At 62.6% G+C, this 56,831-nt stretch carries 52 protein-coding genes and 2 tRNA genes (2 of these 54 only partly in view); 11 read left to right on the top strand and 43 right to left on the bottom strand.

Annotated features, from left to right (window positions below):
* Positions 1-1,342: the 5' portion of an AMP-dependent synthetase/ligase gene (locus tag AC1RUR_RS34310; protein ID WP_492852345.1), read on the bottom strand. It extends 485 nt beyond the left edge of the window; 1,342 of the gene's 1,827 nt are visible here — the first part of the coding sequence; its start codon is at positions 1,340-1,342; the stop codon falls past the left edge of the window.
* 123 nt (positions 1,343-1,465) lie between these two features.
* Here AC1RUR_RS34310 and AC1RUR_RS34305 point away from each other — a divergent pair, with 123 nt between their 5' ends.
* The 3 genes from AC1RUR_RS34305 to AC1RUR_RS34295 all read left to right on the top strand — a co-directional run bounded on the left by AC1RUR_RS34305 (position 1,466) and on the right by AC1RUR_RS34295 (position 2,970).
* The gene (locus AC1RUR_RS34305; protein ID WP_492852343.1) at positions 1,466-1,813 is read left to right on the top strand and encodes a DUF3088 domain-containing protein; all 348 of its coding nucleotides are present in this window, start codon (positions 1,466-1,468) and stop codon (positions 1,811-1,813) included.
* A 114-nt stretch (positions 1,814-1,927) separates the two neighbouring features.
* Positions 1,928-2,497: a cysteine hydrolase family protein gene (locus AC1RUR_RS34300; RefSeq protein ID WP_492852341.1), complete on the top strand. Its 570-nt coding sequence runs from the start codon at positions 1,928-1,930 to the stop codon at positions 2,495-2,497.
* A gap of 164 nt (positions 2,498-2,661) precedes the next feature.
* Positions 2,662-2,970, top strand: a complete 309-nt coding sequence (locus AC1RUR_RS34295; RefSeq protein ID WP_492852339.1) for a hypothetical protein — start codon at positions 2,662-2,664, stop codon at positions 2,968-2,970.
* A gap of 49 nt (positions 2,971-3,019) precedes the next feature.
* Here the strand turns inward: AC1RUR_RS34295 and AC1RUR_RS34290 are convergent, their stop codons facing one another.
* Genes AC1RUR_RS34290 through AC1RUR_RS34280 form a run of 3 tightly spaced genes read right to left on the bottom strand, consistent with a single transcriptional unit; the run spans position 3,020 to position 5,699 of the window.
* Entirely contained in the window at positions 3,020-4,291 is a 1,272-nt protein-coding gene (locus AC1RUR_RS34290) for a flavin monoamine oxidase family protein (RefSeq protein WP_492852338.1), read from the bottom strand.
* A 9-nt stretch (positions 4,292-4,300) separates the two neighbouring features.
* Positions 4,301-5,011, bottom strand: a complete 711-nt coding sequence (locus tag AC1RUR_RS34285) for a RibD family protein (RefSeq protein WP_492852336.1) — start codon at positions 5,009-5,011, stop codon at positions 4,301-4,303.
* A 19-nt stretch (positions 5,012-5,030) separates the two neighbouring features.
* On the bottom strand, positions 5,031-5,699 hold the full coding sequence (locus tag AC1RUR_RS34280; RefSeq protein WP_492852334.1) for an FABP family protein: 669 nt from the start codon (positions 5,697-5,699) through the stop codon (positions 5,031-5,033).
* Positions 5,700-6,266: 567 nt separating this feature from the next.
* On the opposite strand from AC1RUR_RS34280, the gene AC1RUR_RS34275 reads away from it, so the two are divergent.
* The gene (locus AC1RUR_RS34275) at positions 6,267-7,409 is read left to right on the top strand and encodes a helix-turn-helix transcriptional regulator (RefSeq protein ID WP_492852332.1); all 1,143 of its coding nucleotides are present in this window, start codon (positions 6,267-6,269) and stop codon (positions 7,407-7,409) included.
* Between the two features lie 28 nt (positions 7,410-7,437).
* Here the strand turns inward: AC1RUR_RS34275 and AC1RUR_RS34270 are convergent, their stop codons facing one another.
* From AC1RUR_RS34270 to AC1RUR_RS34210, 13 genes are all read right to left on the bottom strand, one after another.
* Complete coding sequence (locus tag AC1RUR_RS34270) at positions 7,438-8,757, bottom strand: aminotransferase class V-fold PLP-dependent enzyme (protein WP_492852330.1); 1,320 nt, start codon at positions 8,755-8,757, stop codon at positions 7,438-7,440.
* A 337-nt stretch (positions 8,758-9,094) separates the two neighbouring features.
* Positions 9,095-10,042, bottom strand: a complete 948-nt coding sequence (locus AC1RUR_RS34265; RefSeq protein ID WP_492852328.1) for a toll/interleukin-1 receptor domain-containing protein — start codon at positions 10,040-10,042, stop codon at positions 9,095-9,097.
* A gap of 525 nt (positions 10,043-10,567) precedes the next feature.
* On the bottom strand, positions 10,568-10,843 hold the full coding sequence (locus AC1RUR_RS34260; protein WP_492852326.1) for a hypothetical protein: 276 nt from the start codon (positions 10,841-10,843) through the stop codon (positions 10,568-10,570).
* 319 nt (positions 10,844-11,162) lie between these two features.
* Positions 11,163-16,385 carry a DUF7379 domain-containing protein gene (locus AC1RUR_RS34255; protein ID WP_492852324.1) on the bottom strand — a complete coding sequence of 1,741 codons (5,223 nt, stop codon included), beginning with the start codon at positions 16,383-16,385 and terminating at the stop codon, positions 11,163-11,165.
* A gap of 356 nt (positions 16,386-16,741) precedes the next feature.
* Positions 16,742-16,817: transfer RNA gene (locus tag AC1RUR_RS34250), tRNA-Phe, on the bottom strand.
* A 186-nt stretch (positions 16,818-17,003) separates the two neighbouring features.
* On the bottom strand, positions 17,004-17,186 hold the full coding sequence (yacG, locus tag AC1RUR_RS34245) for a DNA gyrase inhibitor YacG (protein WP_492852365.1): 183 nt from the start codon (positions 17,184-17,186) through the stop codon (positions 17,004-17,006).
* Positions 17,187-17,331: 145 nt separating this feature from the next.
* Positions 17,332-17,961, bottom strand: coding sequence for a Maf-like protein (locus AC1RUR_RS34240; protein ID WP_015688969.1), 630 nt, complete (start codon positions 17,959-17,961; stop codon positions 17,332-17,334).
* A 157-nt stretch (positions 17,962-18,118) separates the two neighbouring features.
* Entirely contained in the window at positions 18,119-18,586 is a 468-nt protein-coding gene (locus tag AC1RUR_RS34235) for an arsenate-mycothiol transferase ArsC (RefSeq protein ID WP_492852322.1), read from the bottom strand.
* Between the two features lie 6 nt (positions 18,587-18,592).
* Complete coding sequence (locus AC1RUR_RS34230) at positions 18,593-19,090, bottom strand: UPF0262 family protein (RefSeq protein ID WP_492852320.1); 498 nt, start codon at positions 19,088-19,090, stop codon at positions 18,593-18,595.
* Positions 19,087-20,382 (bottom strand): histidinol dehydrogenase, encoded by a 1,296-nt coding sequence (hisD, locus tag AC1RUR_RS34225; RefSeq protein ID WP_492852318.1) that lies wholly within the window; start codon positions 20,380-20,382, stop codon positions 19,087-19,089. Before hisD ends, AC1RUR_RS34230 begins: the two co-directional genes overlap by 4 nt.
* A 282-nt stretch (positions 20,383-20,664) precedes the next feature.
* Positions 20,665-21,108, bottom strand: a complete 444-nt coding sequence (locus AC1RUR_RS34220) for a DUF2948 family protein (protein WP_492852316.1) — start codon at positions 21,106-21,108, stop codon at positions 20,665-20,667.
* An 81-nt stretch (positions 21,109-21,189) separates the two neighbouring features.
* The gene (locus AC1RUR_RS34215) at positions 21,190-21,849 is read right to left on the bottom strand and encodes an NAD(P)H-binding protein (protein WP_492852314.1); all 660 of its coding nucleotides are present in this window, start codon (positions 21,847-21,849) and stop codon (positions 21,190-21,192) included.
* A 26-nt stretch (positions 21,850-21,875) separates the two neighbouring features.
* Positions 21,876-22,814: an SDR family oxidoreductase gene (locus AC1RUR_RS34210; RefSeq protein WP_492852312.1), complete on the bottom strand. Its 939-nt coding sequence runs from the start codon at positions 22,812-22,814 to the stop codon at positions 21,876-21,878.
* A gap of 88 nt (positions 22,815-22,902) precedes the next feature.
* On the opposite strand from AC1RUR_RS34210, the gene AC1RUR_RS34205 reads away from it, so the two are divergent.
* Complete coding sequence (locus tag AC1RUR_RS34205; RefSeq protein WP_492852310.1) at positions 22,903-23,544, top strand: TetR/AcrR family transcriptional regulator; 642 nt, start codon at positions 22,903-22,905, stop codon at positions 23,542-23,544.
* 37 nt (positions 23,545-23,581) lie between these two features.
* Here AC1RUR_RS34205 and AC1RUR_RS34200 read toward each other — a convergent pair whose 3' ends face one another.
* The 5 genes from AC1RUR_RS34200 to AC1RUR_RS34180 all read right to left on the bottom strand — a co-directional run bounded on the left by AC1RUR_RS34200 (position 23,582) and on the right by AC1RUR_RS34180 (position 27,660).
* Positions 23,582-24,406: an alpha/beta fold hydrolase gene (locus AC1RUR_RS34200; protein WP_492852308.1), complete on the bottom strand. Its 825-nt coding sequence runs from the start codon at positions 24,404-24,406 to the stop codon at positions 23,582-23,584.
* A 115-nt stretch (positions 24,407-24,521) separates the two neighbouring features.
* Entirely contained in the window at positions 24,522-25,031 is a 510-nt protein-coding gene (locus AC1RUR_RS34195) for a hypothetical protein (RefSeq protein WP_492852306.1), read from the bottom strand.
* Between the two features lie 234 nt (positions 25,032-25,265).
* Positions 25,266-25,574, bottom strand: a complete 309-nt coding sequence (locus tag AC1RUR_RS34190; RefSeq protein ID WP_492852304.1) for an EthD family reductase — start codon at positions 25,572-25,574, stop codon at positions 25,266-25,268.
* Positions 25,575-25,702: 128 nt separating this feature from the next.
* Positions 25,703-27,409 (bottom strand): FAD-dependent oxidoreductase, encoded by a 1,707-nt coding sequence (locus tag AC1RUR_RS34185; RefSeq protein WP_492852302.1) that lies wholly within the window; start codon positions 27,407-27,409, stop codon positions 25,703-25,705.
* 38 nt (positions 27,410-27,447) lie between these two features.
* The gene (locus AC1RUR_RS34180; RefSeq protein WP_492852300.1) at positions 27,448-27,660 is read right to left on the bottom strand and encodes a hypothetical protein; all 213 of its coding nucleotides are present in this window, start codon (positions 27,658-27,660) and stop codon (positions 27,448-27,450) included.
* Between the two features lie 318 nt (positions 27,661-27,978).
* Between AC1RUR_RS34180 and AC1RUR_RS34175 the strand changes: the two genes are divergently transcribed.
* Positions 27,979-28,053 (top strand) — tRNA-Thr (locus tag AC1RUR_RS34175).
* A gap of 6 nt (positions 28,054-28,059) precedes the next feature.
* Here AC1RUR_RS34175 and AC1RUR_RS34170 read toward each other — a convergent pair.
* The 3 genes from AC1RUR_RS34170 to AC1RUR_RS34160 all read right to left on the bottom strand — a co-directional run bounded on the left by AC1RUR_RS34170 (position 28,060) and on the right by AC1RUR_RS34160 (position 35,281).
* Positions 28,060-28,332, bottom strand: coding sequence for a DUF4238 domain-containing protein (locus AC1RUR_RS34170; RefSeq protein ID WP_492852298.1), 273 nt, complete (start codon positions 28,330-28,332; stop codon positions 28,060-28,062).
* Positions 28,333-28,853: 521 nt separating this feature from the next.
* Positions 28,854-31,031 (bottom strand): MORN repeat-containing protein, encoded by a 2,178-nt coding sequence (locus AC1RUR_RS34165; protein WP_492852296.1) that lies wholly within the window; start codon positions 31,029-31,031, stop codon positions 28,854-28,856.
* Positions 31,032-31,144: 113 nt separating this feature from the next.
* On the bottom strand, positions 31,145-35,281 hold the full coding sequence (locus tag AC1RUR_RS34160) for a toll/interleukin-1 receptor domain-containing protein (RefSeq protein WP_492852294.1): 4,137 nt from the start codon (positions 35,279-35,281) through the stop codon (positions 31,145-31,147).
* Between the two features lie 457 nt (positions 35,282-35,738).
* On the opposite strand from AC1RUR_RS34160, the gene amrB reads away from it, so the two are divergent.
* Positions 35,739-37,286, top strand: coding sequence for an AmmeMemoRadiSam system protein B (gene amrB, locus AC1RUR_RS34155; RefSeq protein ID WP_492852292.1), 1,548 nt, complete (start codon positions 35,739-35,741; stop codon positions 37,284-37,286).
* A gap of 1,089 nt (positions 37,287-38,375) precedes the next feature.
* Here amrB and AC1RUR_RS34150 read toward each other — a convergent pair.
* From AC1RUR_RS34150 to AC1RUR_RS34135, 4 genes are all read right to left on the bottom strand, one after another.
* On the bottom strand, positions 38,376-38,852 hold the full coding sequence (locus tag AC1RUR_RS34150; protein WP_492852290.1) for a Crp/Fnr family transcriptional regulator: 477 nt from the start codon (positions 38,850-38,852) through the stop codon (positions 38,376-38,378).
* A gap of 181 nt (positions 38,853-39,033) precedes the next feature.
* Entirely contained in the window at positions 39,034-39,672 is a 639-nt protein-coding gene (locus tag AC1RUR_RS34145) for a ferric reductase-like transmembrane domain-containing protein (protein WP_492852288.1), read from the bottom strand.
* A gap of 12 nt (positions 39,673-39,684) precedes the next feature.
* On the bottom strand, positions 39,685-40,173 hold the full coding sequence (locus tag AC1RUR_RS34140; protein ID WP_492852286.1) for a peptidase associated/transthyretin-like domain-containing protein: 489 nt from the start codon (positions 40,171-40,173) through the stop codon (positions 39,685-39,687).
* A 157-nt stretch (positions 40,174-40,330) separates the two neighbouring features.
* Positions 40,331-40,753: an MgtC/SapB family protein gene (locus tag AC1RUR_RS34135; protein ID WP_492852284.1), complete on the bottom strand. Its 423-nt coding sequence runs from the start codon at positions 40,751-40,753 to the stop codon at positions 40,331-40,333.
* 199 nt (positions 40,754-40,952) lie between these two features.
* Between AC1RUR_RS34135 and AC1RUR_RS34130 the strand changes: the two genes are divergently transcribed.
* Positions 40,953-41,960 (top strand): LLM class flavin-dependent oxidoreductase, encoded by a 1,008-nt coding sequence (locus AC1RUR_RS34130; RefSeq protein WP_492852282.1) that lies wholly within the window; start codon positions 40,953-40,955, stop codon positions 41,958-41,960.
* A 193-nt stretch (positions 41,961-42,153) separates the two neighbouring features.
* Here the strand turns inward: AC1RUR_RS34130 and AC1RUR_RS34125 are convergent, their stop codons facing one another.
* The 8 genes from AC1RUR_RS34125 to AC1RUR_RS34090 all read right to left on the bottom strand — a co-directional run bounded on the left by AC1RUR_RS34125 (position 42,154) and on the right by AC1RUR_RS34090 (position 49,309).
* Positions 42,154-43,497: a tyrosine-protein kinase family protein gene (locus tag AC1RUR_RS34125; RefSeq protein ID WP_492852280.1), complete on the bottom strand. Its 1,344-nt coding sequence runs from the start codon at positions 43,495-43,497 to the stop codon at positions 42,154-42,156.
* Positions 43,490-44,071 (bottom strand): toll/interleukin-1 receptor domain-containing protein, encoded by a 582-nt coding sequence (locus AC1RUR_RS34120; protein ID WP_492852278.1) that lies wholly within the window; start codon positions 44,069-44,071, stop codon positions 43,490-43,492. Before AC1RUR_RS34120 ends, AC1RUR_RS34125 begins: the two co-directional genes overlap by 8 nt.
* A gap of 638 nt (positions 44,072-44,709) precedes the next feature.
* Entirely contained in the window at positions 44,710-45,585 is an 876-nt protein-coding gene (locus AC1RUR_RS34115) for an amidohydrolase family protein (protein WP_492852276.1), read from the bottom strand.
* A gap of 13 nt (positions 45,586-45,598) precedes the next feature.
* Positions 45,599-45,982 (bottom strand): RidA family protein, encoded by a 384-nt coding sequence (locus AC1RUR_RS34110; RefSeq protein ID WP_027561465.1) that lies wholly within the window; start codon positions 45,980-45,982, stop codon positions 45,599-45,601.
* Between the two features lie 23 nt (positions 45,983-46,005).
* Complete coding sequence (hpaH, locus tag AC1RUR_RS34105) at positions 46,006-46,809, bottom strand: 2-oxo-hept-4-ene-1,7-dioate hydratase (RefSeq protein ID WP_492852274.1); 804 nt, start codon at positions 46,807-46,809, stop codon at positions 46,006-46,008.
* A 3-nt stretch (positions 46,810-46,812) separates the two neighbouring features.
* Positions 46,813-47,673: a fumarylacetoacetate hydrolase family protein gene (locus AC1RUR_RS34100; RefSeq protein ID WP_492852272.1), complete on the bottom strand. Its 861-nt coding sequence runs from the start codon at positions 47,671-47,673 to the stop codon at positions 46,813-46,815.
* Positions 47,674-47,722: 49 nt separating this feature from the next.
* Positions 47,723-48,340 (bottom strand): flavin reductase family protein, encoded by a 618-nt coding sequence (locus tag AC1RUR_RS34095; RefSeq protein WP_492852270.1) that lies wholly within the window; start codon positions 48,338-48,340, stop codon positions 47,723-47,725.
* A gap of 3 nt (positions 48,341-48,343) precedes the next feature.
* Positions 48,344-49,309: a Bug family tripartite tricarboxylate transporter substrate binding protein gene (locus AC1RUR_RS34090; RefSeq protein ID WP_492852268.1), complete on the bottom strand. Its 966-nt coding sequence runs from the start codon at positions 49,307-49,309 to the stop codon at positions 48,344-48,346.
* A 128-nt stretch (positions 49,310-49,437) separates the two neighbouring features.
* Between AC1RUR_RS34090 and AC1RUR_RS34085 the strand changes: the two genes are divergently transcribed.
* The 3 genes from AC1RUR_RS34085 (at position 49,438) to AC1RUR_RS34075 (ending at position 52,459) form a co-directional block, all read left to right on the top strand.
* Positions 49,438-50,238: an IclR family transcriptional regulator gene (locus AC1RUR_RS34085; RefSeq protein ID WP_492852266.1), complete on the top strand. Its 801-nt coding sequence runs from the start codon at positions 49,438-49,440 to the stop codon at positions 50,236-50,238.
* 138 nt (positions 50,239-50,376) lie between these two features.
* Positions 50,377-51,672 (top strand): O-acetylhomoserine aminocarboxypropyltransferase, encoded by a 1,296-nt coding sequence (locus AC1RUR_RS34080; RefSeq protein ID WP_492852264.1) that lies wholly within the window; start codon positions 50,377-50,379, stop codon positions 51,670-51,672.
* A 4-nt stretch (positions 51,673-51,676) separates the two neighbouring features.
* On the top strand, positions 51,677-52,459 hold the full coding sequence (locus AC1RUR_RS34075; protein ID WP_492852262.1) for an alpha/beta fold hydrolase: 783 nt from the start codon (positions 51,677-51,679) through the stop codon (positions 52,457-52,459).
* Between the two features lie 158 nt (positions 52,460-52,617).
* Here AC1RUR_RS34075 and AC1RUR_RS34070 read toward each other — a convergent pair whose 3' ends face one another.
* The 6 genes from AC1RUR_RS34070 to phnL form a co-directional block, all read right to left on the bottom strand.
* Positions 52,618-53,571: an aliphatic sulfonate ABC transporter substrate-binding protein gene (locus tag AC1RUR_RS34070; protein ID WP_492852260.1), complete on the bottom strand. Its 954-nt coding sequence runs from the start codon at positions 53,569-53,571 to the stop codon at positions 52,618-52,620.
* 21 nt (positions 53,572-53,592) lie between these two features.
* Entirely contained in the window at positions 53,593-53,826 is a 234-nt protein-coding gene (locus tag AC1RUR_RS34065; RefSeq protein ID WP_492852258.1) for a hypothetical protein, read from the bottom strand.
* 472 nt (positions 53,827-54,298) lie between these two features.
* Complete coding sequence (locus AC1RUR_RS34060) at positions 54,299-54,910, bottom strand: pyridoxamine 5'-phosphate oxidase family protein (protein ID WP_492852256.1); 612 nt, start codon at positions 54,908-54,910, stop codon at positions 54,299-54,301.
* Between the two features lie 25 nt (positions 54,911-54,935).
* Positions 54,936-55,532 (bottom strand): phosphonate metabolism protein/1,5-bisphosphokinase (PRPP-forming) PhnN, encoded by a 597-nt coding sequence (gene phnN, locus AC1RUR_RS34055; RefSeq protein WP_492852254.1) that lies wholly within the window; start codon positions 55,530-55,532, stop codon positions 54,936-54,938.
* Positions 55,529-56,686 (bottom strand): alpha-D-ribose 1-methylphosphonate 5-triphosphate diphosphatase, encoded by a 1,158-nt coding sequence (locus tag AC1RUR_RS34050; protein WP_492852252.1) that lies wholly within the window; start codon positions 56,684-56,686, stop codon positions 55,529-55,531. Before AC1RUR_RS34050 ends, phnN begins: the two co-directional genes overlap by 4 nt.
* A gap of 13 nt (positions 56,687-56,699) precedes the next feature.
* Positions 56,700-56,831 carry the end of a phosphonate C-P lyase system protein PhnL gene (gene phnL, locus AC1RUR_RS34045; RefSeq protein ID WP_492852250.1) on the bottom strand. The gene runs 567 nt beyond the window's last position, so 132 of the gene's 699 nt are visible here — the last part of the coding sequence; its start codon lies off the right edge, out of view; the stop codon is at positions 56,700-56,702.

Raw genomic sequence — 56,831 nt, 5'->3', positions numbered from 1 at the left:
AGCCATCGGCCTCCTTCACGCGGCGCGTCTCCTCTGGTTTGTGCCAGTAGCCGAGCATCACGCTGGGCCCGCGCACCAGCAGTTCGTCGTTATCGCCCAACCTGACCTCGACGCCATCGAGCACGTGGCCGACCGAGCGCGGATCATTGTCCTCGGGGGTATTCACCGAAACCACCGGCGAGGTCTCGGTCATGCCGTAGCCCTGGAGGATGTCGAGCCCGAGCGCGAGAAACAGGCGAATGACGGGCTCGGCGATCGGCGCGCCGCCGGAGACCGCGACGCGCAACCGGCCGCCGAGCTGCGCCAGCACCTTGTCGGCGACGAGCCGCTTCAACGGCGGCCAGGCCAACCGGTCGAACAGCGACAGCGCGCCGCGTCCCTGCCGCGCATCGAAATGCCGGCCGCCGACGGCAATCGCGAGATCGAGCAGCACCCGCTCGATGCTTCCGGCCGATGCGCGATGTTGCATCATCATCGCATGGACGCGCTCATAGATCCGCGGCACCGAAATCAGCACCGTCGGCCGCACATGCTTGAGGTCGTCCCCGAGTTGCGGCACCGAGCGCGCATAGGCGACGCAGGCCCCCGCCGCGATCGGATAGTAATAGCCGCCGGTGCGCTCGAAAGTGTGCGACAGCGGCAGAAAAGACAGGAAGAGGTCGTCGGGCGATGCCGCGATACGATGCGCGATCGCCTTCACATTGGCGACGACATTGTCATGCGACAGCATCACGCCCTTCGGCCGCCCGGTCGTGCCCGAGGTGTAGACGATCGCGGCGAGATCGTCCGGCTCCACCGCGACGTCGGGCAATGGCGCGGTCGCACCGGGTGCGGACGCAAGCCATTCGTCGAGCGCGACGATGCGCGCATCGGCCGGCACCGGCCGGGTGATGTCGGCACAGACGATCCGCTTGAGCGCATCGAGCGGCTGGCCGGTGGCCATGATCGCCTGCCAGCGCTCCAGCGTATCGACGAGCAGCAGCTGCGCGCCGGAATCGGCGAGGATGTAGGCGATGCTATCGGGGTTGTCGATCGCATGCATCGGCACCGGCACGAGACCGCGCGATAGCGCCGCCTGATCCATCGCGATATGCGCAATGCCGTTCGGCATCAGAATGGCGACGCGTTCGCCGGGCGAAAATTCCTCCGCGGCCAGCGCCCGCCGCCACAGCTCGAATTCCGCGTCGATCTCGTACCAGGACTGGCTGACCCAGCGTCCGGCAGTCGCGTCGAAATGGCGGTAGGCTTCCGCCGCCGGCGTCGCCTTGACGCGCCAACGCAACAGCTCCGGCAATGTCTTCACGTCGGCGAGTGACTGCAGTTGACTGATCGGCCCTGGCATGGCGTCCTTTCCTGACCGTCGATTCCCATGAATCTGGGGGCTCGACGCTAGGCCGGCCAGTCCTTGCCGCCTTGATCCTCAGCAAGGCGGCCATGCTTCGGACGACCCATTTCGGAGCGACCCATGACGCGCGACCTGCTGTTCCTGCTGCGCCCTGGCTTCGAGGACCCAGCCTATCCGGGCCGGCGCTTCTATTGCTGGCATTGCGTGCTGATGGAGGGCCTGCTCGCCTCGTTTCCACAGCATGCTGGAAAGCTCGACGTCGAGCGCATCGCGTGGCCGCTGCCGCGTCAAGCCGTGATCGCGCTGGTCGGGGAGGAAAACCAGTCGCTGCCGCTGCTTGTCCTCGCCGACGGCGCGACATCGCGGCACCAGACCGGCAGCCACCGCGGCCGCGCCTTCATCGCCGACAAGGACGCGATCCTCGCCGCGCTGTCCGAGCGCCATGGCTTTCCCGATCCGCATCCGTGAGGAATGTCCTGTAGCCCGGATCCGCAATGACGTCGCGAAACGAGGGAAGATTGGCATTGCGCTTCCCTGATCGGCTCGCATATTCGGCCCAACAAGCTGTCCGAAAGGTCCATCATGCCAGGCCCTCTCCCCGCCCTCATCGTCGTCGACGTCCAGCGCGCGTTCGACGAATGGGAGGCGGCGGGCAAGCGGCGCAACAATCCGGATGCGGTGGCACGCATCGCCGATCTGCTCGCGGCGTTCAGGGCAAGCGGTGCACCGATCTTCCACATCCGCCACGAGGGCACGAAGCCGAATTCGTCGTTTCTGCCATCGCGCTCCGGCTATGCGGTCAAGGACGAGGCGCGCGAAGCGCCCGGCGAGGTGGTGATCGTCAAGCGCGTCAACAGCGCCTTCATCGGCACCGACCTCGAGACGCGCCTGCGCGCAAGCGGCATCACCACGCTCGTCATTTGCGGCGCCACCACCAACCATTGCGTGGAGACGACGACGCGGATGGCCGGCAATCTGGGCTTCGATGCGCAGCTGGTACGCGACGCGACCTGGACGTTCGACCGGATCGGCCCCGATGGCGAGGCGCATTCCGCCGAGGAGATCCATGCGATGACGCTGTCGAATCTCAACGGCGAGTTCGCACGCATCGTCACCACGGATGAGGTGGTCGCATCATTCGCGGCGAAGTGATGGCAACAGTGCGATCAACGCCCGTAATGCGACAATAAATCTCACGACACGCGATCATCCGCGCTGAAGCGGACAGCGAGCGCTGCGTCGTTTCGACGCCCGCACTGGCCGGAACGCAGCGAGCGCCCATGTGTTGTCACACGACATTCAACTGGAGTGATGACATGAAGTATCTCTTTGTCGCGATGGCCATCGGTGCTGCGGCGCTGGCCGGCGGATCGGCGGCGAACGCGGCCAACGGCAAAAGCGCGAAGCAGAACGCGCCGACCGACATCAGCGCGCAGCACCGCCACCATCATCATGGCCACCGCCATCATCACTGGCGCCCTCACCACCATGGCCATTATCGCCCGCACTATTATCGCAGCTACGGCTATTACCCGCGGCACCACGGCTATTATGGCGGCGGACCGTACGGCTATTACGGCGGCGGTCCCAGCGTGAGCTTCGGCTTCGGCGGCAATCGCTGGTAAACAGGCTGGCACGGATGAACGAAAGGCCCGCGAACGCGCGGGCCTTTTTTCATCGGCGCAGGATCATTCCGGCCGTCTCCAGCCCGCTCGCCAGCGCCGCCTCGACCGTCCCCATGTCGCGGCCGCGATAGAGCGCTTCTCCGGAGAACAGCACCGCTCCTTCGGCGCGCGCGAGCATCGTTTGCGCATCGCGCGTCCGCGGCGTGGCCCAGGAATAGGCGCCGCGAGCAAAGGGATCGTGCCCCCAATTGATCGCCGCGGTTGCCACGAGGTCGCGCGCGATGTCCTCGCGCGGCAGGCCGAAGATGGTGGCGAGCGAACCGAGCCCGGCCTCGATCAGGGCTTGCGGATCGAGGCCTTGCAGCTCCGCCGTCCGCGGGCCGCCGAACCAGCCGGTGAGCACGGGATGCTGCTCCGGATAGCGCGTCCACCACACCGGGATCGTCTGGTCCGACAGCAGGAACGTCATGCCCGCAAGATCCGGCTCTCGCTCGTGCCACCACGGCCGCGCGAAGCGCAGCAGGATCTTGATCACGCTGCCGAAGCCGATGTCGTCGGCCGCCGCGGCCTTCGCGCGCGCGGCCGCGGGCAGAGCGATGTCCCGCAACAACGGCAGCGGAACGGTGACGATCACGCGATCGCAGCCGTGCACGTCGTCATTGGCGCAGCGAACGACGACTGCGTTGCCCTGTTCCGCGATGGCCGAGACCACGCAGCCAAAGTGGATCGCGGTCCCATGCCTGCGGCACTCGGCCGCCAGAAAGTCGATCAGCGCACCATAGCCGCCATCGATGCGCGCCGGCCTGTGGAGGCCGCCATCCATCCATTCCTCGCGCAGCGCCAGCGTGGAGGCGCGCTCGGGATCGGCGGCATCGTAGCCCTCGACCATCCGCTCGATCGAATAGCGCAGCCGGTCGTATTCGGGTCCGGCAAAATGACGGCGCAGGAAATCGGCGACGGTGAGGTCGTCCTTCAAGTCCCCGAGCACGGCATGCAGCTGCGCCTCGTGCGGATCGTGACGGTCCTCGCGTGAGAGTTTTGCGCCGTCGAAGCTCCACTGCGCGCCTTCGATCCCCTGAACGGACAACCCCGCCTCGCGCAACAGGGAGTGCGTCACCGGGGCCTCGCCATGAATGAATTCGGCACCGCCGTCGGCGGGGTAGCCGAACTCTGCCGCCGGCAGCGGATGGATGCGCCCGCCGCAGCGCTCGCGCGCTTCCAGGATCGTCACCCTCTTGCCGGCGCGCGCCAGTTCACGCGCCGCCATCAGGCCGGCCGCGCCGGCGCCGACGATCACGATGTGCTCTGGCGTATCCGACATGCCGGCGCGTTACCTGCCCAGGCCTTGCGGATCGTTCGTGATCAGATACCGCAGCAGCAGGACACCGCCGCCGAGATCCCGTGTGCTCTCCAGCGTCATCGCAGCGAGCGGCGCGCGTTGGTCGCTGTCGGCGTCCGTCGAGTCGAACACGAAGGGCGCGCCCCTTGCGCCATCGATCGCGGGGCTGAGGATCAGGTTGAACTCGTCGATGAGCCCGGCGCGCAGGAACGCGCCGTTGGCGACGCCGCCGCCCTCCACCAGCAGCCGCTTCACGCCAAGCTCGCGGTTGAGGATGTCCAGCGCCAGCGCGAGGTCGATCTCCGACTTGCCGGCAAAGATGTAGGACACGCCCTCGCCGCGCAGGCCTGCGAGGTGCGAATCCGTCACACTCTCGGTCAGCACCACCAGAATCGGATCGCCGCCGATGTCGGAGCGGCCCCAGCCGATCTTGCCCTGCGCGTCGAGCACGACGCCATAGGTCTTCGCATCCCGCCGAGCGAACCAGTTTTCGCGCGGAAGCTTCTCGCCCGACGTCGCGGGATACGGCTTGCCCTTGGCAAACTCCGAGCCGGTGACGCGGCCGATCACCCAGGCATCGCCACCGAGCTCGTCGTGGATCTTCTCGAACCAGTCCGTGCCCGCGCCCTTGGGACGCCAGCGGCTCGGATGCGTGCGGCCATCCAGGCTGGAATGCATCAGACAGATGACGTAGGGCTTCATGCAAATCTCCGGACTGCGCTCAAGCCGCCGTTCCGCTGCCGCCGCTCCTGGCGCGATCATTGACGATCACCGCGAGCGGATTGAGCTTCGGCGGCGCGACCAGCTTGAGCGTGTTGGTGTCGTGATGATTGAACGGCGCACCGCGCACGAACAACTCGGTCTGGATCAGATAGGTCCAGCTGCCGTCGTCGTTGAAGGTGATGTCGCAGCGGTAGGCGTCGGTGCGGAAGGCCCGTTCCAGGAAGTCGGTCGAGCAGATCCCGTAGGCGGTGTCACCCCGCTTCGCCGTGACGGACATTTTCCTGTCGTCAGGCCCGGCCTTGCCCGAGGCGAGCAGCACCTGCCCGCGCGGGATCGCCAGCGTCTGCATGATCAGCCCGGTCGCGGGCTCCCACAGCCAGTAGCCGACCTGGTCGTGGAAGGTGATGTCTTCCTCCGGCGTGTTGATGTGGATGTGGTAGCGCAGCCCATAGAGAAGCTGCGGCCCGTTGGCCTGCGGATCGATCGGGTCCATGCGGATATGCTCGATGAAGGTCCGCCGCTCCGGTCCGTCCGCCTTCGGGTTGATGTCGATCCCCTTGTCCGCCTGCCACGTGCCGGCGAGACGACGGAGCGGGCCGAGATTGGCGAGACCGTCGGGCGAGACGTCCTCGGGTTCGGTGAATATGTCGGCGGGAAGGGGGAGCATGGGGACCTCGCGTCATTGCGGAGGCAGCAATAGCACGGAGGCAGGAAGCTGGCGCGTGCCTGAGCCTCACAATCGCGAATGGGGACCGGCGCCACGCGCACAATCGGTGGCACGCCAGCCACAATCGCAAACGACGACCGGAAATATCCGCGCGCACATGCGCACCAATTTCCGGGTGTACCGTGGCCAAACTGCCACTCCCGGGGCTTTTGCTGCACGCCATCGATCGTTCTTGGTTGCCACTGTTTTACCGAGCCAGATATCGTTGCGCCCCACAAACATTTCGATCCCTGAGGGCCGGACGCGCAAGGCCGTGCACCGGCGAAAGCTTAGATCGCGCGGCCGCGAAGCGCGCGCAGGTCCCGCCTCCTGCAAAAAAGCATGACAGCCGCCCAAGATGCTTCCCAAGCATTTGTGTACGGCGTTCCCGTTGCGCGGCGGAATCGCGATGATAAGACCTTGGCTCGGTTGAGAGTGCACCCGGGCCGTGGCACCGTTATCGGCGGATGACGCCGTCCAACCGCCGGTTCCAGGTGACGTCAGTGATTTTCGAGTGAGTGGTTTGGAATGCAGCAGGCTTCGGTCGAGAAATTCTCGGACCTCATCGGTGGAATCTATGATTGTGTCATCGCGCCTGAGCGCTGGACCGCGGTTCTGGACGGGATCTGCGCCGAGTTCGGCTTTGCCACCGGCGCGCTCTCGGTCGCCAGCCTCACCAACATGAAGGCCGTCGTCAATGCGGTCTCCGGGTCCGACCTGACCCAGATGTCTCAGAACGCAATCGGATATGGCGCTGACATCATCGAGCTCTGGGGCGGCGCCGAGCGCATTGCGCAATACCCGCTGGGAGAGCCGATCGTTCAATCCCAGGCCGTCCGGCAGGACATTATTTCCAGCAATCGCTATTATCGCGAATGGGCCCTGCCCAAGGGCCTGTTCGATGCCGTTGCCGTCGGCCTCGTGCGCGACAAGGCGATGGTCGGCAACGCGATCTTCAGTCAGCACCAGTCCGCCGGCCCCATCGACGATGCGCAGGTCGGCGGATTGCGCTTGCTCGCGCCTCACATCCGCCGCGCCGTGACGATCAGCAATCTGTTCGACATGAAGGCGGTGGAAGCCGCGACGTTCGCCGCGACCGTGGAGGCCCTGACGGCCGGCGTCGTGCTGGCGGACGAGGATGCCAAGATCGTTCACACCAATGCCGCCGCCGAGGCGATGCTGGCGGCCGGAGATCCCATTGTGGCCCGACATGGCCGGATCGCCGTTCAATCCGCGGCGACCACCACCACGTTGCAATCGGCCGTCGTACAGGCGGCGAAGGACGAGGCGACGCTCGGCCAGAAAGGCATCGGCATCCCGATCCCCCGCCCGAGCGGCGATCCCTTTGTCATCCACGTTCTGCCGCTGCGGCGCAGCCACATGCGGTCCGGCCTGATCCAGCGCGCCGCCGCCGCCCTGTTCGTGGCATCAGCCTCCGGGCCGCCGCAATTGCCTCACGATGCGCTCGACCAGCTCTACGATCTGACGCCCGCCGAGATTCGCATCTTCGAGCTCATCTGCGAGGGACAGACGCGGGCCTCGATCTCGGAATTGCTCGGCATCTCGCTCAGCACCGTCAAGAGCCACCTCATTCATGTCTTCGAAAAGACCGGCTGCCGGCGCCAGGTCGACCTGGTCCGGCTCGCGAAGTCGCTGACGTTTCCGGTGTGAGCGAGCCTCTCTCCCGCTGCGCGCTGCTTCAGCCCGCCTTCGTCCCCGTGATCACGGCAAGCGCCTCCACGAGCCGGTCGAGATCGGCCTCATCCGTGTACAGCGCCGGCGTCACGCGAATGCACTGGCCCCTGGCGACGCCCGCGCGGCGAACCGTCAGGACCTTGTAGGTGTCCCTGAGCTTCGCCACGGTGGCGTCGTTGTCGGCCTTGCTGGTCTTGCCGGCGAGGCGGAACGACGTGATCGCGCCATACAGGCCGGCCTCATCCGGCGTCAGGATCTCGAGGTCCTTGAAGCCTCTGCTACGACTGACCCAATAGTCGCGCAAATAGCGCAGGCGGGCCTGTTTCGCCGCAGCACCGATCTGCTGATGCAGTTCGACGGCCGCGGGCACCGTCAGCACCGTCGCGAAATTGACCGTGCCGGTGTGGACCCGCGAGCGGATGTCGGTCTCCGCAAAATCCTCGTCACCGAGGTCACGGTCGATGTCGGCGAGGCGGTCCTTCCTGATGTAGAGGAAGCCGACGCCGACCGGCGCGCCGATCCATTTGTGCAAATTGAAGCCGATGAAATCGACCTCGAGCTCACCCAGCCTGAAGTCCATCTGCCCCCAGGAATGAGCGGCGTCGAGGATGACGTCGATGCCCTTCGCCTTCGCCATGCGGGCGATCTCGGTAACAGGCATGACGAGGCCGGTGCGGTGGCTGACATGGGTGAGGAGGAGAAGCCTGGTCTTCGGATTGGCCTCCAGCGCGCGGGCATAGGCATCTAACACCGCCTCGCGGGTGGCCGGCTCCGGCACGTCGAACTTGACCACGTCGACGCCGCGGCGCGCCTTGAGGGCGTTCATCGCATATTGCATCGAATCGTAATCGAGGTCGGCGTAGAGCACGCTGTCGCCGGGCTTCAGCCTGTTGTAGCCGCTGATGAGCAATTGCAGCGCTTCGGTCGCGCCGCGGGTGAGCGCGATTTCCTGCGGCGCAGCTCCAAGCGCCTCCGCCACCTTGGCCCGCACCGCCTCGAAATCCCCACCCGCGCGCTGCCGCGCATAATAGGTGTTCTGATAATTGATCATGTCGGACAGGCGAATGAACTCGCGCCTGACAGGCTCGGCCATGATGCCCCAGAAGCCGTTCTCCAGATTGACGACATCTGGGGTCACCGCATAGAGCCCCTTCACGGCGTTCCAATAGGCCTTGTCGGTGGCGATGGCGGCCACAGGTCCGGTCGGCTGCGCCGGCAGGCCCTCGGCGGCAAAAGCCGGCGCCGCCAGCGGCGCGACGGCTGCGGCCGCAAGGCCCTTCAGGATCGACCGGCGGTCGGAAGAAATCGTCTTGATCAGATGCATATCCACCCTCTGCGATGCGCGGCGAAAGGAGCAACGATCAATGGAACGCCGATGACGGGGGGATGACAGTCTGATGATGCGGGGGCGGTGTCCGGGGAGGGAATGCGATCTGGTTGGTCGCGCACGCCGTTTTTTGTCAGAGGGAGCAAAGCCGCACGGCCGCGAACCGTCCAGACCCGCATTACGGTGCAGTCACGGTAATTTCAGATTGCGGTGGGCTCGTCGTGCGCCGCGATGACGAGAAGTAAGCGATCGCATCGGTCGATCGGCAAACGACGGTCGATTCGGTTGCCCCACTGACGCGACCAACACTGAATTCGTGCGGTGATAACATCGATCAATTTCCTTGCAATCGCTCGATCAACAGCGACCAGTAGTACTCAGCGGCCCCTTCCTGAGACAGATTACTGACTAAGCCCCGCGGCATTCCCAGGCCTCTTAGATAAAGATCGTGCTCATCGTTCCGAACCGTCAGCGCTTCGTTCATCGTATTGCTCTCCGTGCTTTCGGACGCAAGATATGCAATACCATCGGAGCCGATGCCACCGATGAACACTGTGCAACGGGAAACCGCTCGACCGTTCTTATAGACAGCCGCCGTAAATCGGTTTGCGTCGATCCGACGGAAACTCGTTTCGAGCCCGGGATTGCGTCCCTCCAGTTCCCGCAGCGAGTTCTCGAAGAATTTCGCCATGTAATCGAAACTCTCATGTTTGAACCGATCACGGTCGCGATCAGTGAATTCTTTGGCGATCCGTAGATTGCTGGATCGCGGCATAGACGCCTTGTTCGCCTGCGAAGTCGCCGGCGCAGGGCTCGGCGCTGGACCGCGAGGTGAGGATACAGGCTTGAGGCGATTTGCGGCTGCGCGGACAGCCTTCGCAACCTCCAGCAAGCCTTGATCTCGGTCGGGATATTGTGTGATAGGCCTGCCGTCCGGCGGCGCGGCATTAAGCTTCCCAAAGGGAGCGCCGCGCCAATCGCAGGCGCGAAGGATGACCGGGATGACGATCGCTTCTCCGGCCTCGTGACGTTCCATCGCCCGTTTCATCTCGATGTCATAGCAATAGTCGGAATTTATGAAGTCCGAGCTGACGAGAAGCAGGATGATGTCATCGGTCTCGATGTGCCGGTCGATCTCCGCGGCGAAGTCTTGCCCGGCACCGATGCGGCGATCGTGCCAAACCTCGATAACGCCTTGGCGTCTGAGTAGCGAAAGCTGCTTCTCAAGCTGATCGCGCAAGACCTCATCGGCATGAGAGTAGGAGAAGAATACGCTTGCCAAATGAGCCTCCGCGAGCCGCGAATCCGTTCGTCTGCAGCTAATATCGGACGTTTCGAGGCGATTGGAAGTCCGACACCCAACGAATGGGCGTGGCCCGAGCCTCATGCGGCTTTGGCAGAGGATGATCTAGTCCCTCGATACCGATGCGGCGGCAATTTCGTGACGGGCACCCCGCCATAGACGAACTCAGCGTCGATAGGCAGCGCACCCGAATTGGAATAGCGGCAACGGACGGGACCGCTCCAACGTCAAGCCGCACCAGATTGTGCGGGTGTCGGAATAGATGCGCCGATACTCTGCGGGCGAGAGCAATGGTGCCCCCGGTCGATCATATCTATTCACCTAAGTCATTGACGCTACATCGAATTTTTAAGGAAAAAGTTAAGGGACGGGATGACCTCCCCGATGTGTAGACAGAGCACGGGGGATTAAGGTTGCGATAAAAGTGCCAATCTGGCTGAACGCAAGAATGGGCGGCGCGAATGCCGCCCATTGCTTCAACGGGGATTAGCGGCTTATCCCGAGTCACGGCCAGATGATCGGCATGAACTTCAGGTCTCTTTGGACCAGCTCCGCCTGCAATCGCTGCGCCCGTTCCTTGGCCGCGTTGCCGACCAGCCGATATCTGTGGCCCATCGCCCGATCGGCTTCGACCTGATGGCGAATACCCTCATACAGCCGGAGCACGCTCTGATCGCTCAGATGCTCAAAGCTCTTGCCTTGGGGAAGCTGAGCGGACTGCGACGCATTGCTCGCCCGGATATCCGAAAGCGGCCCGTCAATTGATTTCTTCTGGTCCATGACACCCTGATGGATTGCGCACGGCAACACGGGCCCCCGCCCCGAGTTCCTGGCGACAGCGCTAGCGTGCCACCTGGCCATGGGTCTTGTCCGTACAGTATTGACCACAGGCGCCGCGGGGAGGTCCGGCAGGGCGCGATACGCGCTTCGCGACCCCAAGAGATGAGCCCAAGAGATGACCTCAAGAGATGACCTCAAGAGATGGAGCAGCCATGCCCGCATGGGGATCGGACGGATCGCTCAGGCTTCAAGAGCCCCAACGAAGGCTTCGCGGCGCAGCCGGCTTCTTCTTTGCATTTTGGTGCATGCAAGGTTCCGTTCACGCAACGCCGGTTGCGCTTCGCAGTTGCGCGACGATCGTGCCGATCCCGCCGCCCAACGCCGGGTGGTCGGCTAGAATATCAATCAGGAACTCCATCTGCTCGAGGACCGAGGAGAACTGAAGCGCGGACGCGCCACGGCGCCATGGCCGCAGATAAGCCTGGATCACCTGCTGCTGAACCTTGTCGTCGAGCTCACCCAGCAGAAGCGCCCGTCCGAGCGCGACGTCCGCGAGGGCCACGCCGTTCCAGAAACTTGGATCGTCATTATCGAGCGTCTGGGCCTCGTTCTGGGCGCGGAGCAACCCTTCATCCAGATCGATGCGAGGCTCGTTGCTGAGCTGACGCAGCAGCGTATCCGCCAGCAGTTGATTGAGCAGCGAATAGGTGTCGAATTTTCCACCTGCCTCCTTGCGCTTGAAGGCCTCGCCATAGCACCGGCGCATCTCCGTCAGCGCATCGAGCCGCTCCTTGCCGCTGGTCACTTGCGCGAGGCGCTTGCTGCAGCTCCCGAGCAGCGACCAGCGTTCCGCCGTCAGGCCGCCGTCGGCGAGCTTCGGCAAACACATCAGTAGCGCAACGGCTTCATTGATTTCCTGCTTCGGATCATCCCGCTTTGCTTTTTCGATCGCCGCCCGACGCGCCTTCAGGTTGGCAAGCTGCTCGATGACGCGAATCGGCGCGTGCGCCTGCTCCGCCTTGAGCGCAAGCGTGTACGCCTCGATCGCCTCGTCGATCAGCTGCATCTCCGCATAGGCCTGCCCCAGCGCCGCCTGTAGCTCGGGATTGTCCACCCATTTGGTCGCAAACGAATTGCCCGCGATCGCCAGGAGCCGCTCCCGCAACGGCGCCGGATCGCGCGTCGCCAGCGTCTGGGTGTCCTGAATGATGTCCCTGATATCGGCGATCAGTTCCTCGACATGTACATACTTGTCTTTCGTGCGCGGAGCCTGGGTCCGTACGCCGTCCAGGAATAATCGAAAGGCGGGATCGCCGTAGCATTGATAAGCGCCCCAGGTGTTTGTCTCGGGGAAGAGACTGAAGACCGCCTTCCTTGCCGCGAGCGTGGCGTCGCCGAACGAAGCTCCGGCCAGGAACTGGCCGTAAAACACCTCGGCGAAATGCTTGGCGGCGGCGTCGTTGACCGCCCAACCGGCGGCGATCACGGCGCGGGCGCCGAGCTTGATGAATGCCGTTGCGATATTGGCGGCCAGTTCGTGAAAGCGGGCGGTTGCCTTGCGTTCCTCGCTTGGATCGCTCAATCCCAGATAACAGCAATTCATGAACACGAAATCGGGAATCGCCTCCATCTGCGCGACGTCCGCGGGCTCGAAGAACGATCCGTGCTCGATCGCCATGCCGGTAACCATGCGCTCGCCACGCTTGACGTTCACGGCGCCATGCCCCGCGAGATGCAAAATCCGCCAGCGGCCGCACAGGATCGCCGGAAGGCTGCCACGGGTGTCGCTGCGCTCGATGCGGTCCGTCACCGCGAACCCCTGCTTCTCCAGCATGTCGGCGACCAGCCTCGCTTCCTCGGCCGCTCCTCCGAGCAGGGGAAATTCTGGAAGACCGGTTGGTGGATTGCCGACAACCAGCGCTGTCGTCCCCGTCGCCACGATCGACCGTTCGGGGGTGTCGGCCCCGGTGAGCTGGCGGACCATTCCGGCACGCACCGACAATGGCTTCTCGTCGCTACGTCCCGGCCGGCACAGCAGCTCCCACGGATAGCTCGCGGTGACGGGGTCGAGGACCAGGACCCGCCCCCGGTCGTCGCCCGTCTCGCGCTTGAAGTCTGCCGGCAGCAGCAGTTCGTAAAGCGTGCCGGCGGCGGAGTGCTCTGTCGCCCCAAGCTTCTCGATCACGGCGCGGCTCACAAATTCGGACACCTTGTTCTGGTTGGCGACCGGGCGCACCGGAAGGCGCGCGCGATCGGTGAGGTCGGAGAACAGCAGCTTGCCGCCCTCCTGCGCCTCGATCTTCAGCCGCCGCCACCATGACGAATCCTCCATCAGTGGCGACTGGCGGCGTCCTCCGGCTTTGGTGTGCACCAGGCCGTCGAATGAGAAGGTGGCATAGGCGCCGGGGTTTCCAGGTTCGAGGCGTGCCAGCGTATGCGCAACCGCGATCGCCCTGTCACGGTAGAGTTCGACGAACTCGACATCGGTGAATGCATCGTCGCCAAGCATCAGGTTGGCGTATTTCAGCGCGTCGAGCAGCGCCGAGACGGCGTCGGCCGTCTTCAGCCCGCCTTCGCCGGTACCGATCAGGACCATTGAGATTCCCATCTCGCCGGCCGACAGCATGCGGCTTTCCCGGACCGCAAGCGCGTAGCGCCGCAGCGCCTTCGAGACGGTGCGGTTCAGATCGCCCGGCGTGAGCGCGCCGATCGCGCCGAGACCGATGACGATCGCGCCTTTCGGCAATTGGGTGGGGTCCAGGACGATCTCCGCGGTGCCGATCCGGCCCGGATAGACGCGGGTGTCGCGCCGGCGGCTGAGCCGACCATTCAGCGCCCGATCGAGTTGATCCTCGCCGCCCGCCAGCGTGTCACCCTCGTAGTGCCCGACTGCGACAGGCCAGCGCGAGAAAGCGAGATTGCCATGCGTCAGCCGGATCACGGTGGTGCGTTTGACTTCGGCTGCCGGCCGGCGCGCATAGCCGAGCGCAGCGGCGACGATTTCCTGCCGGTCCGGAAACATGCTCGGAACGTCCTCGCGCAGCTCGACGGGCACGCCGCCGGCGGACGGAGACGGCGGCTGTTGTGGCAGGCGGTCGGTCGTCCCGCTGGCGAGCAGCTCCATATAGGCGTCGAGGGCCGGCTCGAACGCGGCGAGTTCGCCGGGTTGACCTTGCGCCCACCAGGTATTTCCCGGCACGGCGGCGGTCGCCGCCGTTTTCGCCGACGCGCTGTCGGTAAAAAAACGTACCTTGTCGTTCTCGATGGTCATCGACAGGGCCGGTGTTCCGTTCACCTGCACCAGAGGGAGCTTGAGAGCTTCAAGGGAGCCGATATTGTCGCGCTGTGTGCGGGCGGCCCCCAGCAGCACATCGGCGGGTGCGCCGGCGTTTGCCTGCAAGCGCTGCCACAGCGCCTGGTCGAGCAATTCTGCCGGGAGCAGGTCGATCAATCCCGGAAAGCCCAGGAACGCCGAGGTGATGTCCTTGCTTTCAGGCGCGAGAGTCAGGAGCGCGAGATGTTGGGTCAGCCGATCGGCGCCAAGCAGGAGGCGGGCGATGCGGGCTGAACCGCCGAGCGGCAAGTCGAGCAACAGGACGCGCGCACCGGAGCGGCTGGCGAACTCTTCGCGAAGACCCTTGTCGGCGGCGAATCCCGCGGCGGCGACAAGTCCTCCTGCGCCATGGGCAACGACCCGGACCGGTTGCGCCGGATTTGCCGCCAGCTGGGCCGACAGCAGATTGGCGAAGTCACCACCACTACGCGCCAGGGACAGGCGCCAGTCGTATGGGAACAATACGACGTCGTAGGATTCCGAAAGGCGCTTTACCAGGGGCGCGTAAGCTTCGGCGACAAGCGTGTCGGGCCGGAGCGGGACGCCGGAGTCGAGTTGCAATTGCTTGAACTCGGCGAGTGCGGCCAGATCCATCCAGACACGCTTGCCATTCGCGGACAGATGCGAGCCCATGCAATCCGGAATCAGGATCACGGCGGGACGAGGCGCACCGGCGCGCTTTCGCAACAGGAAGTCATTGATTTCCTGCGTCGGTTCGATGCGCTGAAACCCGGCATCGTCATCGGCCGAGCGCAGCAGCGCCTTGGTCATCTTTTCGAGGGTCTTGTCGTTGCGGAAATAGTTGAAATGGCTGACCGTGTCGGCCTTGTCGAAGAAGAATCGGGCGGCCCGGTTAGTGCGCGCAAGCCCGCCATACATCGACAGGGTATCGACGACGAGGTCATGATCGCCGCCGTAGAACCAGTCCACGGCCTTGAGGCCGAGCCTGGCAAGGAGGGAGCCGCCCTCGATGTCGCCGGCAATGACCGACAGATCCGCCTTGGTCTCGATGCCCGGCCGGTTCAGCAGCATGGTCAGCAGCGAACCCGGCATCATCGCCTCGAGACCGGGGACCGATTCCGGGTCGGTCCGTGTCTTCACCACGGCGAGCAAAAAGCCCTTCAGGAACTGGTAGAGCTGCGAGCCGCCCAGGCCGGTCAGATCGAGCACGCTGGTCGCAAGCGACAGCCAGTTATCGAGACGTCCCGAGGCCAACGTGGTCCCGGCGGCCGGACTGGCGACCCGGACGAACCGCTCCATGATCGGGCGCTTCTCTTGCAGCAGGCGGCCGAGCTCGTCGAGTTTGGCGAGTTGTTCGCCGTAGTCTTGCTTGGCGCGATCCGCGCGCAGCCGGATCTTGCCGATCTCGTCTGCAAACGGCGCCCTGTCGTCCGCGCGCTCGGGCCAGCAGAGCAGTTCGCCGATCATCCCGCCCCGGGAATGGGTGACGACATGCAGCCGCGCCCCTCCGGGCAATGCCTTGAGCAGATCAATGGCATTGTCGATGGGGCTCACGCTCAGAGTCGGGTGGTCGAACGCGACGATGCGCTTGCCATATTTGTCCCGGAGCCCTTTGACCGTCGCAATGCGCGGCGCGGCGGTGCCCGGTTTCGACCAGGGGATCGCGCCGAAGCCGCCTGCTGTGCTCGAGCCCGTTCCGTGGATGAACAGCAGGATCGGGTCGCTTCCGGTCAGATCGCTCGCGGCAACCGGATTTGCGCCGAACTCGCCATTGTCGAGCGACCAGGTTCGCAGGCCGTATTCGTCGTTGCGCCGGTCGTCGAACATCTTGGCAATCCGTGGGCCGGCGAGGCTTCCAGCGACATCTCCGAGCGCGGAGAGGTCGAGGTCAAACGTGCGCACGGACTCGATGATCGTCCCGGCCACGCCGGCCCGGGTCGCCGGCCCCGGCAGGAAGACCGGCAGCGAGATCGTGTCCGCATCCCCGCCACCGCCCCGGGTGCTGGCGGCGGGCAGATCGTCGGCGAGCCGGTCGTACCGATGGTAGAACCGCGCGCCGGTATCGAGCGTCAGCTCGACGATCGTATCGGCGTTCACATCGAGTTTCTGGATTGGCTCACCGGCGCGACGTGCACCGACCCGGACGGCTTGAGGATTCTCCGCCCGCGCACCCAATGCGCGCAGCTCTCCGAGGTCAGGGTCGGGTCGATCCCGATCGGGAATCCCCGGAACGAGAATGAGCGCCATCGTCAGCCTCCCCGTGCACCTTGCGGCCAACCGGCAAATTCGCTTGCCCGGGGCTAAGCCAAGTATGAAGTAAATCGCATTTCTGGAAATAAACCCGGCAGCCTCTGCGCGACCGTCGGCTGCATCCAGGTCGCGGAGCTGAGCGTCGGGTCCGACGGCGCTTTGACGGCGTGCGCGCGCGCCTTGGCGCGGTCGCTCAGCCCTGTGCCCTCGTCGAACGCGCGTTCGGCGGTGGATCGTTTTTCGCGTTCAGGAACAGGAGCTGCGGACAGCTGGCCGCTGACCGTGCCGCGGCCGACGAGGACTTACGCGATGCCTGCGCGCGATCTTCTGGAAGGGCCGGCTGGCGGCTGGAATGGTGCCCAGGGGCGGAATCGAACCACCGACACTGCGATTTTCAGTCGCATGCTCTACCAACTGAGCTACCTGGGCGTGCTCCTAGAGAGGGGCCAAGGCCCATCGAGCGGGCGGTTTATAGTGGGCTGAAGGCTGCCTGTCCACCCGGCTTCGCCAAGAGGCCTCGCCGGGCGCGGCCCGGCTGTGCACAAGGTGGGACGGGCTTGCCGCGGCTGGCGCGCGGCGCGCCGAACATCAAAATAAGATATTGATAGTATTTATCTATTCCTCACCATCCGCCTCGTCGTCGCGACCGGGGATGACGTAGGAGCCTTTCAGCCAGCGGTTCAGGTCGACGTCGCGGCAGCGCGAGGAGCAGAACGGGCGGGTGGCTTGCGCCTGTGGCTTGCCGCAGATCGGGCAGGTCTTGAGCGGGGCACTGGGCTTTTTGACGTGGTCGTCCATGGCGTCGGCAGCTGACTTGGGGGTGAGAGCGTTCAAGGGCCTGTCGGCAAGCGGCTTACTCGGGCGGACGCGCAGGCATCGCGGGCCGGTCCCGCCGGCCCATTCTACTGTGCATGGGGTTGTTTTCGAGATTTTTGTCGGCGCGCTAGATGGCCGTGGCGTTCAGCCAGCCGAAGCGGATCGGGAACCCCTCGCCGCCGAGCAGCGTGGTGGTCTCGTAGAGCGGCAGGCCGACGACATTGGTGTAGGACCCCACCATCTTGACCACGAAGGAGCCGGCGATGCCCTGCACGGCGTAGCCGCCGGCTTTGCCGCGCCATTCGCCGGAGCCGATATAGGCCTGGATGTCGTCCTCCGAGAGGCGCTTGAAGCGGACGCGGGTCTCGACCAGGCGCTGGCGGAAGGCCTCGCGCGGCGTGACCAGGCAGATCGCGGTGTAGACGCGGTGGTTGCGGCCCGACAGCAACCGCAGGCACTGCGCTGCCTCGTCCACGAGATTGGCCTTGGGCAGGATGCGGCGGCCGACCGCCACGACCGTGTCGGCTGCGAGGATGAAGGCGCCGCGCAGCTCGTCGTCGAGCTGCACCGATTTCAGCGCCGCATCCGCCTTGGCGCGCGCCAGACGATTGGCGCAGGCGCGCGGCAACTCGCCCCGCTTCGGCGTCTCGTCGACGTCGGCCGGCCGGAGCGCGTCCGGCTCGATGCCGGCCTGGTTGAGCAGCGACAGGCGCCGCGGCGAACCGGAGGCTAGAACGAATTTGGGGCGGCCGAGCATCAGGTGATTTTGGGGGATGAAGCAGGGGGTGAATTGCGCGCGGAACCTATCGGAAGGGGGCTGATTTCACAACCCGGGAACCCGGACTTTGCTGATTCGGCGGGCCTACGACGCATGTGCCCGCGATCCATGACGCGGGTGTTACGCCCGCCGCATGCTACCCGCTCGCCGCGCCGACCTTCGCGAACCGCCGGCGGATGCGCATCAGGAGCTGGTCGCAGACCTCGCGGTAGGCGGCAAGCTTCTGGTCGCGGCTGCCTTCGATGGTGGTGGGATCCTGGGTCGGCCAGTATTCGACGTCGGCGGCGAGCGTGCGGGTCAGCTCCAGCGCCTTGTGATGCGCCTCCGGCGACAGCGTGATGATGAGGTCGAAATTCAGTCCCTCCCAGTCCTCCAGCTCCTCGAAGGTCTGCGGCTTGTGGGCGGAGATGTCCTGGCCGAGCTCGGCCATCACGGACACCGCGAACGGATCGAGCTCGCCGCGCCTCGCGCCGGCCGATTTCACGTAGAGGCCCTGCGGGAACATGTGCCGCAGCAGGCTCTCGGCCATCGGCGAGCGCACGCTGTTCATCGCACAGGCGAACAGCACCGATTGCGGATCGCGTGCGCGTGGGGGCGCAGCCATCCGCGTTTAACCCTTCCAGTGCAGAACAGTAATGAGCGTGAACAGCCGGCGCGAGGTCTCGAAGTCGACTCGCACCTTGCCTTTCAGCCGCTCCTGGAGCGTGCGCGATCCCTCGTCATGGATGCCGCGACGGCCCATGTCGATGGCCTCGATCTTGTCCGGGGTCGCGGTGCGGATCGCCTGGTAATAGCTGTCGCAGATCATGAAATAGTCCTTCACGATCCCGCGGAACGGCCCCAGCGACAGCAGATGCACGACCACGGGCGTGCCGTCCTCGCGGCGGATGTCGAACATCAGGCGGTTGCCGGTGATGCCGATATGCAGCGTGAACGGCCCCTTTCCGTCGGCGCCTTCCGGCGCGAACAGGTTCTGCTCGATCAGATCGTAGATCGCGATCGCGCGCTCGTGCTCGATGTCGGGCCCGGAACGGCCGATCGACTCCTCGTCGAGCGTGACCGCGACGATGCGATTGTTGGAGTCGTCCTGTTCGGGCGGCTTTGTCATGACAGATTGAGGCGCAATCCAATCGAGCGCGAATGGGCATCGAGCCCTTCCGCCTTGCCAAGCGTCATCGCGGCAGGTCCCAGCGCGCGCAGCTGATCCGGGCCGCATTTCAGGATCGAGGTGCGCTTGATGAAGTCGTGCACCGAGAGGCCTGAGGAGAACCGCGCCGAACGCGCCGTCGGCAGCACGTGGTTGGAGCCGCCGACATAATCGCCGATCGCCTCCGGCGTGTGCGCGCCGAGGAACACCGCCCCCGCATTGCGGATCCTTGCGGCAAGCGCGTCAGGGTCTGCGGTCATGATCTCGAGATGCTCGGCGGCAATCGCATCCGCAAGCGGGATGGCATCGTCAAGGTTCTTCACCATGATGATGGCGCCGAAATCGGCCCAGGAGGCGCTCGCGATCGCGGTGCGCGGCAGCGTCTTCAGTTGCGCCTCGACGGCCTTTTCGACGTCGGCGGCAAGCCTCGCGGAATCGGTGATCAGGATCGATTGCGCGCTGGCATCGTGTTCCGCTTGTGCGAGCAGATCGGCGGCGATCCAGTCGGCATTGCCGGTGTCGTCGGCAATCACCAGCACCTCGGAGGGACCGGCGATCATGTCGATGCCGACCTTGCCGAACACCAGCCGTTTGGCAGCGGCGACATAGGCATTGCCGGGGCCGACGATCTTTGCGACCGGCGCGATGGTGGCGGTGCCGTGCGCGAGCGCGGCCACGGCCTGTGCGCCGCCGACGCGGTAGATCTCGGTGACGCCGCCCAGCTTTGCCGCTGCCAGCACCAGCGGATTGAGCTTGCCGTCGGGCGAGGGCACCACCATCACGAGGCGCGAGACGCCGGCGACCTTCGCGGGCACCGCGTTCATCAGCACCGAGGACGGATAGGCCGCAGTTCCCCCGGGCACGTAGAGGCCGGCGGATTCGATCGCGGTGTAGCGCCAGCCGAGCTCGACGCCGAGCGGGTCGGTGAAGCGCTCGTCCTTCGGCAATTGGCGGCGGTGGTAGATCTCGATGCGGTCGCGCGCGAGCTCGAGCGCGTCCAGCGTCGCGGTATCGCAGGCCTTTTCCGCGGCCTCGATCTCGGCTGCGGTGATGCGCAGGCCGGATGCATTCAGTGTCAGCCGGTCGAACTTTGCGGTCGCCTCGAGCAGGGCCGCGTCGCCGCGCCTGGCCACGTCGTCGACGATCGCGCGCGCGGCGGCCTCGACGTCGGCCGACGCCTCGCGCTTGGCGGCGAGGAAGGCCGCGAATCGCTGGTCAAAATCGGCGCTGCGGCGGTCGAGGCGAACGGGCATGTCTGGCTTGGCTTCTGGCTGGTTTCCCGGAGCGGATTGGCGCACCAGGTCCCCTGCTCAATGGCGCGGCGGCCTGCCGACGTCAACCCTTGGCAGATGTGGTTGTTTTCCGTCGTCGTCCTGCTTTGACGCCGTCCTGGCGAAGGCCGGGACCCATTACCCCAAGTCTTTGTTATTGAACCGGGATGTTGCCCCAACCCACTCTATCACGGCCGCCGGTGCTTATGGGTCCTGGCTTTCGCCAGGACGACGGCTGAGAGTTTGGCACGGGATGCCCGTCCCTCACCCCTCCCCCTCGATTCCCGTCCCCAGCTCGTCCGCTCCGAGATCGGTCAGTTCGCATTCCAGGCATTCCACGTCGAGGCGGATGGCGCCGCCCTGGGCAAACAGGAGCAGGGCGCTGCCGGCGGGCTCCTCGGCGCGGCCGTCCTGGGAGTGAAACTCGATACCGACGAGATCCAGGACCTCGTCGGGAGCTCCGAGGTCGATGTTGCGCGACTTGCAGGCGAGCACGCGGTCGAAGCGAAGCGCGGCAACCAGCCGGCGCGGCTCGGCCTCGCCGTCCAGCGTCTGCTCCCAGTCCAGCCGGCTCATCCCGACCACCAGCCGCTTCTCGTTCTGCCGCCAGATGATGTCGGCGGCCTGCACCCGGGCATCCTGCACATGGGTGGAGATCACGGCGAGATCGTCGGCGTCGAGCGCAATCAGTTTGAGCTGGGGCGACATCGTCGGCATTTCTCCTCGGGAGCCCGATACGGCCAACGCGCGCGGGCGCGGAAATTTCCTTAGAACTAACGATCCGGCGGACTAGAGGCTATTGATATCCTCCATCTCCAGTACCTTCCGCGGATACCCCTCCCGGGCGACGCGGATCATGGCGCGGCCCATTTGCTGGGTCGAGGTGACGAGGCGCGGCGAGAGCCGGCGCAGCACCGACCAGAGCGGCCAGGTCACGGCGTAGATCCCTTGCACCCAGGCGGTCTTGGAACGGGCACCGTGCAGGGGCTGGATCGCGCCGGGCCGGAACATGTAGGCCCCCTTGAACGGCAGCTTGAGCAGATCGTTCTCGGTCTTGCCCTTGACCCGCGCCCACATCCGCGAGCCCTGCTCGGTGGAGTCGGTGCCGGCGCCCGTGACGTAGGTGAAAATCATTTGCGGATTGAGCCGCGCCAGCGTCGTCGCGGCAGCGAGCGTCAGGTCGTAGGTGAGATGGCGGTAGCGCTCTTCGGTCATGCCGATCGAGGAGACGCCCAGGCAGAAAAAGCAGGCGTCGAAACCTGTGAGCTGCGCTTCGATCACCGAATAGTCCGTGAAATCACCGTGAATGACCTCGGTGAGCTTGGCGTTGCGCACGCCGGTCGGGCTGCGGCCGACCACGAGCACGCGGTCGATGCCGGGATCGATCAGGCATTCGCGCAAAACGCCCTGCCCGACCATGCCGGTCGCGCCAAAGATGATCACTCGCATCGGGACGTCCCCAACGATATCGCGGCTCATGCGGCGACCGCGATCTCGTCGAAGGATACACCGGTCAGCGTCGCCGAGACATCCCACAACATGGCTGACGCCGCAAAATCCTTTGCCTGCGGCATGATCTTCGCCGGCACCGGCGGCCCCTTCAATTCATAGAACCCGTTGGGACCGTAATAGCCGCCGGGCTCCGCGGCCGGCGAGGTCGCGGCGAACAAGGTCGGCAGCGCGCCTTCGGCTGCGGACTGGCTCATCAAAGGCTGGAGCAACCGACCGACCCGCCACTGCAAGCCGTTGGCGCCCGGCCCGTTCGGAATGAGATCGGTCCGCGCATAGCCCGGGTGCGCGGCGACGCTCATCAGGCCCCAGCCGGCAGCGAGGCTGCGGCGCTGCAATTCCAGTGCAAACATCAGCATCGCCAGCTTGGACTGGCAGTAGGCCCGCCACGGCCGATAGGATTTCTTGCTCTGGAGATCGTCGAAATTGATCGCACCGGAACGGTGCGCAAGGCTGGAGAGATTGACGACGCGAGGCGCTTTCGCGCAGCGAAGCTGCGGCAACAGCCGCGCCGTCAGCGCGTAATGGCCGAGATAATTGGTGCCGAGCTGCATTTCGAAACCATCCTCGGTCTGCTGCCGCTTCGGCAGCGCCATCACGCCCGCATTGTTGACGAGCAGGTCGAGCTGCTCGTTGCCGGCGGCAAAGCGCCTGGCAAAATCGGCGACCGAGGCCAGGCTGGCGAGGTCGAGATGCTCGTACGCGATCAGCGCATTGGGAAACCGTTCGCAAATACCCTCGATCGCCCGCAGGCCCTTTGCGTCGTTGCGTCCGGTGAGTATGACAATGGCACCGGCGCCCGCCAGCGCCATCGCGGTCTCGTAGCCAAGGCCGCCCGTCGCCCCGGTGACGACGACGGTCTTGCCACTGAGGGAGGGGATGTCTGCCGTGCTCCAGTCGATCATGCCATGGCTCCAGGCTATCAGGGGGTGGAAAAGGCCCGCGACCGGTCTAAATGTGCACTGAGTGCAAATTTGCAAGAGGTGAAATAATTTGAAGGTTTCGAAGTCCGCCAGGAAAAGCGCCAAGCCCTTGTCGCCGGAAGGAAAATCGCCGGCGGCACCGGGGCTGCGCGCGCGCAAGCAGCAGCAGACCCGCGAGCGGCTGAAGCGGGCGGCGATGGCGCTATTCCTGGAACGCGGCTTCGAGGCCACGACCATCGACGACATCGCGGCGAAAGCGGACATGTCGCGCCGCAGCTTCTTCCATTATTTCGCGTCCAAGGAGGACGTGGTCGCCGCCTGGCAGGAGGATGCCGCGGCCGCGCTTGTCGCCGAGATCCTCGCAAGGCCAGCGGACGAAACCATGCTGACAGCGGCGGAGAATGCGATCGCGGCGGCGGTCAAGCGGATCGATCCGGCTGAAGCGGCAGCGATGTCGCGGCTCAAGCGCGACAATCCCGCGCTCCACGCACGTGACCAGCTCAAATACGAAAAGCTCGAGCGAACATTGGCCGACGGACTCGCGCAACGCTCCGGCCGCAAATCGGACCGGCTGAAGGCGCGGCTCGTCGCCATGATCGCCACCGGCGCGATGCGCGTCGGCGGCGAGAGCTGGATCGGCGAAGGTGCGCGGGAGAAGCCGGAGGCCTTCGTGAAGCGCACGTTCGATGCGATCAGGGCAATTTTGAAGTGAGCTCCGTCACCCTTCCCCGGAGGGGAGGATCAGGCTCTCACTCCCTGAAAAACGCCAGGAGATCGGCGTTGATCGTCTCGGCGTGCGTGGTCGGCATGCCGTGCGGAAACCCCTTGTAGGTCTTCAGGATGCCCTTCTTGAGCAGCTTGGCCGAGAGCGGCGCGGAGTCGGCGTAAGGCACGATCTGGTCGTCGTCGCCATGCATCACCAGAACCGGCACGTTGATCTTCTTCAGGTCCTCCGTGAAGTCGGTCTGCGAGAACGCGACGATGCCGTCGTAATGCGCTTTGGCGCCGCCCATCATGCCCTGGCGCCACCAGTTCTGGATCACCGCTTCGGACGGTTTCGCGCCGGGGCGGTTGTAGCCGTAGAAGGGACCTGCGGCGATGTCGCGGTAGAACGCCGAGCGGCCGGCGGCGAGCTGGACCTGGAAATCGTCGAACACACTCTTCGGCAGGCCGCCGGGATTGGCCGCCGTCTGCACCATCAAAGGCGGCACCGCGGAGAGGATCGCGGCCTTCGCCACCCGGCTCTCGCCGTGACGTGCGATGTAGTGCACGACCTCACCGCCGCCGGTGGAATGGCCGACATGGATGGCGTTCTTGAGATCGAGATGCGCGGTGACCGCCGCAAGGTCGTCGGCATAGTGATCCATGTCGTGACCGTCGGCGACCTGCGCCGAACGGCCGTGGCCGCGGCGGTCATGGGCGATGACGCGATAGCCGCGCGTGACGAAGAACATCATCTGCGCGTCCCAATCGTCCGACGACAGCGGCCAGCCATGGCTGAACACGATCGGCTGGCCCGCGCCCCAGTCCTTGTAGAAGATCTCGACGCCGTCTTTGGTGGTGATGGTGGGCATGAATGGCTCCTTCAGTGAGAATCAATCCGGGGGCCCGCAACACGCGAGCCGGCGACACGGAGATGGTTGTGCGATAGCGCAAGGTCGATGCCGCGCACCGACCGCGAACGTGCGATCAAGCAAAAGTCATTGGCTTGTAGCGGCGCCAGGCGCCGACGGTCAGCACCACGAAGAACACCAGCACGATGCCCTGCACCACGGCGAACACGGGGCCTCCGGGTGGCGCCGGCGGCACGGCAGGCGCGAGCGCGGCGAGCGCCGGGACCTTCAGGAACGACTGGATCACCAGCACGAAGACGTTGAAGTACAGTGAGATCATCGCGGTCACGACGTAGACCGGGCGCCAGACGCCAGCGAGCTTCATGCCGTACAGCGCGAAGCAGGCGATCGCGAGCAGCACCAGCGAGATGATGCCGATGATGTGCGAGGGCAGCAGCTCCTTGAACGGAAACAGGAAGCCGGTCGCGCTGGTGAGGATCGTGAACAGCAGGAAGATCGCGGTGAGGCCCGGCATCGACTTCGAGCCGAGCAGGCCGAACATCACGACGAGGCCGGCGACGATGGCGATCAGGCTGATGACGACATGGACTAACGTGAAGGCGGGCAGGCTCAACCCGAAGACCATGACATCTCTCCTACTCTCTGCATTGAGATCGGCAAGATGGTATTACGGTCCTCATCGAATTTCCACATGCGTTGTCGCCGCATGCATGCACGAAGCCATGCGCCGCCGTGCGAATCGACAAACGCATGCGTAAGTCTTTTGCGTCACCGTCACAAACCACGGCAGGTTTTCGACGAAAGTTGAATCGAATTCGGCGAGAGCGGCCCGCGATGTACGGCCGCCCTCGCCTGCGTCTCACACTTCCTTGGTGTCGAAGATCAGCAGGTCGGCGCCGCCACTGGCGAATTTCGGAACGTCGCCTCCCGCGGCCTTGCCTGCTTCGCTGGCGAAGGCCGACTGGATGGCGGCGACGTTGTCGAAGGTGAGAATCGCGACGAGATGGATTCCGGACGGTCCGGCGGGGGAGCCGACCGCGCCCGTGCTGACGGCGTATTTCTTCAGGCCGGGCAATTTCTTGGCGAGCGGAATGTGGGTCTCGGCATAGTGCTTGTCGAAAGCAGCAGCGTCCTTGGGCGTCTTGTAGAGCACGACGAGTTCAGCCATTTAGTCCTCCCTTTTGAATCTTTTGTTCGTTCCACGGGCGATGCGCCTCACGGGCGCGACGATAGTCTGTGGGACGCGCCAGGATGGCAAGCCTCATTCGACTTGCCATTCCCTTGTCTTGTCCTTGCCTAAAGCGCCGGTTTTGCGGCGTCGCCGAGATAACCGTGCAATGATGCGACGACCTGCGCGCCTTCGCCGATGGCGCCGCCGACGCGCTTGACCGAGCCGGAGCGGACGTCGCCGACGGCGTAGACGCCGGGCACGGAGGTCTCCAGCGGCGCCACGAGCCGGCCCTGGTTCTGCTCGGACTGCGCGCCTGTCACGACGAAGCCGCCGCGATCGAGCGTCACGCCGCAGCCGTCGAGCCAGTTGGTGGCGGGATCGGCGCCGACGAACAAAAAGAGATTGCGGATGTCGGCGAAATCCTCGTCATCAGACAGTCGGCTCTTCCAGCGGATCCGTCGCAGCAGCGAGGCATCATCGCCTTCGAGCGCGGTGATCTCGGTGTTGAACATCAATTCGATGTTCGGCGTCGCTTCGATGCGCTCGATGAGATAGCGCGACATGCTGGCCCCTAAGCCGCCGCCGCGGATGATCATCAGCACCTTCTTGGCGTGACCCGACAGGAACACCGCGGCCTGGCCCGCCGAATTGCCGGCGCCGACGAGGGCGACCTCCTCACCAGCGCAGAGCCGCGCCTCGACCGGGGACGCCCAGTACCAGACGCCGCGGCCCTCGAACGTGTCGAGATTTGCGATCTCCGGGCGGCGATAGCGCGCACCGCTGGCGACCACCACCGCGCGCGAGCGCAACGTGTCGCCGCAATCGAGCGCGAGCGCGAAGGTGCCGGCACTGCGCGAACAGTCGAGCGACTTCACCGACATCGGGATCATGATCTCGGCGCCGAACTTCTGCGCCTGGGTGAAGGCGCGGCCGGCGAGAGCCTGGCCCGAGATGCCGGTCGGAAAGCCCAGATAGTTCTCGATCCGCGCACTGGCGCCGGCCTGGCCGCCAAAGGCGCGGGTGTCGAGGACTGCGACCGAGAGGCCTTCAGAGGCCGCGTAGACCGCGGTCGCGAGTCCTGCCGGCCCGCAGCCGACGATCGCGACGTCGTAGATCCGATCGTCCTTGGCTCCGCCGATCATGCCGATGGCGCGCCCGAGCTCGATCTCGCTGGGATTGCGCAACACGCTGCCGTCGGCGGTGACGACCAGCGGCCAATCCTCCGGCTTGGGCGAATAACGCGCGATCACCTCGGCCGCGTCGTGCTCGCTGTCGGCATCGAGCAGGTGATGCGGCTGGCCGTTGCGGGTGAGGAAGCCCTGCAAGCGCACGACGCCGGCGGAGTTCGACGGCCCGATCAGCACCGGGCCGCCGATGCCACCCTGGATCAGGCTGACCCGGCGCAGGATCAGCGCGCGCATGATGCGCTCGCCGAGCTCGGCTTCGGCGACCAGCAGGGCGCGCAGCCGGTCCGGCGGGATCAGGAGCGCCTCGACGTCGCCCTCGGCGCGTCCGTCGACCAGCGCCGGCCTGCCCGAGAGCTGGCCGAGCTCGGCCAGGAACTGGCCGGGTCCCTGGTCGATCACAGGGGTGACATGACCGAGCCCGTCACGCTGGGTGATGGCGACGTGGCCCTTCAGGATGACGAACATGCCGGGCCCCGGCTTGCCGGTCTCGAACAGCAGCTCGCCATCCGAATAAGTGCGGACCTCGCCGAAATGCCTGATGCGCTCGATCTCTGCCGGCGTCAGCGCCGGAAAGGTCTGCTCGGGGCGGGTGAATCGCGACATCAGCGCCTCACCGTCGGTTCGTTGCGGTTCATCCTGCCCCATTGCCACGTCCATGCACTCCAAATTCCAGTCGCCGGTCTTCAATCGCCAGTCTTGCCCGCGGTCCCCTCATCTAGGGAAGCATCGTCGTTCTGCGAGGGGTCGGTGCTTGCGGCGCGTTCGCGCGCCTGCAGCTTCCGCCGCTTCAGGTTTTCGCGCAGCGCCGATTTCAGCCGGTCGTCCCGGGACGCCCGGCCCTGTTTCGAATCCTGCTTCGCGTCCTGCCTCGTGCGCTTGTCGTTCTCGTCAGCCATCACCGGTCCATTGCAGCGGTCGGCGATAACATGCCCGATGAACGTGGCAGCTCAAGAGGCCCGCGCGATCCGATCGTGCGAAACTTCAAAATGAGGCGAATCCGCTAGCCCGGCCAACTGGCCAGTCGGGCGGGGATATCGAAACCCGAATCGACCGAAAGTCCGCCGTTTCGAGCCAAAACGGGCATTTTGGCCCCGATATCGGCCCGATTTTCTCGTTTTGACGGAGCTAGCAAGCTTGCACAGGAGGGGGGCTTGTGGCAGATATCGGCCCGCTTGGTAGGCCCCTGTGGCGGCCGATTCTAGATCCCAGCACATGCTGCCGTAGCTCAGTGGTAGAGCACTCCATTGGTAATGGAGAGGTCGACAGTTCAATCCTGTCTGGCAGCACCAGCCATCCTATTGGATGCATTGATTTTCTTGAAATTTCGGTCCTGAGTGCCACACGAGCTCGCTTTCGAAGTGGGACATCTCATTCTCAAAAGTGTCGGGATCGTAGCCTTCGACCTCAATGGTGTTGAAGTCCCGCTGGGCCGCCACATTGTCGATGCCAGTCCTGAACATCTTCCGACGCTCGCGATCGAATACGGTGAGCTGCGGGATCTTCTTGTGCGATACCGAGAATGACCTCAGATAGCACTGGGGCACGTAATGATGTTTTCGTGCCGTCATGGCACGCGCTCCAATCGAATCGCTGATTGAAAATTAGCACTCTGGCGCGTCCTACGTGCCGCAGTATTTGGCCATCGCCTGCTACTACGCCGCGGGACCGTGGCCGCAAATAATTGCCTTCGTCCAACGACTAGGCAATCCAATCTTCGGAGGGAAAATGCTCCCAAGCTATCTTCCCTCTGCCCACCTCATAGGTAAATGCAAGATCCACATCTTGCAATTCCAAACCAAAGTCGATCTCGCTTAGTAGCGAAAGGGAAGCGTTGAAGAACTCGTATGGCATAGTGCAGGCCCGCCACAGCAAGTGAAAATAGCCCGACTCAACGCCTAGCGGGCCGTGATACGCGCCGTTACTAGAACGCACGGAAATAGGCTCAACTAGTCCCTCCACAGCCCGCCCTATTGAGGCGACCATATGCCGAGCGCCCGGGCATCGTTAGGACGCATTAAATCACGTTCCATCGATGCCAACTTCGTTCGTTGAGGTTGCGAACGCAATGTGCTTTGAGACGGAGGCAAATCTAGTTCCCAGCAAAGGTGAAAACAAGAACGTCGTCGCGATATTCCGAGATCTTGCATGTAGCATCTACCAGTGGAGCCCTTCCGTTCAAGGTCACAGTGCGCTGGTCGCTCGAAACAGTTCCGTTCACATCATACGATTGCGGCCCACAGGACCTTGTAAATATGTATGCAGTACCTGAGTACGAATTGTTAGACTTCTTACCTTCGAACAAGGTGGTTCCTTTTTCTACGCCTAGTGTCTTTAGCGCCGGCCTCGGCACTTCATAAACAAATAGGCGATTATTTCCATCTCCGGTAAGTCGCACCGTTGACCCATTGTGGTTCCACAGCGTCGGCGCCCTTAAATCTTCCAAGTTGATCACTCGTCCATCGCCTGATCTGTCTTCTATACCGGGTGGGACGTATAAGAGTAGATTGATCGGTCGCGAATAGATTTCGCGTCCGTCGGCAAGCTGTAGAACTACGCTGAAGGCATGGCTGGACGATTTCGCTGCAGAGAGGACAACGGAAAACCTGTTCGTCTGACCGACAGGTACATTGCGTTGAAATGAGATGGGCAGCCGATAATTGGATTGGTCAAGTCGGAAGTTGAGTGGCTTGGACGCTATTGCATCGCGCATCGACATCTCGGCACACGCGCCGGGGTCATAAACATGTCCGAGCGGCACTCTAACAGCAAATGGCGACGATCGGTCGCGTACACGCCCCTGACTATCTCTCCATGTGTAGTCGAGTGTCCCGGCAGCGACTATGAAGATCTCGCTCAAACTCAATCCGATGCGGGACGCAAGCGGTCCGAACAGTCCAGTGGCTCGGACCTCCTGCAGACATTGAGCAGCCTTTCGCGAGGCACACACAAAGTCAACCTTCCTTCCTAAGCCTTGCGTGTTAACGCCAGCCGATTGCAGCTCGGGCGTCAAGTCAATGCCGAGAGGATCCCTACCTATGCGACCGATCCGCTTTGTAAACGATGGCCCCCCGCCGGTCCTACTGGAGTCGGTCAACGAAAAGCGCACAACCGGATCATCCGCAGTGCCCCAACCAAAGTTCTCCGCTCGGAAGACAGGGTTGAATTGGTAGCCACAGTTGCTGTTTGGCGGAATTTCATGCCGTAATTGAATGGCCGGCTGTAGGTCCGTAATGCTCGATTCAATTGCGAGATAGCTGCCTGATATGGCAATCGGCGCTGCAGATCGATTCTCCACCTCCAAAACCAAAACTAGTGGAAACATTTGGTCTTTAGAGAGATTAAGGACGCCCGTGGAATTTTCCTCTCCCTCCGCCAACTGTATCTCGCCGTTGCGCTTCCACATGTCCATCAAGCGCTCGTCATCGGGTTGAATGACCAACCGAGCGCCATCACTTGAGGTCGCATATGTTAGGTCGCCATCTCGCATTTTTGTTCTGTCTACGGAGATTTTGATCTGGATGTCCTTGGTGACGTTAGTGATAGGCCCGCTCAACTGAGCAAACCTTACCGATCGCGACTCCTGCAGCTCTTTCCCCATGATCCAGTTCGATCGATAACTATTGCCGTTCGGTAGCGTAGTATTTCCGAAACCGTGTCTTTTTCCGTCAATAAACTCACCATCGAAAATTTCACCCGTGACATCTATGTAGCGCCCGCGACCGCTAACTCTTCCTTGATGCAAATTACCGCTATACTCGGCCCCGCCCGACCACCGCAAAGTGCCGAAGCCATCGATCACGCCATTCTTCCATTCTCCCTTGTAAACCGTTCCGCTGAATTCCGAGTAGGCACCTCGGCCATTTGGTCGTCCATTCGCCATTAGGCCGCGATACTCGGCGAAGATCGAAGTTCGGTCGTATGTCGGCGCCCCTTTGAAACGCCAAATTAAACGCCCAGCTCCATTGACCTTGCCTTCAGCATCATTGACGAGCGAGTCAGGGGTCCAGGAAAAGTCCAAATTCTGAGACGGCACAGCGTCCCACACTTCATAAGTCCGACGCACGAGAGCATTTTGCGTTGGATCGAAAACAAGCTGTGTCCTAATCCGCCAAATGCCAGTTTCTGTGCTGGGGGAGGCGATGATCTGGGGCACAGCGAGAACGTCGTCTTCGTTCATGCTGAATGCGGGATCGACTATTCCGGGAAATAACATGCAGGTACTGATGCCCACACCAAAACATTTCTCGATGAACTTCATCGGATTCATGTTGCACCTCACAAAAGCTGCAATAGCAGGAAAAACTACAGGTGAAAGACGCTCTCCCGTTTTGAACGCTGGCTCTTCCAAGCAGTGACCGCGCGTGAGGCGGCAAGGGCAAATCATCGGAAAGTTCGAGTAGATACGCTCTCAATCCTGTTGCGCCAGCGGTCTGGATCGATGTTGATAATCCGAGCTGCCGGGGCGTTCGTAGCTAGGACAATTCGGCTTTGCGAAACCCAATCTATCCAGCTGAACGTTTCCTTCTCGCCACCGCGAGCGCCGCCAATGATGGCGCGTGGCGCCGCGATTGAAAGATATTGTTTCGCGCCGTCCGCGTTAATCATCCAAACGTAAAGACGCTGATCACCGAGTGCCGCAAGCTTAGTTCCGTCCGGGCTAAACGCCACGGCTGTTATTCCGCTCGCTTCGGTAGGTAACGTCTGCCAGATTACGCGTTTGGATAAGTCATAAATTGTCACAGAACGATTTCCGCTAGAAGCGGCCAGGAAACGACCATCGCGACTAACGGACAGACTACCTATCGCTGTCTTATCATCAACCTGAGCGCTGCGCATTGGCGCACTCGGCAGCCGCGTTTTCAAATCCCAGATCGTAATATCGCCTCCGACGGAGGAGACGAGGATAGAGCTGCTCTTAGGTATGGCTTGAACGCCGAGCATCTCTTGGGAGCGTTCCTTCTTTCCCAGAATGATCGGAGAAACGTCAGGAGACTGGGGGTCGAATAACACGACGCCATCCCCCATAAGAGACACGGCGATCATCTTGTCGCTATCAGCCCACGAGATCCTGTAGCCAGCACGTGAAACTGGAATTCTGATGGCTGACGGCCCCCCTTCGGGAGATATCACATCAACTGTGTTACCGCGAATAGAAGCTAATTTGTCTAACTTGCTCCATGCCATATTCCCAATTTCATGGAGGTCGTTAGGAGCCTTGATAGACTGGGAGAAAGCACCCTTTTTGGTGTCCCACAATTCGATTGTGCCGTCTAATGCGCCCCCTGCAACCCATCGCAGGCTAGGTGAAACAGCAATCGTGCGTATAGAGCTGAAGTTGTCTCCGTAAAGGATCGAGGTCACTTGTGTGCTCTGGCCCAAGCCCCAAATCCTAACAGAACCATCTGTTGAACTAGTCGCAAGCTCGTCTCCCGATGGAGCAATGCTCAATTGCGTAATAGTGTTACGATGGCCTACAAAGCGCATCACAGGCTTAAACGGCATGTTAGACGGTGGGTTCTTATCCTGCCTCAGAAAACAGACTACCGATCCATTGCAGACAAATGCGAGCCCATTATCCGCCGGACTGAACATGATCGCCGTTACAGGTTGCTCCCCGAATTTCTCTTGGACGACGACTCGGGCATCCCCCGCAGACATGTCGAGGACGACCACCTCTCCGTTCAATGTACCAAGAGCTAACCAATCGCTCTGCTCGGCCCATGCCAGTGCATTAATCGGCGCATCGAACTCCCGACGACCGCCTACTTGATGGCCATCACGATCGTAGATCGTCAAACCAGTGCGATCTCCAACAGCAATACGGCTCTCGTCCCGATTGATTGCCACCGCGCGCCCAACGACAGGAGCATTTGCTCCGAGTTTGAGCGACTGACAGGTGCTCATGGACGCATGCCATTCGCAAGTATAACCAACGATTGTATCGTCCGTGGTGGCTATCGCGATTAAGTTGCCACTGCGGCCAATGGACACCGCGTGCTGCGCTGGCCGAACCGATATCGCTGGCACTCGGGGCGCCCATTGAACACTAGGAGCGCGCCCTTGATGCACAGAGAGCGACCCTTCGTCGAAAACTTCGACGGTCTTGTCGCCGATCTGCCTTAAAGCGCGCACTGCCGCGCGATTGCCATCCTGTTGCGTACGAGTGATGTGCGCCAACGGAACATCCGATAACGGCGACCCAGGACCAGCTGCCTGGAAAGTCTTCAGACGGCCTGATCTAGTCGCGACCTCAACGCGATTGCGGTCTATCCAATGCACCGCTTCGCCACTTTCAGCACCTAGCTCGAATGTGGCCCTGAGATGCGGCGAGATTTCCAGTAGCGACTGAAGCAGCGCTGATCGGGTTGCGGGGGTTGCAGCCAATTCGAATGCCCGGGCCGCATGTTCGACCGCCGCTTCGGCATTGTTGTTATTCAGATCAAGCTGCGACTCCGCAACGAGTAGCGATGCCTTAACCTCGATTTGCGCTGCAAGAGTACGCTGCCATTGGTGGAGGAACAAGATCGCAAACAGCGCAAAGACGGCCGCGCTCGTCCAGGCGATGACCTGCGCGCTCCGACGTTGGCGAGTCTCACGGGCGCGGCACGCATTGATGTAAGCTATGCCATCTGGTTCAAGACGCTTACGGAAATCCTTACGGCGAATAAGTCTCTCGGCAGCGCTAAGCCGGTCTGCTCGGTGATCCAACCAGCCCGACTGCCGCTCGTTGCGAATCCATTCGCCTGCTGATCGTTCAACCGAGTCGATGCCCCTTAGATCGTCAGCCGCCTCGCTTAGCCAGACAACTAACGGCGGCCATTGACGCAGGAGGCTCTCATGCGCGATCTCAACTACTTCGTTAGCTGCACGGCGATCTCGCACGAGAAGTCGCTTCTCGACAAGCCGGTCTACCATTGACCGCGATGCACCCTCGAAGTCTTGTAACAAAGCGATCCGACGCAACGGCGCGCCCGTTTCGGCGTCGACTCGCGCAAGCCAAGGAACGAAGGTCGCACGCAAACAGGCCATCTGGTCTTCGGGAGACGTGGGAATGGCCGGGGCGTTACTGGGTTTTGCTAACGCCTCCTTGACTGCTTCCCTGATGGAGCCGGCAATGCCGCCCATCAACGAGTATTGTTCAGAGGTGAGCTTACCGCCCGCGCCAAAGCCTATATACAACTTGAATAACGTGAATGCGAGCAGAGGGAGCGCATCAGCGCCGCGTGCATCCTCCACCAGCTCATCCGCCAGGGCTGCATTGATCGCGATTTTCCGCCCACGCTGAGTTAGGAGGGAAACAGGCTTGACGATCACATCACGGTATGACGTTCTCGGCAGAGGCAACAATACCAGCGACTTTGGCGTCTCAAGTGTGTGCGCAACCATTGTTTCGAACAATCGCGCCGAGTTATCGGCCCGGACTGTCAGCAATGCGAGCACTTCGGGAACCTTACCTCGGCCGTTCATCAATCCAGCAAGAAGAAGCAGAAAGCGCTGGCTTTCGGCTTCATTCTCGGTCGAGAGCAACTCTTCAGCCTGATCGATTGCAAGGACTACAGCCGGTGGCGAAGCCGCTGAGTCTCCAACAAGAAGCCTTTCATGCGCGTGCTCTGCAGCGGTCGAGAGTAGCTTAATAAACGCGCTGAGGCTCTTCTCTACGTCGCTGCCCATAAGGGACGCCGCGATGTCACCGGGATTGATATTGGAGCCGGGGCGAGACAGGTACCTCGCGAATTTTTGGCTAATCCCTTCGGGGCCCGTGACGACCCCCTGCGCGGGGCGCAGAATTGCCATCGGCGCGAAATCAACATCACGAAGAAGTCGGGGCCAGAGGCCCGCGCGTAGATACGACGACTTGCCTGCACCGGAGGCCGCCTGGATCGCGAGCACCTTGGGGCTGCCCCTTCGACGGAGGACCCGAAACTCATCCAGACCCTTCAAGATATCGGCGTCCCGCCCGAAGAATATCGCAGCGTCGTCTTCCGAAAATGCACGTAGACCCGGAAATGGCTCGGCATCTGGATTCCGATCTGGAGGCCAAGGAAAGCTTTCTGGACTAATGCCTATCTTGTCCAGGTAGCTTTTAACCTTTGCGAGCGCGTCACCATTGAAATGAACGAGATGACGACTGCCTCGATGGTCCACCGTTTCAAGGTGAGATTTTGGAGGAGCCGACAGATCGACGATCTGCCGGTCTCGATAAAAGTCAAAGCGACGATCGCTGATCGTTAGATCCCGCAAGATAACGACTATGATGACTTTGCCGAAGTCCTCGGCCTTTCGCACCTCCGCTAAACACTCTGGAGACAGCAACGAGTCAGGCGACGCCAATAAAATGACAGCTTCGCATCGCGTGTGCGCTCGGCTCAGAGCATCCTTCCAACGTTCACCCGCTCCGATGTCCTCGACATCAAGAAAGACCTCTTCCTGCGGCCAGCCGTTCGCATTCAGCCACTGCTTGAACGCGATGGCCCATATATTGTCTTTCCCAGAATGGCTGATAAACAGGCGCGACAAAGAAAACCCCGTAGCCCTTACTCAGCCCAAAAATCCTACATACGTATCGACTTTTATACAACTAGAGATTTTGCTCGCGATTGCTAACATCGCAAGGGGTTAGACGGACAAGCTAGCCGGGGCATAGCAGCGCGTTTGCCCTGCGGGATGCTTGGGGCTCGTTTCCCGAAGGCAGCTAGACAATAGCACGGGGGCCCTTCTGAGTTTTCTTGCCGTTGAGAAGCAACTGTGAGAGTCGAAAATGAAAGTAATCGCTCGCACTCCATCGCGGCTGAGCAATTCGTGGGGATCAATTGCGTCACTGAGGCTGTGGTGCTTTATCTCAAGCCTAGCTGCATTGGTTTTAATTATCTTGGGATCAAATAGTGTGGCAGCAGCTCGCGAGCGGCCGTTCGCATCTATGTACTCGGACCCAAGACCGTTCTTGAAGGCGCTAAAGCGAGAGCATCGGGCGCCCATGATTTCGGCTGTGACTGGCATTTCTGTCCCACATCACTTGCTCGCCGCAGATCTAATCGTGCGCGGGTTCAAGGCCGCATCTAAAAACTACTATGACAGAATCATCATCATCTCGCCTGATCACTTCCGTTCGAGCAGGCGTCCGCTTGCAAGTACAACCCGCGACATCGATACGCTCTTTGGCGTCATGACAAACGACCGGATGGCCTCCAAGTCGCTACTTGATGTAGATACATTGTTCGATGATGCCGATCTGTTCGCCAGGGAACATGGCATTGCTACAATCGCACCATTTGTTCGACACTTCTTTCCTAGAGCAAAAGTTGTGCCGATCGTGATTTCAGTTGATGCGACGCGCTCGGAGCTCGATCAAGCCTTTATTTTGATCATGAGGCTGATTGGTCGCTATACCCTTGTGGTTCAGTCCACCGACTATTCGCACTATCTAAGTGCCGACTTGGCTCAAAGACGGGACCAAGAAACTCTAAACATGATCGCTGCGAATAGCATCGAAGGGATACAAGCCTTGATGCAGTCGGATCACCTCGACTCCAAAGCATCTCAGTACTTGCAAATGCGACTGCAATCCGAGGTACACAGGAGCTATGCAACGGTCGTTGCAAGTCGCAATGCAGCGGAATATGGCCCTATAGGCTCGAAGACGACAAGTTACATCGTGTCTGTCTATTCAAGGCGCCCTCCGTCTGGCGCCGACCTCCAGTATTCAGATCAGAACATTTTCTTTTTTGCAGGCGACACCTTTATCGGCCGCTGGTTCACGGCTGCGCTTGCAGATAGACACGTGCAGAAGGCAATCGTCCGTGCCGTTCAAAGCGTAACCGGAGCGGCGCCGCTGATCGTCAACTTGGAAGGAGTGATACTGGACGAGCCGCCCGAGGGAACTCGAGAAGCCCAACATGTAATGCACGCAAGCCTCGCAATTCCCTTGCTCAAGGCACTGAATGTAAAGGCAGCAGGACTTGCCAACAATCACAGCTTTGACCTGGGCCCGATTGGTAACGATGAATCACGGAGAATATTGAAGAGATCGGGCATCGAGCCGTTTGGTCACAACGAAATTATCGATCTAGGGTCATTCCGTGTAGTCGGGCTGAACTTCATTGGAAAACGAGACTACCGCGACTATCCGGTTGCTAAAAAGGGCGACACCAATAGACTTTGCGAAAGTAGCGCACGGCCACCGTTAATCGCTTTTACCCACTGGGGAGAGGAGTACAGCAATATTGCTCAAAAGGAGGAGTATGAAGCAGCGGGTGCCATGGAAGAATGCGGTGTAAGCGCAGTCATTGGAGCTCATTCGCACAAGGCTTCGTCTGACATCGAGGCAATGTGGGGGGGCAAAATTCAACTAACCTATTCTCTCGGCAATTTCCTGTTTGATCAGAGAGCCGATCGAAGTTCTGGCGCGTTACTCGAACTGCGCGTTTTTCGGCAGGGAACCTTTTCCACGCGCCTGATCCAAGTCCCAAACCTGTTTGATTTTGGAACAGAGCTGCTGCGAGGCGGCTCGTCCCGCCTGAACTAGTCTCCATGTGTCCCTTGAACCTGCAGGCTCGGCCCGACACCTTCACTGCTTTGTGCAAACTGCGGAGGCCACGGTTATGGCCGTTACTGTTAGAGTGCTGCGCCCGCCATTTGTCGTCCCAGTTGTGCCGAAGAAACCGCCTACAGAATGAGAGCGGCAATCGTTTGCAGCGCCGGCGCATTGTGTACTGGATGATTGCGCCGAGTATGGTAATGTCGTCCATAACGCCACCCACAAGTGCCACACAAAAACGCATAGCGGGACCGAAAACTATAGTAAGATCAATACTCAATAGGATTGTTGTTACAGTTCAATCCTGTCTGGCAGCACCATTCCCCTGAGGTCAAATCACGCACAGATCAGCATTCTCGCGGCATCAAACGCCCGAGGTATGCTTGTTTCCGTAGCCCTCCTCCGTGAAGAGGGCGCAGGGAAGACCGGGTGCCGGCTGGCACCCGCGGTCCGCTGCGCGAAAGCACACGCAGGAAGAACCGCACAGCAGCATACAGGTGTAGCCAATCACTCGGCCTTCCCTGCGCAGTGGGTTGACGGCTTATGCCGCGCTCTCCCCGGCGACGAGTTCCTTCTTGTCACCGTCGCCTTGCGAATTGACGATGCGCCGAGACCCGGTTGAGCCCCGATCCATCTCCGCAAGGCTTGACCGTAGCAACGACGGCCAGGACCACACGATTTTGCCGTACGCAGCTCATCCGGCTTCGCCGAACTTGAGCGCCGTTCGTCCGCACGCTAGCCAAGACCTCACGAGGTTCATCTCGCCCTGGTCCCGGCTTCGCGTGCCCGGCACTGCCGCGTCCACCGCACCCCGGCCCACGTTCGTTGCGACGTACGATCGCCCCTCTCCCTGGGTCGGGATGGCGGAAATATGCCGCAATTCCGAATTTCGGTAAAGTGGAATATTTTTGCGGGTGGGGATTGACGGGTTTTGGCGGGAGACGGGTGTTTTGCCCGACGGGTCAGCTTTACATCGGCAGTTCGTAGGATGGGTAGAGCGAAGCGAAACCCATCAAGGCCCAGCTCGACGACGAAGCATGATGGGTTTCGCAAGTGCTCTACCCATCCTACGCACTATCACTTGTCTTCGCCGACCTGATGTCCGGTCAAGCGCTCATCCGCCCGGCGCAGGCGCCGGCAAAGCTCGCGGTTGATGTTCTGCAGGACGATCACATAGGCATGGATGTCAGCCTTGTAGCAGGCATAGAGCTTCTGGGCCGTCAGCTCATACAGCACCGTCGGCGCCTCCGCGACCACCGTGGCGGAGCGGTTCTGCATTTCAATCAGCGTCATCTCGCCGAAGAAGTCACCAGGCTCCAGAACGGAAATCGGGATGACGCTGCCTGCGATCGCCCGCTTGCTCACCGCGAGGCGACCGGATTTGACGATGAACATCGAGCGTCCCGGATCGCCTTCCGCGACGACGGTCGCGCCGGCATCGAAGCGGCACTCGACCAGCATCGAGATCAGGAGATCGAGACTCGCGTCCGGCAGGCCGCCGAAGAACGGCGTCGCGAGCAGGAACGCTTTCATGTCGGGGGCACTGGCAACCATCGCGTGAGAATAATCTCCATCGCGATCTGCGGCAAGCGGAGCAGATATCGGCGCTGACGGCGCCGAGCTGTTCGAACAAAACGGTCAGCGAAAGTTTCGTAGGATGGGTTGAGCACTTGCGAAACCCATCGCGCTTTGATCTTCGCGGAAGCATGATGGGTTTCGCTTCGCTCTACCCATCCTACGCGCTGCCGGGCTCACTGCCGCGCAGCGCCCTTCGCTTTCGCCACACCTGCAGGTCCAGCATGGCTTTCACGGTTGCCGCAAGGACAGCTGCGCACAGCGCCGCCTTCGAGATCGTCTCCATCGTGCCCTCGATCAGCAGGCAATGGACCACGCTGCCGACGACGATGACGATGGCCAGCGGCATGTGAACGAAGCGCCAGGTTCGCGGTCGCAGTCCCAACCGCCGGCGCAGCAGAGCCAGAATCGCAACGGCGAAGATCGCCCACATCGCGGTCACGCCAAAGGGGGAGAACGGCGTCGGCGAGGCGAAGGTCATGGCGTCGATCATGTCGGGCGGGCTGGTGATCCAGAGGCCGGCGACGTGGATCACGATCGCTGCGACCAGCGCGCCGCCGATCCAGTGATGGGCGCGCCGGCCGCGATACGCCGAAAAGCCCGGCAGATATCCACCGATCAGCAGGGGCTGCACCAGCACGAGACCGAGGGCAATGATCCCGGCGAATCCGGCGAGGATGTAGACCGCACCGCGCCATGCGAGCTGCTCGCTTGTTGCAGCAAGCGCGATCGGCACGCCGATGGCCAAGGCAAGGGTGACCCAGATCAGGATCGCCCGCGCCAATCTCCACCCCGTCATGCGTGGGCCCGGTCAGGCCGGCTGCAGGACGAAGTGCGCCTCCAGGCTGGTTTCCTTTGCGCTCCGCATCACCGGCCGCAGGAAGACGGTCTTGAAGTCACCGCTGTCATAGGCGAGGTGACCATGCGGCTGGCCGAAGATCGGAATGATCTGCGGCATCTCGAGCCGGAACTTGCCGTCCTTGTCGGTGAGCGTGGCACCATGGCTCTGCGGCTCGTGCTCCTGCCCTTCGACCGTGTGCGCCCAGATCTGGATGCGCTGGCCGGCGAGCGGCGCGCCGTCGCCGGCGCGGCGCACCGTGCCGCTCATCCAGAAGCCGCCCTTGCCGATCCGCTCCACGATCACGGCGCCCTTGCGGTAATTGTTCGCCCCGCCCGACATCGACTCGGTCGGTGCGAGGCCATCCGCTCGGGCGGGCAAGAGCAAGCCGGAAGCTCCGGCCGCGAGGATCGAGCCGCCGGCGACAAGGAGGCTGCGGCGGTTGAGTACGACCGGGGTCATGTTCAGTTCCTCCTGGCGACCGTTCCGTGGCCCCTGGACAGTCTACAACAACAAGCACCACACGCCCAATCGAGTCGAAGGGCGCACCAAGTCGCAATAACGGCGTTGTGAACGAAGGCACAGGCCGCTTACACGACGCCGTCGACGAACCATGCCGTCAGTGATCGTCCTCTTCCTTGACCAGCGTCAGCAGGCGAAGCGTCAGGAACGTGAACACCGCGATGGTCACCGCGACATCGTAGGCACCGAGCCCGACGGAGACGCCGATGGCGCCGGTCGCCCACAGGCTCGCGGCGGTCGCGGTGCCCTGCACCGAATTTCCCTGTTTGAGGATCGCACCCCCACCGATGAAGCCGATGCCGGTGATGAGCCCCTCGATCACCTTGGCCATGCCGTCGGGCGAATGCACCAGGAGGCTTTCGCTGGCCTGCACGAAGCCGCAGCTTGCCAGCGCAACCAGCGGAAAGGTCCGCAGGCCCGCGCTTCGAGCTCGCTTCTCGCGGTCCCATCCGATCGGGACCGCGAGTGCGAACGCAGCCGCCAGCGCGACGAAATGTACGCCGATATTGAATCTGTCCAAGGCAAGTCCTCGAAACGAAAGCCATGCGATCAAACCAGCCGGCAACGCCGCAACGCCGCGCGAGGTTTCAGGACCGGCGGATTTGCCGCACGCATCGGTACGGCGATGGATTCGCCTCCGCCTTCCGCTGGCATTCCCACGGCCGGCTCCTACATGTGAAGCTGCTTTCCGATCGCATGCTCCATCCGGACCCCCACCCATGATCCCCTTCTCCGTGCTCGACCTCGCGCCCATCCGGCAAGGCGGCGACGCCGCGCAGGCGTTTCGCAATTCGCTCGATCTCGCCCGGCATGCGGAAGGCTGGGGCTACAAGCGGTTCTGGCTGGCCGAGCATCACAACATGACGGGGATCGCGAGCGCCGCGACCTCCGTGGTGATCGCGCACATCGCGGGCGGCACCAAGACGATCCGCGTCGGGTCAGGCGGGATCATGCTGCCGAACCATTCGCCGCTGGTCATCGCCGAGCAGTTCGGCACGCTGGAGTCGCTCTATCCCGGGCGGATCGATCTCGGGCTCGGGCGGGCGCCGGGCACCGACCAGTTCACCGCACGGGCGCTGCGGCGCGACCTCGCCACCACGTCCGAGAATTTTCCGCATGACGTGCTGGAATTGCAGGCGCTGCTCGGCGATATCAAGCCGAACCAGACGATCCGCGCCGTGCCCGGCATGGGGACGCATGTGCCGCTGTGGATCCTGGGATCGAGCACGTTTGGCGCGCAGCTTGCGGCGATGCTGGGCCTGCCCTTCGCGTTCGCCTCGCATTTCGCGCCGCAGATGATGATGCCGGCACTGCGCGAGTATCGCGCGCGCTTCGAGCCCTCGGCGCAGCTCGACAAGCCCTATGCGATGGTCGGCGTCAACGTCTTCGCGGCCGACAGCGACGCCGAAGCGCAGCGCATGTTCTCCTCGCTGCAGCAGCAGTTCATCAATTTGCGCCGCGGCACGCCCGGCCCGCTGCCGCCGCCGGTCGACGACATGGATGCGCTGTGGTCGCCGGCCGAGAAGGCCATGGTCGGCCAATCGCTGTCCTGCTCGGCGGTCGGCTCGCCCGAAGTGGTGGAACGGAAACTGAAGGCGCTGATCGCCGAGACCGGCGCGGACGAGCTGATGACCACGGGCCAGATCTACGACCACACCGCGCGGCTGCGCTCGTTCGAGATCGCGGCCGGGGTAAGGGATCGGCTGGCGGTGCAGCCGGGGATGTGAGGCGGAGGCGGCGTGGCCAGCAGATCGATTATGGCTTGAACATGCTTCCATAATCCATCCAAGGGACGAAAACGCTCAACCATGCATTCACGACTAGACCGACACGACCTACAGCCCGATAAATGTCCGTTGGCGCCCCTAAAATCGATACCTTCAACACGCGGACAATGAATTAGAGAGTTCGCCACAAAAACTAAGGTTGTGATGCACTTAGCAAGTCTGCCTTTCGACAAGAGTATTCAATGGTTTGAAATCCACATCTACCTCCCGGCACATCAAGCAGCACCCTTATCTCCGTAGGTCTAGCGCACTTCTTTTGTGCGATCGAATGTGGGTCATCGCAACCTATCGGTTGAGTACCGGGACCGCATCTTGCAGAATCCCCCCTACATAGTTGAAATGTTTCTACGCTGCCGGGACCCTGCGTCTTGTAGAAGAAATAGCCCAAGAGCAGGGAGACCGAAGCGCCGAGTATTCCGAATAACGTTGAAGAGCGCCTCAGTTGTAAACTACGCTGCTGAAGGATGAAATTCTCGCGTTGTTTTGAGTCTAGCGCGATCTTAGCGTTTCGCAGCTCTTGGGTGTTCGCCTTATCGAAAACCGCATACCAATCAAGATAAGAGCCAATTAGAGTAGCCAGCCTCAAATACGCTGCACCGATGCTTGTCGGATCCTCGACCTCACGCCTGCCTTCGAGCACAGGTATTCTCTCGCCAAAACTCCAAATGGGTACGTACGGAATGAACAACTTCGAGAGCGCCTCGCTGGGTGAGATTTCCTTCGGCAGCCATTCCTTGTAAAGAAATCCAAACTCCCGCTCAAAAATGTCGCGCCAGCGCATCGACAGATCGTATTCCGTCTTGCTTTCGTCCCTCCCCGGAATCGGGAGCACCATCAACATGCTACGATTGACCGGCATTCTTCGACGAGCAAGCCTCGCTCGCTCTACAATATCTCTAACGCCTCCTACGTTCTGATGGTTTGCTACAAAGAGCGCGACGAGGACGTCGGGCAGAATAACCGTACAGATATCTCCGATATCCGTGATACCTGTCCGGCTATCGATTAGAATAAAATCATAAGAGTTGCGCCACTGTTCTCGCAATTGGTCCAGAAAATTCCCTATTGAATGCTCCTTGAACAGCTTAGGCCAATCAAGTTGCTGTACCCTTTTTCTGTAGTCGGAAGTCTTCTTACCTGCGGAAATCAGGTGAATCGTTGCATCCTTGAAACTTACCTCCAACAGACATCGTTTCCAGTCCAGAGGCTCGGCGTCTGCCTGAGCCTCCAGCAAATCAAGCACACCAGGCGTGGTTTCAGGGCTTCTCTCGATACTGCTTGTTTCACTCTTTAAAAAGAAGGTTTCGAGTCCAGGCGCTTCCAGATCCCAGTCTACTAAGAGAACCTTACGACCTTCCATAGCGAGGAGAACGCCAACATTGACCAGCGCCATGGAACGGCCAACACCCCCCTTGTACGAATAGAAGGTGAAGACCTTGCCCGGCATCTTCGATATCGCTGATTGACCATCAGTCATCGCTAACTCGCCCTATCGACGTATCTTTGAGGATCAATGTGTCACTAGCTTCAACGATGGGGAACTGAGGATCAAAGGGAGGTGCCGAATGAATGCTGGCGGCCAAATCGCGAGCAAATGGTCTGAGCAAGTTGAGTTCAAATTCGACAGCGTGCGGCGTATCCCAGAACCGTGGCATCGTAGAGGCGTAGTCGCTGAAATCCACGCTCTGGCGTTGCTTCGCCAGATTGGGATAATGGTCACCATCAAAATAGCGTGCCGGAACTACTAGGTCCAAGCCTAAGGCTTGGCCCCTTTGTTCAAAGCTTGTCCATTCGGAGACGCACCACTTAGATTTAAAATAAAGCGGTGACCAGATGCACGCGATGCATTTTGACGTTCTCAAAGCATCTTCAAGCTTGCTGTGCCACCGATGGCCCGTTTGGATATCTTCTGTATCAAGAAAAATCCTTACATCAGTTCGACGTAAATTTTGCTTGAGCCAGTATAGGAGCTTATCCCTGACCTTAAGATGCCAAGAATCGCTTTCTTGATCGCGCTTATAACTAAAGAAAACATCGTATTGATACGACATAGCCCGCGCCCCCAAAACGCAGCCTCTTGCTCGCTAATTTAGCTCACGATACCATATCCCGTGAAGACTACCTCAAGTCGTTCTGGTGTCCTCTTATACAATGCTCCAGAGATTGCAGCGACCCTTGCGGCAACTGCTTCTTGGCGAGCACGCCTTAGTGATTAGGCCTTCAGAAGACCCGTTAGTTTTGGCCGAGATGATCGCTGAGACCGGCGCGGACGAGCTGATGACCACGGGGCAGATCTACGACCACGCCGCACGGCTGCGCTCGTTCGAGATCGCAGCCGGGGATGTGAGCGCGATCTAGCGCCCCCGACGGAGGCTCGCTCCCTCCCCCGCTTGCGGGCTACTAGATTCACACATCTTGAAAACTGAATCCAAGACAAGGACTTAGATGCCCCCCGGTTATCGAAAGATCGGGAGGACTTCGACCCAGCGGTCATTGAAGAGACTCGCGTTTTTTCCGCCGCGCAAGGTGCCCGTCAAAAGATGTGTGAATGTCGTAGGCTTGCGGGGGAGGGCTGGGGAGAGGGTGCTTCCGCAATGGGACAATCCCGAAGAGGAAAGAGCCCTCACCCCAACCCTCTCCCGCAAGCGGGAGAGGGAGTGCACCGCGTTGGTGGCGAGCCTCGCGCCCTCTAATCCGGAAATCCAAACAGCTTCGCCGGATTGTGCACGAGGATCTTCTCCAGCTCCCCCTGATCAGGCGCGTAGCGGTACATCAGCTCGAGCAGATCGGCGTCGTTCGGTGGCTGCTTGACCGAGACCGGGTGCGGCCAGTCGCTGGCCCAGACGCAACGGTCGACAGCGGCTTCGATATAGGCGCGCGCGATCGGGATCACGTCGTCGTAGGGTGCGCCGACCTTCGAGGTCTTCTCGCCGAGCGACAGCATCACCCAGAAATTGCCCTTGGCGAGCAGCCCGAGCATCTTGCGCAAATTCGGATCATCCCTGCCGGCTTGCGGATCGGGCCGCGCCATGTGGTCGATCAGCACGGGGACGTCGAGATTCTCGTACTTGGCGACGCTGGAGACGATGCCGTCCTTCTCCGGCTGGATCTTGACGTACCAGCCGAGCTCGCGGATGCGGGCGATGGCGCGGGCGAAATCGGCGTCAGACAGCACGGCGCCGAGCTCCTGACGGAAACTGAAGCGCGCGCCGCGCACGCCGGCGTCATGGAGTTTTGAAAGATAAGCGTCGTTCGCCTCCGCGAACACCAGAGCATTGGCGCAGCCGCGATAGTTCGGGCCCATGGCGGCGAGCCCGTCGAGCACAACCGAATGGTCCGCACCATAAGTCGTGGTCTGCACGATGATGCCACGCTCGATGCCGAGCGTCTTGTGCACGCGCAGCGCCGCTTCCCAGGTCGCCGTCGGCATCCGATAGGCCGCGCCGGGCCGCTCCGGATATTTGTCGATGGGACCGAGCACGTGAAACTGGCTGTCGACGGTCTTCGGCGGCGGCGCCTTGACCGGGCGGCGCGGGTTCGGGTCGAACGGCAGATAGGTCGGCATGCGCAATGCTCCTTCAGTCGATCACGGCGGTAAAGTCGCACTGCACCAGCGCGCCGCCGTCCATGTTGTCCATCGGCAGCGCGTGGCGCGCCGGGCGTGAATGCTCGTCTGGAAACATTTTGAGCCACTCGACATTGACGGGGCCGCGCTGCGTGCGGTCCTTCAGCCACACCGTCATCTTGATGATGTCGTCCGTCGTGCCGCCTGCGGCCTCCACGGTGGCCTTCATATGCGCGAACATGTTGGCGCATTGCGCGTCGAGACTCTCGGGCATCACGCCGGCCGCATCGCGGCCGAGGATGACACCGGACATCACGAGATTGCCGATGCGGCAGGCGTTCGGAATCGGATTGGCGTGCTTGAAGCCGCCGATATGGATGCTCTTGCGCCGTGTCATGGTGCGCTCCCTCTGTTATTGGTTCAGACGAACTGGCACGACACCGAACCGAACGCGCCGTAGTCGGCATGGAAGGTGTCGCCACGGCGGATGTCGACCGGACGCGTGAACGATCCCGCCAGCACCACCTCGCCGGCGGCGAGATATTCGTCATGCGGCGCGAGGCGGTTGGCGAGCCAGGCGATACCGTTCGCCGGGTGATTGAGCACACCGGCGGCAAGGCCGGTCTCCTCGACCTCGCCGTTGCGGAACAGCAGCGCGCCGATCCAGCGGAGGTCCGCGTCCATGGGGCGGAACGGCCGGCCGCCCAGCACCAGCGCGGCATTCGCCGCGTTGTCCGAAATCGTGTCCATGACCTTCCGCGTCTTGCCCGTCTCGGGATCGACGCGATGCATCCGCGTCTCCAGAATCTCCAGCGCGGGCGTGACGTAGTCGGTGGCGTTGAGCACGTCGAAGATGGTGCAGTCGGGGCCGCGCAGCGGCGCCTTCAGCACGAAGGCGAGCTCGACCTCGATGCGCGGCGCGTGAAAACGATCGAACGGGATCGGCGTGGCGTCGGCATAGAACATGTCGGCGAACAGCACGCCGTAGTCGGGCTCGTTGATGCCGACCGCGTTCTGCATCGCCTTCGAGGTCAGGCCGATCTTGTGGCCCTTGATGATTCGGCCACGGCCGAGCTGGAGCCTGGTCCAGGCACGCTGGATGGCGTAAGCGTCCTCGATGCTGAAATCGGGATATTCCTTGGTGAACATCGTGATCAGCGTTTTGGTGCGCTCGGCTTCATCGAGGCGTGCGGCGAGACGCTCAATCGTGGCGGTATCGAGCATGATCTATTGCTCCGCGGCCACGATGTTGCGCAGCACGCCGATGTGCTTGGACTCGACCTCGACGACGTCGCCGTCCCTAAGCCAGCGCGGCGGATCGAAGCGGGCGCCGGCGCCCGTCGGCGTGCCCGTCACGATCATGTCGCCGGGCTTCAGCGTCGCAAAGGTCGAGAGATAGGAGATCAGGAAATCGAACGGGAACATCAGCCGCTCGGTGGTGTCCTGCTGCCGCACCTCGCCGTTGACACGCGTGGTGATGTCGTGCGGCCCGCGCGGATCGAGCTCGTCGGCCGTGACGATCCACGGGCCGATGCTGCCGGAGCGGTCGAAATTCTTGCCCTGCGTGACGTTGAACTTGCCGTGGCGCAGCCAGTCGCGGATCGTGCCCTCGTTGCACAGCGTCATGCCGAAGATGTGCGACCACGCCTTCTCGCGCGGGATGTGACGGCCGCCCTGCCCGATCACGATGACCAGCTCGCCTTCGTAGTCGAGCTGATCCGAGACGGCGGGCTTCTCCAGCGGCTGGCCGGAGCCGGTCATCGAGGACATGCTGCGCACGAACAGGCTGGGATATTTTGGCAGGTCCGAATTGTCTTTGTATTCGGCGTTGCGCTCGGCGTAGTTGACGCCGATGCACCAGAGCTTTTCCGGCGCCAGCACCGGCGGCAGCAGCACGAGGTCATCGAGCGCATGATCGGGCTTCTGATCGGCGATCGCTTCCTGCGCGTCCGCCAGCGCATTGGCCGCGATCAGCGCCTTCACGTCGGAGAAGTCGCGGCCGATCCGCCGGGTCAGATCGATCACGCCGCTTGCGACGGCCGCGCCGTAGCGCGGCTCGCCGTCCAGGAGATAGCTCAGGAGTCGCATTGTCGTTTTCTCCAATGGTCTTCAAGCAAGGCGGCGCGATGCGCCGCGCTCAGTCTTTCGATTTGGGAGTCTGGAACACAGTGTTCAGCGTCACGATCTCGCCGAGGCGGGCGTAGCGGGGACCGCCGATGCGGGCGATCGGGTCGAGCGCTTTGGTTTCGACCTTGCCGTTTTCCACGAGGCCATCGCGAATGTGGAACATCACGACCTCGCCGACGATCAGCCGGCTCCTGGCCTCGCCGAATTCGAGGCACTGCCGGAACACGCATTCCATCGCGACGGGAGCTGCGGCAAGCCGCGGCACCTTGATGCACTCGCTGGCGATCGTCTCCAGCCCGAGGTGCTCGACTTCGCTGATCTCAGGTGGATGCTCGACCGAGCTGTCGTGCACCGCCGACATCAGCGGGGTATCGGCGATGTGAATCACATATTCCTCGGTGTCGAGGATGTTGTGCGCGGTGTCCTTGTAGTCGGCGCCCTTGCGGCCGACGCTGATGGCGAGCATCGGCGGCTTCTGCGAGACGAAGGTGAAGGCGCTGAACGGCGCGAGGTTGAGCACGCCCGTGGCTGACAGGCTCGTGACCCAGGCGATCGGACGCGGCACCACGATGCCGGTCATCAGGCGATAGATACGCTCCGCGCCGAGCTCGCTTGGATCGATCCGCATCGCTCAGTCCGCCTTGATGTTGGCCTTGCGCACCACCGGAATCCACTTGGCGTCCTCGCGCTCGAGATAGGCCCTGAACTCGTCCGGCGTCATCGGGGTGGATTCGCCGCCAAGCTTTTCGAACTTGTCGATCACGCCCGGGTCTTTCAGGATCGCAACCAGCGTCTCGTGCAGCTTGTCGACAACAGGCGCAGGCGTGCCCGCGGGCGCGAACAGGCCCGTAAACGTCTGGCCGTCGAAATCCTTGTAGCCGAGCTCGGCGAAGGTCGGGACGTCAGGCAGCGACTTCAGGCGATGCGGGCTGGTGACGGCGAGCGCGCGGAACAGGCCGGCCTTGATGTGCTGGAGGCTGACCGTGAGCTGGTCGAATGCGAACTGCACCTGGCCGCCGAGCAGATCGTTGATGGCAGGCGCATTGCCGCGATAATGCGCGGTGACCCATTGCAACTCGAGGCTCGATTGCATCAGCTCGCTGAGCAGGTGGTTGGTGGTGCCGGGGCCGGGCGAAGCCATGGTCAGCTTGCCGGGCTCGCGCTTGGCGAGATCGATGAACTCCTTGAAGGTCGTGGCCTGCACGGACGGATGCACCTCGAGCACCAGCGGCGTCATCGAGATGGTCGAGATCGGCAGGAAATCCTTCTTCCAGTTATAGGCGTCGCGCTTGTTGATCTCGGTCGCGAACAGCACCGGGCCGTTGGCGCCGACGAACAGCGTGTAGCCGTCGGGCGCCGATTTCGCGAAGGCCTCGCCCGCGATCATGCCTCCGGCGCCGGCCTTGTTCTCGATGATGAAGGGCTGGCCGAGCTTTTCCTGCAGCTTGTCGGCGACGATGCGCGCGGCGCTGTCGACGTTGCCGCCGGCAGGGTAAGGCACGATCAGCTTGACGCTGCGCGTGGGCCATTGCTGGGCCGACGCCGGCCCTGCGAGGACCGCAGTGACGGCAGCTATGGCAATCGCGATTAATCTCATGTTAACCTCCCGGCGGCGCTTCCAATTCACTTCGAGCGCCTTGACGTCGCGCACGGCGCTCGACCGCCGCGCAATCTCCAGATGCGCGCTTTACCTGTCGAGTGAATTGTGGCGTTCTTGTCCATATTATGGACAGAACAGATTCCGCAAGATCCGCCCACCGTGCGCTGGAACCGCGGCAGGGCGCACAGGCGATCCGGCGCGCGCTCGCGGTGCTGCGCATTCTTGCCGCAGGCCGCGAAGACGGTGTGCCATTGGCCGAGGTCGTGCGGGCGACCGGCCTCACCCGTCCGACCGTGCATCGCATCGTCCATGTGCTGATCGAGGAAGGCATCGTCGAGCGGCACGAGCGAACCGGCCGCTACGCGATCGGCAACCAGGTGCCGGAATTGGCGCTGGCACGGCCGCGGCCGTCGCGGCTGCTGGTCGCCGCCAATCCGTCGCTGCGGCGCGCCTCCGCCGAGATCGGCGACACACTGTTCCTGACGGTGCGAACCGGCAACGACACGCTGTGCGTCGATCGCAGGATCGGCGGCCACCCGATCCAGGTCCTGTCGATCGAGGTCGGCGCGCGCCGGCCGCTCGGCGTCTCCAGCGCCGGCGTTGCGATCCTTGCCGCAATGCCGGCGCAGGACGCGCGAAAAATCGTCGCAGCCAACGAGAAGCGGTTCGAGGCCTACCAGACCGACTCCGCAACCGTGATCGGCGAGGTCACCGCAGCACGAAAGCGCGGTTACTATATGAGAGAGATCGGCCTCGTGCAGGGCACGAAGTCGATCTCGACCTGGATCAAGACCCCGGACGGACAGCCCGCCGCGGCGATGACCGTCTCCGCCGTTCGGACGAGGCTCGGCCCCCGCCGCGAGCAGGAGGTCGCGGAGATTCTGCTGCGGGAGGCGCGGATCATCGAGCAGGCGATCGGCGGCTAGCACGGACGGCGCGGCTTCGCCTCTCCCCGCAAGAACGGGGCGAGGGAGCGGACCGTCTCCGCCGCTGTCAATGGGCTGACGCCGCGCGTGATTTTGTGGCACAACGCCCTCATCGCCGATCGACCAACGAGGCCACGCATGCCCGCGCCAAAACCGCCTGCCTTCGAGACCCTGAGCCTGCATGCGGGCCAGCATCCGGATCCCGCGACTGGCGCCCGCGCGGTGCCGATCTACCAGACCACGTCCTACGTGTTCCAGGATTCCGATCACGCCGCCGCGCTGTTCAATCTGGAGCGCGCCGGTCACATCTATACGCGCATCTCCAATCCCACCACCGGTGTGCTGGAGGAGCGGCTTGCGGCGCTGGAAGGCGGCGTCGGCGCGATCTGCACCGCGAGCGGCATGGCCGCGCTGCATCTGGCCATCGCGACGCTGCTGAGCGCTGGCGACCACATCGTGGCGTCGAGCTCGCTTTATGGCGGCACCATCAATTTGCTGGCGCACACGCTGCCGCGCTTCGGCATCACCACGACCTTCGTCAAGCCGCGCGACCTCAACGCGTTCCGCGCGGCGATCAGGCCGAACACGAAACTCGTGATCGGCGAGACCATCGGCAACCCCGGGCTGGAAGTGCTCGACATTCCCAAGGTCGCGGCGATCGCGCATGAGGCAAAAATTCCGCTGCTGATCGACAACACCTTTGCCACGCCCTATCTCAGCCGCCCGATCGAGCTGGGCGCCGACATCGTGATGCATTCGGCGACCAAATGGATCGGCGGCCACGGCATCGCGATCGGCGGCGCCATCGTCGACGGCGGCCGGTTCGACTGGCGCGCCTCGGGCAAATTCGGCGTGCTGACCGAGCCCTATGGCGGTTATCACGGCATCGTCTTCGACGAGCAGTTCGGCACAGCGGCCTTCATCATGCGTGCGCGCACCGAAGGCCTGCGCGATTTCGGCGCCTGCCTGTCACCGACCAACGCCTTCCAGCTGCTCCAGGGCGTGGAAACGCTGGGCGTGCGCATGGACCGTCATATCCAGAACACGCATCTGGTGCTGGAAGCGCTCAAGTCCAACAAGGCCGTGGACTGGGTGCTGCACCCCTCGCTTGAGGACCACACGGATTATCAGCTCGCAAAACAGCTGCTGCCGCGCGGCGCTGGCTCGATCGTCTCCTTCGGCATCAAGGGCGGGCGCCCCGCCGGCCGCAAATTCATCGAATCACTGCGGATGATCAGCCATCTCGCCAATGTCGGCGACGCCAAGACGCTGGTGATCCACCCCGCCTCGACCACCCACCAGCAGATGGACGCCGAGCAGCTCAAGGCCGCCGGCATCGGCGAGGAGCTGGTGCGTCTGTCGGTCGGCATCGAGACCGTCTCCGACATCATCGACGACCTCAATCAAGCGCTACGCGTCTCGCAAAAGGTCTGACACCATGAATCTCTCCGTCAACGGCGCCGAGGTGTTTGTCGCAACCGGCGGCCGCGAATTCGACAAGTCCCTGCCCGCGGTCGCGTTCATCCATGGTGCCGGCTTCGATCATTCGACCTGGGCGCTGCACACGCGCTGGTTCGCCCATCACGGCTTTTCCGTGCTGGCGCCTGACATGCCCGGTCACGGCCGCTCGGCCGGCCCTTCGTTGTCGAGCATCGCCGAGATGGCGGACTGGACCGCGGCGCTGCTCGATGCCGCAGGAGCTGCGAAGGCGCATCTGATCGGCCACTCCATGGGTTCGCTGATCTCGCTGGAGACCGCCGCGCGACATCCCGACAGGGTCTCCGCGCTGAGCTTGATCGGCACCGCCGCAACCATGACGGTCGGCCCGGATCTGCTGAAGGCCGCGGAAGCCAATTCGCAGGACGCCAACGACATGGTCTCGATCTGGGGCCTCGGCTTCAACGCCGAACTCGGCGGCAGCCTGGCGCCGGGCCTGTGGATGCATGGCGGCGCCCAGGCGGTGCTGAAGGCCTGCGAGCCGGGCGTGCTGTTCAAGGATCTGTCGGCCTGCAATTCTTATGGCAACGCGCTTGCTGCGGCCGCAACCGTCAAGGTTCCGACCACACTGATCCTCGGCGAGCGAGACATGATGACGCCGGCGAAGGCCGGCAAGGCGCTCGCCGCCGCGATCCCGCATGCGAGGACCGTCGTAGTGCCAGGCGCCGGCCACATGATCATGGCCGAACGCCCTGATGAACTGCTGGCGGCGCTGAAGGGCTGAACCCCGAGCTATCGCACACGCGCTGAAAGTTTGGACGCAAACGCCTCCACGGCGTCATGGCCGGGCTTGTCCCGGCCATCGACGCCTAGCCAAGCGAGAGGAAGAATGTGGATGCCCGGGACAGGCCCGGGCATGACGATGTCTTCCCAATATTCACTTCACGAGCCCGGCGTCCATGTCCAGACGATGTCGGAGACGTTGACCGGCTTCGGGATCAGGCCGAGCTTTGCGAAGCGGTCGGCGACCGCCTGCTGGCTCTTGACCACCTCGGCATCAAGCGGCACCACCCGATAATTGGAACGATCGACGAAGCGCCTGACAGCTTCGATGTCGACGCCGGTCGCCTCGGCCTGCGCCTTCGCCACGTCCTCGTGATGCGAATCTGCCCACGCGCCTTCCGACGCAAAGGCCGTGTTGAGCTTCGCAACGAGGGATGGATATTTCTCCACGAAGTCCGTGCCGGCGATGTAGAACGCGTTCGGCTTGTGCACGTCCTTGTCGAAGGCGATGACGCGCGCATTTTCCTTCAGCTCGGCGAGCGCCAGATACGGATCCCAGATCGACCAGGCGTCGACCGAGCCCTTCACGAAGGCCGCCGTCGCATCGGCCGGCGCGAGCGGCGCCGGCGTGATGTCCGACCAGGACAGGCCTGCCTTTTCGAGCGCCGCGACCAGGAGATTGTGCGCGCTCGAGCCCTTGCCGAACGCGACGCGCTTGCCCTTGAGCTCGGCGAGCGAGTGGATCGGCGAATCCTTCGGCACGACGATCGCCTGGGTGTTGCCGTCGGATTTCACCGCGGCGACGTAACGGATTTTCGCCCCGCCAGCCTGCGCGAAGATCGGCGGGGAATCGCCGACATAACCGAAATCGACGCTGCCGACATTGATCGCCTCGAGCAGCGGCGGACCGAACTGGAAGTCGATCCACTTGATCGCGACGCCGAGCGGCTTGAAGGCGTTTTCGAGCGTCTGACGCTGACGTACCGCCGGGAAGAAGCCGCCTTTCTGGGTGCCGATGCGGATTTCGGCGGGCTTGTCCTCGGCGCGTGCGGGGACAGCAAAGGCGGTCGCGAGCAGGAGTGTCGTTGCGAGTATGTGTCGTCGCGTAATCATATCGCGGTCCTTTCGGTGGGATCAGTTGACGAAGAGTTGCGAATTCGCGCGCCGGCTCCGCTCGGAGAACACGGCACGGGCGGCCCGTTCGGCCTCTCGGGCCGAACCGAACTGGCGGCCTTCGAGGCTGTCGAACAGGCGCTCGGAGGAGAAGAAGCGGAAGCCGCGCTCGTCTCGTGTGATGATGCCGGCGGCGCGGTCGTGGATTTCGATGATGTAGGCGTTCGACTGGGCTTCGAATTGGGATTTGGACATGGCTGCTCGTTCGCCGGAATCCCGGCGTTCCTGTCTTGAGATTGTGCTGTGGGAGGTTGCTAGGACGCGGTCAGCAGCAACAACAGGCGCCCGTTGCCGCCGAGAAACAGCGCCGCGTCATGCACGCATGCATGCCGTTCTGATTGCACTGGCGATCGGTTCTCATGTCGCGGCTTCAAGCTCGAGGAGCAGTTTCGATGCTTCGAATATCGAGCGATTGGTGCGTTCGGTCAATGAAATGGCTATCCATATTTGGCAGCACCGTGGTGCGGCGCTTCTCTCGAGGGAAGCAGGAACAGCCGGATTCATCTCGCGCGGCGACGGTCGTGAGCTGCGACGATAAGCTGGACTCTGGTAACGTGGGCAAAGCGAAGCGTGCCCACGATCTTTCGCGATGTTGGACAGGTGGTGGGCACGGCGCAAGCGCGCCTTTGCCCACCCTACGATTCTTTCCGTGAGGATAGACACCCCCTCACCACATCGTCGCGGCCGCACGCTCGGGCCAGATACGATCATATTCCGCGCCGCCGACCGTATTCTCGCTCATCTCGGCGAGGATCTGGCCAGGCGTCGGCAGCGTCTTCGGATCGATGCGCTTGTCGGGGTTCCAGAGATCGGAGCGGACGATGGCGCGGGCGCACTGGAAGTAGATCTCGTCCACCTTCATCACCATCACGCTGCGCGGCGCCTTGCCCTCGACCTTGAACGAGGCCAGCAGCTCCGGATCGACCGAGAGATGGGCACGGCCGTTGGCCCGGACCGCATTGCCGGAGCCGGGGATCAGGAACATCAGCGACACCCTGGGGTCGCGCACGATGTTGCGCAAGGAATCGACCCGGTTGTTGCCGCGGCGATCCGGCAGCATCAGCGTCTTGGGATCGTGGATGCGGACGAAGCCGGGGACATCGCCCCGCGGCGAACAGTCGATGCCCTCGGGGCCGATGGTGGCGAGCGCCGCGAACGGCGCCTTCTCGATGAAGATCCGGTAGAGCGGGGTGACGTGGTCGGCGACTTTCACGGTCGAGGCATCACCGACGGCACCGTAGATGGCCTCAAGCTGTTCGACCGTATTGATCACCGTCATTCCACTCTCCTGGTTACGCCGGCCGCTACTCGTGCCAGCATTCGTTCCTGATGATGCGCACGAGCTGGCGGCTGTGATACTCCGCGCTGCCGGCATTGAGGATGGTGACATCGGCATTCGCCGATGCATCGCTGACACTGCGCGCGAGGCGGTCGGCGATGTTGCCGTCGCTGTGCCGGGCGCGAGCTGCAAGCCGCTGCGCCAGCACGTCCGGCGGCGCGGTTATTGCGACCACCACAACATTGGCGTAGGCTTGGCGCAAGGCGCCAATCACGGTGCGCGAGACATTGACGACGACGGCGCGGCCGGCGCGGATGTCGTCGTTGATGTCGAGCGGCAGCGCGTAGGAATGCCCATGCGCTTCCCAATGCACGGCGAAATCGCCATGCTCGATCCCGCGCCGGAATTCGTCCGGGCTCATGGCAACGTTGTCCTCGTCGGCGGACGACTCTCGCGTCACGACTCGGCGCGGAAAGACGACGTTGTGATCGTCAACGCAGGCCGCCTGCGCCAGCCGCAGCAAGGTGTCCTTGCCGGCACCGCTGGGACCGACCACAAGCACGAGCCGGCCAGGGCCGATCACACCCGCCTCGCCCTGCGCCATGGTCGCGGCCTCGCTCATGCGACCCGGCCTCCCTCGCGCCAGACGCTGCGGACGACGGGAACGCTGCCCGCGACATGCACGCGGATCAGATCGGCGCGCTTGCCAATCGCGACCTCACCGCGGTCGGACAGACCGACCGCCTCGGCAGGCGCCTTCGTCACGGTACGAACCGCTGCCGGAAGGCTGATCGCGGGCACATGCCCGGGCAATTGCAGCGCGGCCATCAGCAGGCTGGACGGGATGTAGTCCGACGACAGGATGTCGAGCAGGCCTTCGCGGGCGAGATCGACCGCAGCGATGTTGCCGGAGTGCGAGCCGCCGCGCACGACGTTGGGCGCGCCCATCAGGATGTCGATGCCGGCCTGATGCAGGCCGCGCGCGGCCTCCAGCGTGGTCGGGAATTCCGCCACAGAGACGCGGTCGCGCACGGCGTCCACGACGTTCTCCTCGGTGGTGTCGTCATGGCTCGCCAACGGAATGTTGTATTTGTGCGCCAGCGACACGATCTCGCGCATGTTGGTCGCGGCATAGAGCTTCTGATATTCGAAGCGCTTTGCGAACAGCTCGTCGAGCTCGGCATCGGTCTTGCCGCCGTTCTTGCCGCGATAATAATCGCGCAGCTTGCCCTCGTCGCGGAACTGGCGCTGGCCGGGCGTATGGTCCATCAGCGACATCAGCTTCACGTCGGGACGGTCGATCAGCTCCTTTGCCTCCTCGACCACGCTCGGCATCGGGATCTCGCAGCGCAGATGCAGGAAGTGGTCTGCGCGCAGCAAATCAGCGTCGCGCGCGGTCGTGATCGCGGCGGCGAGCACGCCGGCGCGGCCGTCGACTTCCTCGGCGCCGTCCTCGCGCCAGACCCGGAGCGAGTCGAACACGGTGGTGATGCCCGATGTGGCGAGCTGACCGTCATAGGAGATCACAGCTGCAACCGGATTCCAGAACACTTTTGGGCGCGGCACGTAATGCGCTTCGAGGTGGTCGGTGTGGAGCTCGATGAGGCCCGGCATGACGAGGTCGCCGCCGGCATCCTCCGCACCCGTGGGCGCAGTCCCGTCGCCGATCTCGGCGATGCGTCCGTCGGCAAGGGCGAGCCAGCCCTGCTCGATCACCCGGTCAGCCAGCACGATCCTGGCGTTGGCGATCAATGTGTCCTTCGGCTTGGCGTTCATTTCAATTCGTCCTTCAGGCCGCGGCAGCAAAGCTGGTGACATCGACGATGCGGTCGGCAATCAGATGCCGGATTTCGTCGTCGTGGACAATGGCGACCATGGCGACGCCCTGGCGCTTCTTCTCGGCGATCAGCTCGACCACGAC

It is taken from the genome of Bradyrhizobium sp. GW821-FHT12B03 (genome assembly GCF_058807535.1).
This window is presented reverse-complemented; position numbering and strand designations above follow the sequence as displayed.

Bases quoted from the DNA above. Each gene is read 5' to 3' on its own strand.
- AC1RUR_RS34305 (WP_492852343.1), top strand. From the start codon at position 1,466: ATGACGCGCGACCTGCTGTTCCTGCTGCGCCCTGGCTTCGAGGACCCA.
- AC1RUR_RS34300 (WP_492852341.1), top strand. From the start codon at position 1,928: ATGCCAGGCCCTCTCCCCGCCCTCATCGTCGTCGACGTCCAGCGCGCG.
- AC1RUR_RS34295 (WP_492852339.1), top strand. From the start codon at position 2,662: ATGAAGTATCTCTTTGTCGCGATGGCCATCGGTGCTGCGGCGCTGGCC.
- AC1RUR_RS34290 (WP_492852338.1), bottom strand. From the start codon at position 4,291: ATGTCGGATACGCCAGAGCACATCGTGATCGTCGGCGCCGGCGCGGCC.
- AC1RUR_RS34285 (WP_492852336.1), bottom strand. From the start codon at position 5,011: ATGAAGCCCTACGTCATCTGTCTGATGCATTCCAGCCTGGATGGCCGC.
- AC1RUR_RS34280 (WP_492852334.1), bottom strand. From the start codon at position 5,699: ATGCTCCCCCTTCCCGCCGACATATTCACCGAACCCGAGGACGTCTCG.
- AC1RUR_RS34275 (WP_492852332.1), top strand. From the start codon at position 6,267: ATGCAGCAGGCTTCGGTCGAGAAATTCTCGGACCTCATCGGTGGAATC.
- AC1RUR_RS34270 (WP_492852330.1), bottom strand. From the start codon at position 8,757: ATGCATCTGATCAAGACGATTTCTTCCGACCGCCGGTCGATCCTGAAG.
- AC1RUR_RS34260 (WP_492852326.1), bottom strand. From the start codon at position 10,843: ATGGACCAGAAGAAATCAATTGACGGGCCGCTTTCGGATATCCGGGCG.
- AC1RUR_RS34255 (WP_492852324.1), bottom strand. From the start codon at position 16,385: ATGGCGCTCATTCTCGTTCCGGGGATTCCCGATCGGGATCGACCCGAC.
- yacG (WP_492852365.1), bottom strand. From the start codon at position 17,186: ATGGACGACCACGTCAAAAAGCCCAGTGCCCCGCTCAAGACCTGCCCG.
- AC1RUR_RS34240 (WP_015688969.1), bottom strand. From the start codon at position 17,961: ATGCTCGGCCGCCCCAAATTCGTTCTAGCCTCCGGTTCGCCGCGGCGC.
- AC1RUR_RS34235 (WP_492852322.1), bottom strand. From the start codon at position 18,586: ATGGCTGCGCCCCCACGCGCACGCGATCCGCAATCGGTGCTGTTCGCC.
- AC1RUR_RS34230 (WP_492852320.1), bottom strand. From the start codon at position 19,090: ATGACAAAGCCGCCCGAACAGGACGACTCCAACAATCGCATCGTCGCG.
- hisD (WP_492852318.1), bottom strand. From the start codon at position 20,382: ATGCCCGTTCGCCTCGACCGCCGCAGCGCCGATTTTGACCAGCGATTC.
- AC1RUR_RS34220 (WP_492852316.1), bottom strand. From the start codon at position 21,108: ATGTCGCCCCAGCTCAAACTGATTGCGCTCGACGCCGACGATCTCGCC.
- AC1RUR_RS34215 (WP_492852314.1), bottom strand. From the start codon at position 21,849: ATGCGAGTGATCATCTTTGGCGCGACCGGCATGGTCGGGCAGGGCGTT.
- AC1RUR_RS34210 (WP_492852312.1), bottom strand. From the start codon at position 22,814: ATGATCGACTGGAGCACGGCAGACATCCCCTCCCTCAGTGGCAAGACC.
- AC1RUR_RS34200 (WP_492852308.1), bottom strand. From the start codon at position 24,406: ATGCCCACCATCACCACCAAAGACGGCGTCGAGATCTTCTACAAGGAC.
- AC1RUR_RS34195 (WP_492852306.1), bottom strand. From the start codon at position 25,031: ATGGTCTTCGGGTTGAGCCTGCCCGCCTTCACGTTAGTCCATGTCGTC.
- AC1RUR_RS34190 (WP_492852304.1), bottom strand. From the start codon at position 25,574: ATGGCTGAACTCGTCGTGCTCTACAAGACGCCCAAGGACGCTGCTGCT.
- AC1RUR_RS34185 (WP_492852302.1), bottom strand. From the start codon at position 27,409: ATGGGGCAGGATGAACCGCAACGAACCGACGGTGAGGCGCTGATGTCG.
- AC1RUR_RS34180 (WP_492852300.1), bottom strand. From the start codon at position 27,660: ATGGCTGACGAGAACGACAAGCGCACGAGGCAGGACGCGAAGCAGGAT.
- AC1RUR_RS34170 (WP_492852298.1), bottom strand. From the start codon at position 28,332: ATGACGGCACGAAAACATCATTACGTGCCCCAGTGCTATCTGAGGTCA.
- AC1RUR_RS34165 (WP_492852296.1), bottom strand. From the start codon at position 31,031: ATGAATCCGATGAAGTTCATCGAGAAATGTTTTGGTGTGGGCATCAGT.
- amrB (WP_492852292.1), top strand. From the start codon at position 35,739: ATGATTTCGGCTGTGACTGGCATTTCTGTCCCACATCACTTGCTCGCC.
- AC1RUR_RS34150 (WP_492852290.1), bottom strand. From the start codon at position 38,852: ATGGTTGCCAGTGCCCCCGACATGAAAGCGTTCCTGCTCGCGACGCCG.
- AC1RUR_RS34145 (WP_492852288.1), bottom strand. From the start codon at position 39,672: ATGACGGGGTGGAGATTGGCGCGGGCGATCCTGATCTGGGTCACCCTT.
- AC1RUR_RS34140 (WP_492852286.1), bottom strand. From the start codon at position 40,173: ATGACCCCGGTCGTACTCAACCGCCGCAGCCTCCTTGTCGCCGGCGGC.
- AC1RUR_RS34130 (WP_492852282.1), top strand. From the start codon at position 40,953: ATGATCCCCTTCTCCGTGCTCGACCTCGCGCCCATCCGGCAAGGCGGC.
- AC1RUR_RS34125 (WP_492852280.1), bottom strand. From the start codon at position 43,497: ATGACTGATGGTCAATCAGCGATATCGAAGATGCCGGGCAAGGTCTTC.
- AC1RUR_RS34120 (WP_492852278.1), bottom strand. From the start codon at position 44,071: ATGTCGTATCAATACGATGTTTTCTTTAGTTATAAGCGCGATCAAGAA.
- AC1RUR_RS34115 (WP_492852276.1), bottom strand. From the start codon at position 45,585: ATGCCGACCTATCTGCCGTTCGACCCGAACCCGCGCCGCCCGGTCAAG.
- AC1RUR_RS34110 (WP_027561465.1), bottom strand. From the start codon at position 45,982: ATGACACGGCGCAAGAGCATCCATATCGGCGGCTTCAAGCACGCCAAT.
- hpaH (WP_492852274.1), bottom strand. From the start codon at position 46,809: ATGCTCGATACCGCCACGATTGAGCGTCTCGCCGCACGCCTCGATGAA.
- AC1RUR_RS34100 (WP_492852272.1), bottom strand. From the start codon at position 47,673: ATGCGACTCCTGAGCTATCTCCTGGACGGCGAGCCGCGCTACGGCGCG.
- AC1RUR_RS34095 (WP_492852270.1), bottom strand. From the start codon at position 48,340: ATGCGGATCGATCCAAGCGAGCTCGGCGCGGAGCGTATCTATCGCCTG.
- AC1RUR_RS34090 (WP_492852268.1), bottom strand. From the start codon at position 49,309: ATGAGATTAATCGCGATTGCCATAGCTGCCGTCACTGCGGTCCTCGCA.
- AC1RUR_RS34085 (WP_492852266.1), top strand. From the start codon at position 49,438: ATGGACAGAACAGATTCCGCAAGATCCGCCCACCGTGCGCTGGAACCG.
- AC1RUR_RS34080 (WP_492852264.1), top strand. From the start codon at position 50,377: ATGCCCGCGCCAAAACCGCCTGCCTTCGAGACCCTGAGCCTGCATGCG.
- AC1RUR_RS34075 (WP_492852262.1), top strand. From the start codon at position 51,677: ATGAATCTCTCCGTCAACGGCGCCGAGGTGTTTGTCGCAACCGGCGGC.
- AC1RUR_RS34070 (WP_492852260.1), bottom strand. From the start codon at position 53,571: ATGATTACGCGACGACACATACTCGCAACGACACTCCTGCTCGCGACC.
- AC1RUR_RS34065 (WP_492852258.1), bottom strand. From the start codon at position 53,826: ATGTCCAAATCCCAATTCGAAGCCCAGTCGAACGCCTACATCATCGAA.
- AC1RUR_RS34060 (WP_492852256.1), bottom strand. From the start codon at position 54,910: ATGACGGTGATCAATACGGTCGAACAGCTTGAGGCCATCTACGGTGCC.
- phnN (WP_492852254.1), bottom strand. From the start codon at position 55,532: ATGAGCGAGGCCGCGACCATGGCGCAGGGCGAGGCGGGTGTGATCGGC.
- AC1RUR_RS34050 (WP_492852252.1), bottom strand. From the start codon at position 56,686: ATGAACGCCAAGCCGAAGGACACATTGATCGCCAACGCCAGGATCGTG.